The 57,671-nt window shown below is 59.6% G+C and carries 48 protein-coding genes and 1 pseudogene (2 of these 49 cut by a window edge); 21 read left to right on the top strand and 28 right to left on the bottom strand.

The window, feature by feature from the left end; all coding sequences use genetic code 11:
• Positions 1-1,021, top strand: partial view of an NAD(P)/FAD-dependent oxidoreductase gene (locus NLK58_RS19570; RefSeq protein WP_341581538.1) — the 3' portion only. 173 nt of this gene lie to the left of the window's left edge; only the last 1,021 of its 1,194 coding nucleotides appear in the window; its start codon lies off the left edge, out of view; it ends in the stop codon at positions 1,019-1,021.
• Between the two features lie 118 nt (positions 1,022-1,139).
• On the opposite strand, the gene NLK58_RS19565 is transcribed toward NLK58_RS19570, so the two are convergent.
• On the bottom strand, positions 1,140-2,075 hold the full coding sequence (locus NLK58_RS19565; protein ID WP_341581537.1) for an EAL domain-containing protein: 936 nt from the start codon (positions 2,073-2,075) through the stop codon (positions 1,140-1,142).
• A gap of 354 nt (positions 2,076-2,429) precedes the next feature.
• Positions 2,430-3,635 (bottom strand): methyl-accepting chemotaxis protein, encoded by a 1,206-nt coding sequence (locus NLK58_RS19560; RefSeq protein ID WP_341581536.1) that lies wholly within the window; start codon positions 3,633-3,635, stop codon positions 2,430-2,432.
• A 197-nt stretch (positions 3,636-3,832) separates the two neighbouring features.
• Between NLK58_RS19560 and NLK58_RS19555 the strand changes: the two genes are divergently transcribed.
• Positions 3,833-4,240 carry a GFA family protein gene (locus NLK58_RS19555; RefSeq protein ID WP_341581535.1) on the top strand — a complete coding sequence of 136 codons (408 nt, stop codon included), beginning with the start codon at positions 3,833-3,835 and terminating at the stop codon, positions 4,238-4,240.
• On the opposite strand, the gene NLK58_RS19550 is transcribed toward NLK58_RS19555, so the two are convergent.
• The 6 genes from NLK58_RS19550 to dctP all read right to left on the bottom strand — a co-directional run bounded on the left by NLK58_RS19550 (position 4,231) and on the right by dctP (position 10,867).
• Positions 4,231-4,986 carry an Asp/Glu racemase gene (locus NLK58_RS19550; RefSeq protein ID WP_341581534.1) on the bottom strand — a complete coding sequence of 252 codons (756 nt, stop codon included), beginning with the start codon at positions 4,984-4,986 and terminating at the stop codon, positions 4,231-4,233. The genes NLK58_RS19555 and NLK58_RS19550 overlap by 10 nt on opposite strands.
• A 25-nt stretch (positions 4,987-5,011) precedes the next feature.
• Positions 5,012-6,541 (bottom strand): malonyl-CoA synthase, encoded by a 1,530-nt coding sequence (locus NLK58_RS19545; RefSeq protein WP_341581533.1) that lies wholly within the window; start codon positions 6,539-6,541, stop codon positions 5,012-5,014.
• Entirely contained in the window at positions 6,538-7,899 is a 1,362-nt protein-coding gene (locus NLK58_RS19540; RefSeq protein WP_117619964.1) for a malonyl-CoA decarboxylase, read from the bottom strand. Before NLK58_RS19540 ends, NLK58_RS19545 begins: the two co-directional genes overlap by 4 nt.
• A gap of 21 nt (positions 7,900-7,920) precedes the next feature.
• A complete protein-coding gene (locus NLK58_RS19535) occupies positions 7,921-9,258 on the bottom strand; it encodes a TRAP transporter large permease (protein WP_117619963.1) in 1,338 nt (445 codons plus the stop codon).
• Positions 9,259-9,260: 2 nt separating this feature from the next.
• Complete coding sequence (locus NLK58_RS19530; protein WP_162893777.1) at positions 9,261-9,782, bottom strand: TRAP transporter small permease subunit; 522 nt, start codon at positions 9,780-9,782, stop codon at positions 9,261-9,263.
• A gap of 86 nt (positions 9,783-9,868) precedes the next feature.
• A complete protein-coding gene (gene dctP, locus NLK58_RS19525; RefSeq protein ID WP_227539356.1) occupies positions 9,869-10,867 on the bottom strand; it encodes a TRAP transporter substrate-binding protein DctP in 999 nt (332 codons plus the stop codon).
• Between the two features lie 140 nt (positions 10,868-11,007).
• Between dctP and NLK58_RS19520 the strand changes: the two genes are divergently transcribed.
• Positions 11,008-11,682: a GntR family transcriptional regulator gene (locus tag NLK58_RS19520; protein WP_117619962.1), complete on the top strand. Its 675-nt coding sequence runs from the start codon at positions 11,008-11,010 to the stop codon at positions 11,680-11,682.
• Positions 11,683-11,701: 19 nt separating this feature from the next.
• Here the strand turns inward: NLK58_RS19520 and NLK58_RS19515 are convergent, their stop codons facing one another.
• A complete protein-coding gene (locus NLK58_RS19515) occupies positions 11,702-12,553 on the bottom strand; it encodes a universal stress protein (protein ID WP_227539570.1) in 852 nt (283 codons plus the stop codon).
• Positions 12,554-12,629: 76 nt separating this feature from the next.
• Positions 12,630-14,117: a SulP family inorganic anion transporter gene (locus tag NLK58_RS19510; protein ID WP_341581532.1), complete on the bottom strand. Its 1,488-nt coding sequence runs from the start codon at positions 14,115-14,117 to the stop codon at positions 12,630-12,632.
• Between the two features lie 165 nt (positions 14,118-14,282).
• Between NLK58_RS19510 and NLK58_RS19505 the strand changes: the two genes are divergently transcribed.
• The gene (locus NLK58_RS19505) at positions 14,283-15,563 is read left to right on the top strand and encodes an MgtC/SapB family protein (protein ID WP_341581531.1); all 1,281 of its coding nucleotides are present in this window, start codon (positions 14,283-14,285) and stop codon (positions 15,561-15,563) included.
• 4 nt (positions 15,564-15,567) lie between these two features.
• Here the strand turns inward: NLK58_RS19505 and alkB are convergent, their stop codons facing one another.
• Positions 15,568-16,218 (bottom strand): DNA oxidative demethylase AlkB, encoded by a 651-nt coding sequence (gene alkB / locus NLK58_RS19500; protein ID WP_341581530.1) that lies wholly within the window; start codon positions 16,216-16,218, stop codon positions 15,568-15,570.
• Positions 16,219-16,452: 234 nt separating this feature from the next.
• Between alkB and djlA the strand changes: the two genes are divergently transcribed.
• Positions 16,453-17,232: a co-chaperone DjlA gene (gene djlA, locus NLK58_RS19495; protein ID WP_117619957.1), complete on the top strand. Its 780-nt coding sequence runs from the start codon at positions 16,453-16,455 to the stop codon at positions 17,230-17,232.
• 27 nt (positions 17,233-17,259) lie between these two features.
• Here the strand turns inward: djlA and NLK58_RS19490 are convergent, their stop codons facing one another.
• On the bottom strand, positions 17,260-17,868 hold the full coding sequence (locus NLK58_RS19490) for an isoprenylcysteine carboxylmethyltransferase family protein (RefSeq protein WP_117619956.1): 609 nt from the start codon (positions 17,866-17,868) through the stop codon (positions 17,260-17,262).
• 128 nt (positions 17,869-17,996) lie between these two features.
• Between NLK58_RS19490 and NLK58_RS19485 the strand changes: the two genes are divergently transcribed.
• Positions 17,997-18,980 (top strand): amidase family protein, encoded by a 984-nt coding sequence (locus NLK58_RS19485; RefSeq protein WP_227539355.1) that lies wholly within the window; start codon positions 17,997-17,999, stop codon positions 18,978-18,980.
• A 62-nt stretch (positions 18,981-19,042) separates the two neighbouring features.
• Positions 19,043-19,543: an EAL domain-containing protein gene (locus tag NLK58_RS19480; protein ID WP_341581529.1), complete on the top strand. Its 501-nt coding sequence runs from the start codon at positions 19,043-19,045 to the stop codon at positions 19,541-19,543.
• On the opposite strand, the gene NLK58_RS19475 is transcribed toward NLK58_RS19480, so the two are convergent.
• Together NLK58_RS19475 and NLK58_RS19470 are read right to left on the bottom strand one after the other, a co-directional pair.
• Positions 19,518-22,613 carry an efflux RND transporter permease subunit gene (locus NLK58_RS19475; RefSeq protein WP_341581528.1) on the bottom strand — a complete coding sequence of 1,032 codons (3,096 nt, stop codon included), beginning with the start codon at positions 22,611-22,613 and terminating at the stop codon, positions 19,518-19,520. The genes NLK58_RS19480 and NLK58_RS19475 overlap by 26 nt on opposite strands.
• 5 nt (positions 22,614-22,618) lie before the next feature.
• Positions 22,619-23,701: an efflux RND transporter periplasmic adaptor subunit gene (locus NLK58_RS19470; RefSeq protein ID WP_162893776.1), complete on the bottom strand. Its 1,083-nt coding sequence runs from the start codon at positions 23,699-23,701 to the stop codon at positions 22,619-22,621.
• Positions 23,702-24,037: 336 nt separating this feature from the next.
• Here NLK58_RS19470 and ilvG point away from each other — a divergent pair.
• Both ilvG and NLK58_RS19460 read left to right on the top strand, forming a co-directional pair.
• Positions 24,038-25,739, top strand: a pseudogene (gene ilvG, locus NLK58_RS19465) (acetolactate synthase 2 catalytic subunit).
• A complete protein-coding gene (locus NLK58_RS19460; protein ID WP_117619951.1) occupies positions 25,736-26,014 on the top strand; it encodes an ACT domain-containing protein in 279 nt (92 codons plus the stop codon). Before ilvG ends, NLK58_RS19460 begins: the two are co-directional and overlap by 4 nt.
• A 119-nt stretch (positions 26,015-26,133) precedes the next feature.
• On the opposite strand, the gene cynS is transcribed toward NLK58_RS19460, so the two are convergent.
• From cynS to NLK58_RS19440, 4 genes are read right to left on the bottom strand one after another with little or no spacing between them, the layout of a single operon-like run.
• A complete protein-coding gene (cynS, locus tag NLK58_RS19455) occupies positions 26,134-26,577 on the bottom strand; it encodes a cyanase (protein ID WP_117619950.1) in 444 nt (147 codons plus the stop codon).
• A gap of 27 nt (positions 26,578-26,604) precedes the next feature.
• Complete coding sequence (locus tag NLK58_RS19450; protein WP_341581527.1) at positions 26,605-27,513, bottom strand: ABC transporter ATP-binding protein; 909 nt, start codon at positions 27,511-27,513, stop codon at positions 26,605-26,607.
• Positions 27,514-27,569: 56 nt separating this feature from the next.
• The gene (gene ntrB / locus NLK58_RS19445) at positions 27,570-28,397 is read right to left on the bottom strand and encodes a nitrate ABC transporter permease (RefSeq protein WP_117619948.1); all 828 of its coding nucleotides are present in this window, start codon (positions 28,395-28,397) and stop codon (positions 27,570-27,572) included.
• A gap of 2 nt (positions 28,398-28,399) precedes the next feature.
• On the bottom strand, positions 28,400-29,824 hold the full coding sequence (locus NLK58_RS19440; protein WP_341581526.1) for an ABC transporter substrate-binding protein: 1,425 nt from the start codon (positions 29,822-29,824) through the stop codon (positions 28,400-28,402).
• A 301-nt stretch (positions 29,825-30,125) separates the two neighbouring features.
• Between NLK58_RS19440 and NLK58_RS19435 the strand changes: the two genes are divergently transcribed.
• Positions 30,126-32,042 (top strand): sigma 54-interacting transcriptional regulator, encoded by a 1,917-nt coding sequence (locus NLK58_RS19435; RefSeq protein ID WP_341581525.1) that lies wholly within the window; start codon positions 30,126-30,128, stop codon positions 32,040-32,042.
• A 54-nt stretch (positions 32,043-32,096) separates the two neighbouring features.
• On the opposite strand, the gene NLK58_RS19430 is transcribed toward NLK58_RS19435, so the two are convergent.
• The 3 genes from NLK58_RS19430 to NLK58_RS19420 all read right to left on the bottom strand — a co-directional run bounded on the left by NLK58_RS19430 (position 32,097) and on the right by NLK58_RS19420 (position 35,403).
• On the bottom strand, positions 32,097-33,278 hold the full coding sequence (locus tag NLK58_RS19430; RefSeq protein WP_117619945.1) for an acetyl-CoA C-acyltransferase: 1,182 nt from the start codon (positions 33,276-33,278) through the stop codon (positions 32,097-32,099).
• Positions 33,279-33,464: 186 nt separating this feature from the next.
• On the bottom strand, positions 33,465-34,616 hold the full coding sequence (locus tag NLK58_RS19425; RefSeq protein ID WP_341581524.1) for an acyl-CoA dehydrogenase family protein: 1,152 nt from the start codon (positions 34,614-34,616) through the stop codon (positions 33,465-33,467).
• Between the two features lie 25 nt (positions 34,617-34,641).
• On the bottom strand, positions 34,642-35,403 hold the full coding sequence (locus tag NLK58_RS19420) for an SDR family NAD(P)-dependent oxidoreductase (RefSeq protein ID WP_117619943.1): 762 nt from the start codon (positions 35,401-35,403) through the stop codon (positions 34,642-34,644).
• Positions 35,404-35,508: 105 nt separating this feature from the next.
• Between NLK58_RS19420 and NLK58_RS19415 the strand changes: the two genes are divergently transcribed.
• From NLK58_RS19415 to NLK58_RS19365, 11 genes are all read left to right on the top strand, one after another.
• Entirely contained in the window at positions 35,509-35,955 is a 447-nt protein-coding gene (locus NLK58_RS19415) for a MerR family DNA-binding transcriptional regulator (RefSeq protein WP_341581523.1), read from the top strand.
• Positions 35,956-35,978: 23 nt separating this feature from the next.
• On the top strand, positions 35,979-37,148 hold the full coding sequence (locus tag NLK58_RS19410) for an isovaleryl-CoA dehydrogenase (RefSeq protein WP_341581522.1): 1,170 nt from the start codon (positions 35,979-35,981) through the stop codon (positions 37,146-37,148).
• Between the two features lie 205 nt (positions 37,149-37,353).
• Positions 37,354-38,961, top strand: a complete 1,608-nt coding sequence (locus NLK58_RS19405) for a carboxyl transferase domain-containing protein (RefSeq protein ID WP_117620471.1) — start codon at positions 37,354-37,356, stop codon at positions 38,959-38,961.
• Positions 38,962-38,975: 14 nt separating this feature from the next.
• Positions 38,976-39,782: an enoyl-CoA hydratase-related protein gene (locus tag NLK58_RS19400; RefSeq protein WP_117619940.1), complete on the top strand. Its 807-nt coding sequence runs from the start codon at positions 38,976-38,978 to the stop codon at positions 39,780-39,782.
• Positions 39,782-41,776: an acetyl/propionyl/methylcrotonyl-CoA carboxylase subunit alpha gene (locus NLK58_RS19395; RefSeq protein ID WP_117619939.1), complete on the top strand. Its 1,995-nt coding sequence runs from the start codon at positions 39,782-39,784 to the stop codon at positions 41,774-41,776. Before NLK58_RS19400 ends, NLK58_RS19395 begins: the two co-directional genes overlap by 1 nt.
• Complete coding sequence (locus tag NLK58_RS19390) at positions 41,776-42,684, top strand: hydroxymethylglutaryl-CoA lyase (RefSeq protein WP_117619938.1); 909 nt, start codon at positions 41,776-41,778, stop codon at positions 42,682-42,684. The genes NLK58_RS19395 and NLK58_RS19390 overlap by 1 nt, the downstream gene beginning before the upstream one ends.
• A complete protein-coding gene (locus tag NLK58_RS19385) occupies positions 42,681-42,812 on the top strand; it encodes a hypothetical protein (RefSeq protein WP_341581521.1) in 132 nt (43 codons plus the stop codon). The genes NLK58_RS19390 and NLK58_RS19385 overlap by 4 nt, the downstream gene beginning before the upstream one ends.
• 19 nt (positions 42,813-42,831) lie before the next feature.
• Positions 42,832-43,407 (top strand): peroxidase-related enzyme, encoded by a 576-nt coding sequence (locus tag NLK58_RS19380; RefSeq protein WP_117619937.1) that lies wholly within the window; start codon positions 42,832-42,834, stop codon positions 43,405-43,407.
• 52 nt (positions 43,408-43,459) lie between these two features.
• The gene (locus NLK58_RS19375) at positions 43,460-45,148 is read left to right on the top strand and encodes an AMP-binding protein (RefSeq protein ID WP_341581520.1); all 1,689 of its coding nucleotides are present in this window, start codon (positions 43,460-43,462) and stop codon (positions 45,146-45,148) included.
• A gap of 156 nt (positions 45,149-45,304) precedes the next feature.
• Positions 45,305-46,342 (top strand): fatty acid desaturase, encoded by a 1,038-nt coding sequence (locus NLK58_RS19370; RefSeq protein WP_117619935.1) that lies wholly within the window; start codon positions 45,305-45,307, stop codon positions 46,340-46,342.
• A 48-nt stretch (positions 46,343-46,390) separates the two neighbouring features.
• Positions 46,391-48,376 carry a hypothetical protein gene (locus NLK58_RS19365; RefSeq protein WP_341581519.1) on the top strand — a complete coding sequence of 662 codons (1,986 nt, stop codon included), beginning with the start codon at positions 46,391-46,393 and terminating at the stop codon, positions 48,374-48,376.
• Positions 48,377-48,466: 90 nt separating this feature from the next.
• On the opposite strand, the gene NLK58_RS19360 is transcribed toward NLK58_RS19365, so the two are convergent.
• The 7 genes from NLK58_RS19360 to NLK58_RS19330 form a co-directional block, all read right to left on the bottom strand.
• Complete coding sequence (locus NLK58_RS19360; RefSeq protein ID WP_341581518.1) at positions 48,467-49,717, bottom strand: hypothetical protein; 1,251 nt, start codon at positions 49,715-49,717, stop codon at positions 48,467-48,469.
• Between the two features lie 92 nt (positions 49,718-49,809).
• Positions 49,810-50,091 (bottom strand): type II toxin-antitoxin system RelE/ParE family toxin, encoded by a 282-nt coding sequence (locus NLK58_RS19355; protein WP_341581517.1) that lies wholly within the window; start codon positions 50,089-50,091, stop codon positions 49,810-49,812.
• Entirely contained in the window at positions 50,088-50,360 is a 273-nt protein-coding gene (locus NLK58_RS19350) for a CopG family ribbon-helix-helix protein (RefSeq protein WP_117619929.1), read from the bottom strand. Before NLK58_RS19350 ends, NLK58_RS19355 begins: the two co-directional genes overlap by 4 nt.
• Positions 50,361-50,566: 206 nt before the next feature.
• Complete coding sequence (locus NLK58_RS19345) at positions 50,567-51,598, bottom strand: dihydroorotate dehydrogenase-like protein (RefSeq protein WP_341581516.1); 1,032 nt, start codon at positions 51,596-51,598, stop codon at positions 50,567-50,569.
• Entirely contained in the window at positions 51,589-55,194 is a 3,606-nt protein-coding gene (gene nifJ, locus NLK58_RS19340) for a pyruvate:ferredoxin (flavodoxin) oxidoreductase (RefSeq protein WP_341581515.1), read from the bottom strand. The genes NLK58_RS19345 and nifJ overlap by 10 nt, the downstream gene beginning before the upstream one ends.
• A gap of 17 nt (positions 55,195-55,211) precedes the next feature.
• A complete protein-coding gene (locus tag NLK58_RS19335) occupies positions 55,212-56,879 on the bottom strand; it encodes an NAD(P)-binding protein (protein ID WP_341581514.1) in 1,668 nt (555 codons plus the stop codon).
• Positions 56,880-57,142: 263 nt separating this feature from the next.
• Positions 57,143-57,671, bottom strand: partial view of an MFS transporter gene (locus NLK58_RS19330; RefSeq protein WP_341581513.1) — the 3' portion only. Its footprint extends 743 nt past the window's final position; 529 of the gene's 1,272 nt are visible here — the last part of the coding sequence; the start codon falls outside the window, past its right edge; it ends in the stop codon at positions 57,143-57,145.

Below are 57,671 nucleotides of genomic sequence, written 5' to 3'. Positions count from 1 at the left end.
CAACCTGAACAGCACGCCCGCCAACTTCCTGTCGGACAACCCTCACTACTGCATTTCCGCGCTCAAGCGCTATACCCCCCAGGATTTTCTGGAACTGGTGGACCGCCATGGCATTGAGCACGAGGAGAAGGCTCCCGGACAGCTCTTCTGCAAGGACAGTGCAAAGGACATTCTCAACCTGCTGCTGACCGAGTGTGAGTGGGCGGGTGCGGAAGTGAGAATGAAGACAGCCGTCGAACGCATCAGAGAAACCAACTCGGGCTACCGCCTGCGTATCGGTTCCGGTGATCTGACCTGCGAATCCCTGGTAATCGCCACAGGCGGTTTGTCGATCCCCACCATGGGCGCCACCGCTTTTGGTTACCAGGTGGCAGAGCAGTTCGGTCTTGATATCCTGCCCACCCGCGCCGGCCTTGTGCCGTTTACCTTGCACCCGAAACTCAAGGAGCAGCTTGCGCCTCTGTCCGGCGTCAGCTGCCCCGTGGATGTCTATTGCCAGGGCCAGCACTTCCGGGAACCCATGCTGGTCACCCATCGCGGGCTCAGCGGCCCGGCGATGCTGCAGATCTCCAGTTTCTGGGAGCCCGGCGACAGCCTGGCCATTAACCTTCTGCCGGCCTGCCAGATTAGTGACGATCTGTTCAACCTGCGCAAAACCCGGCCACAAGCCACGGTTGGCCACTACCTGGCCCAGCACCTGCCCAAACGGTTTGCCCAGGCCTTCAACGAATTGCAGGGCTGGACCGGCCCCTTGCAGGGTTACAAGAACGGCGATATCGAACAGGTAGCGGATATTCTGAATCGGTGGTCCATCAAACCCGCCGGCACCGAAGGCTACCGGACCGCGGAAGTCACTCTCGGAGGTGTGGACACCCGCCAGCTTTCCTCCAAAACCATGGCGGTTCTGGAGCGGCCAAACCTGTATTTTATTGGTGAGGTCGTGGATGTCACCGGGCATCTGGGCGGCCACAATTTCCAGTGGGCCTGGGCGTCCGGTGTTGCGGCGGGGAACGATGCCTGAACCCTGGCCGGGAATAATTCAAATTAAGAGAATCGCAATTAGTTTGGGAGGTAGCTCAACTCCCTGTACGGAAGTCGGATGAGCCACTGCCCGACGACATTTATGAGTAATTCAGCGATCAAGCCAATTCTGCGGGTTTGCCAATAAAGTAGCCTTGTACCTTATCTATTTTAAGCTCCTTGAGCACATCGAACTCCGCCTTTGTCGTAACTTCCAATATTACCCTATGGGCATCTTGGCGATTCAAGAGTTCCCCAACAGCTCCAGATAAAATAGCATCCGGGGATGCATTTATACTTAAAAAGCAGAACTCAGGAATCTTAGGCAATTGACTTAATGCCCGAGTAATTGCCAATGACTCCAAAAAATCCCCCAAACCAACCTGACTGGCTTCCTTGAACCAAACATCCGGCGAGCGGTAGGGCTCGGTATTGAATCGGGCCAATGCCTCATACCCACAAATCGCAGAGTCAGTGACAGACCAAATCGGCTGAAAATGCATAGTCAACTCATTACTTAAGCTCAGCCGCTCTATTCGGTCGCGAATCTGATTATCATGTTCTTGAATATTCCGATGAAACTCGACCCGATCCGCAATCACATCGGCAACAAACGTCAACAATGAGGGGTCGCGAGTTTCCAACGACGGATCACTAGAGTACTTAATACAACACAGAGTTCCGTATATCTCACCATCTGAAAGGTAAATGGGCACGCCCAGGTAGGCACCGATTGACAACTCGTCCGTTACCTTCATAAGACGTGTTATCTCATTCGACTGTGTATCAGGAATTATTGATGGTAACTCGCCATCTGCAATTTTTCGGCAATAGGTCTGACTTTCAGGATGGGAAAAACAGAAACTTTGTGAGCGAGCGCTAATGTTGTTATCGGATTCAACAAACACCATGGTCCGAGACCCATTCTCAAATTTTCCGATGAATGCCATGTCCATGGCAAAGCTACGCCGTAACATACCCAAAAGCTTGGATACTGAAACGCCGAACTCCTCGTCAAAGTAATCGTGCCCTGATAAAACTTCGCCAACCGACATAGGTAGAACCTCTTTCGCTAGACGCCTTCAGCTTGTTTGCAGTCTCGCCTTCACAGCAGACAATTCAGGACCAGTGAGAATAGGTACGAACCGATGCTGAATACCTATCAGGCTCCTGATCACAACTCTGGTTTTTCTGGCCGTAAAAGTGACAGCCAAACTTTTTTAGTTGTTTTACATCATAACTCAATAAATCGTTCGCCAACGAGCAACCGTCCTTTCGACTCTTGAGCATGGACGGTGTGTGCAACTGGTCGTGCTATCTCAAAGCTGTTTTGCACTGTCGACAACACTGTCTCTGCGGAAAGAGGCAGGCTATGTGATCCGTCCCTTCTCGATGACTCGCTCCATCCATCAAACCTTGAAACGGGCCACTTGTGTGCTGAGCCCTTCAGCAAGGCGCGCCAGCTCTTCACTCGCAGCGGAGACCTGTTCGGTGGACGCGGCAGACTGATCACATACATCGCGGATCAGCGTGATATTCTGATTGATATCCTCCGCCACAACGCTTTGTTCTTCAGCAGCGGTCGCAATCTGGCTGTTGTACTGGCGGATTTGTTCAACTCCATTCGCCATTTCCTGAATCGCCGTACCGGCGAATTGCGCCCGTTCTAGCGTCTGCTCCGCAAGCTTTGTGCCGGTCTCCATGCTGGCAACCGATGTTTCAGCACTGTTAACCAGATTGCTGACCAGGGTTTCTATCTCGGTTGCAGAGCTCTGGGTTCGCTGAGCCAATGACCGCACTTCGTCAGCCACCACGGCAAATCCCCGCCCCTGTTCTCCGGCCCGGGCCGCTTCTATGGCGGCGTTGAGTGCCAGCAGGTTGGTCTGTTCGGCAACCGACTTGATCACGTCCAGCACTGTGCCAATGTTGTTGGTTTCCATTTGCAGGCCGTTGAGCAGTTCCATCACATTGGCGCTTTGTTTGTTCAGATCCGCGACAAACTCCAGGGTTTCCCTGACCGCCATCTCACCATTGCCGGATTTCTCACTGGCGTCGTTGGCCCCCTCAAAGGCGGCCTCGGCGCTTTTGGCAACATCATTGACGGTTGCGACCATCTCATTCATGGCGGTGGCGACCTGATCGGTCTGTGACTGTTGTTCCGCTACGCCCTTACTGGTCTGATTCATTACGGTAGCCAGCTGTTCCGATGATGAGGCGATGCTGGAGGCCCCGGTATCAATTTCGCGAATCAGCTCTCTGAGATTGGTTATCATGGCTCCAAACGCAGCGAGCAGCTGGCCAAATTCATCACCGCGCTGGCTTCGGACATCCACAGTGAGGTCGCCTGAGGCAACCTTGTTGGCTATTTTGACCACTTCGTTGATTGGCGCCGTAATTGACTTTGTCAGTATCCACGCAAGGATGAGGGTCGAGAGAAGGGCAATCACTGTCACTATAATAATTTCCGCAACCGTGAGGTCGTATCGCTCTTGCATCTGTGTTTGCTCGAGTTTTTTCAGGTCCTCTGTCAGGCCAATCGTGCGGGTTGCGACGGCAAGCAGTTGCTCCTCAATGGACTTGACGATTTCAGAGGGCCCGTCGATACCAGCCAGCACTGCATGTATACGTTCCTTTTCTGTTTTGGTTGTACCGTTGATCAGACCGTTTTAGGGAAATCATCAGTGGGTCCACCGGATCAGCACCCACACCGCCACAAATACCTTGATACCTATGCCCGGTTAGCTGATACAAATACTGAATCGGGAGCCATCTGGCATGGGCCGAACAAGTCTGACTGAACTGAGGGAGAGCTATGAAGACAACAGGACATTGCCTTTGCGGCGAGATCACATTCGAGATTGATGGCGAGCTGGCCTCTATCGAAATCTGCCATTGCAGTCAGTGCCGCAGGGCCCAGGGTACGGCGTTCGCCACTAATATTCCGGTCGCGGCCAGTCAGTTCCGCCTGCTCACCGGAGAGGACAGTCTTTCAAGTTACGAGTCTTCACCAGGCAAGGAGCGGGTCTTCTGTCGCCGGTGTGGTTCCCCGGTTTTCAGCCGGAGAGCCGGCCTTCCCGATAACCTGCGTGTGCGCGCCGGACTCCTTGACGGCCCCCTGGCGACGACACTGTCATCGCACGCGTTCACCGACTCCAAGGCTGACTGGTGGCAGATCACGGATGACCTGCCCCGGTTCCCCGGGGTCCGTGGTCAGGTGTAGCTGCCGTTCAGAAGCCTGCCGGCGTCAGGCACCAGGGGTTTGAGTTTCAGCTCCTTCAGGATCTGATAGGTGGTGCAGGTGGCTGCGGACACCACCGGTAACCCCAGTGAATCCTCAACCTGCTGAATCGAGGCCAGCGAAGGCATCTGTACGCACGCGGAAAGAACAACGGCATCGGCCTTGCTGATGTCGAGGTGCTTCACGATGTCCGTCAGCGCCAGCGGATCGCGCCGACCGACTTCCAGGTTGTCTGGAATTTCCAGGGCAATGCTGTCCACCACCTGAATGCCCTCCGCCTCGATGTAGTCAATGACCATCCGGGTCAGGGGTTTCATATAGGGCGTGATGATCGCAACACGCCTGGCCCCGAGAATAGCCAGGCCTTCGGTGAGAGCACCGGCACTGCTGACAATCGGCGTCGGGTGACCGTTTTTCGCAGTGACTCCGTGCAAACGCGTCTGGGATTCACGGTGGTACCCTGCCCCGCGGCTCATGATGGCAACCAGGCAGGCGTAACCCATCACGTCCACGGCGGCATCGGACAGCTCAAGCGCGCAGCGGTCCGACTCATCATCCATGGCTGCCAGCTCTTCCCTGGTTACCTTTTTCATACGCATACGGCTGGAGTGAAAGGTAAAGCGCTCCGGTTCCACGGCCTCACGGGCCCGCAGCATTGCCGGTATCTCGGTCTCCATGGTGGTGTTGGAACTGGGTACGATCTGGCCGATACGAAAACTTCTGGTCATGAGTGCTTCTCCAGCGCCAGGCCTGTCAAGCGTCCTGATAGATGTCTTTGTATTGATCCCGGAGCTGCTTCTTCTGAACCTTACCCATGGTGTTTCGGGGCAAGGCATCGACAAAGAAGACACGCTTGGGCTGTTTGAATTTGGCCAGATGGCCAGCCAGCGCCCTGATGACGTCCGCCTCTTCCAGCTTCTGCCCCGGCAGCAGAACCACAACCGCCGTTACGCCCTCGCCGAAATCCGGGTGCGGCACACCGATAACAGCCGACTCCATCACCTCCGGCATGGCATCGATCACCTGCTCGACTTCTTTCGGGTAAACGTTGAAGCCGCCGGATATCACCAGATCCTTGTCACGCCCGACAATCTGCACATAGCCACGTTCGTCGATCAGGGCCAGGTCGCCGGTAATAAAGAATCCATCCTCAAGCAACTCGGCCCTGGTCTTCTCCGGCATGCGCCAGTAGCCTTTGAATACGTTCGGGCCACGCACTTCCAGCATGCCGATCTCACCCTGGGGCAGCGGCGTATGGTCCTTGGTTTCCGGGTTGGTAATACGGATTTCAACACCCGGCAGCGGCATACCCACAGTGCCGGCAATGCGGTCACCGTCATAGGGATTGGAGGTGTTCATGTTGGTTTCGGTCATGCCGTAGCGTTCGAGAATGGCATGCCCGGTCCGTTGCTTGAACTGCTGATGGGTTTCCGCGGTGAGCGGGGCTGACCCTGAGGTGAACAACCGCATGTTTGCCGTCAGTTCCGGCGTCAGGCGGTCATCCTGAAGCAGTCTGGTGTAGAAGGTCGGCACCCCCATGAGCGATGTGCCTTCCGGCATGGCAGCGATGATCGTGTCCACATCGAACCTGGGCATGAAATACAGGCTGGCCCCGGTAATCAGAATCACGTTGCAGGCAACGAATAAACCGTGGGTATGGAAAATGGGTAAGGCGTGGATCAGGCGGTCTTTTTCGGTGAAACGCCAGGCCTCGGCCAGGCTCTTACAGTTCGAACCCAGGTTTTTATGGGTCAGCATCGCGCCCTTGGAGCGGCCGGTCGTGCCCGAGGTATAAAGAATCGCTGCCAGGTCGTCCTCACTCTGCGGCTCGATACCCGTGAAGGCTTCCGCTTCTGACACCACCTCCATCAGTGAGCCATCCGCGTTGGTACCCAGGGTCTGGACACAGGGGCATTGAGTCTGCGCGGCAATAGCCTCTGCCGCCTCGAGCGCTGCCGGCTGACACACAAAAAGCGCGGGCTCCGCATCACCAAGGAAATAGCCGATTTCGTCGGCGGTGTAACCGGTGTTGAGTGGCAGATACACTCCTCCCATACGCAGGGTGGCGAGGTATAACAGAATCGCCTCGGGGCTCTTATCAACCTGCACGGCAACCCGGTCGCCCGGTTTAACACCGAGGTGTTTCAGAGCACCGGCAATGCGCTCCGTCTTAGCCAGCGCATCGGCGTACGAATAGGTACTGCCTTCGGGCGTGGTGATAAAATTCGCCGTGCCCCGGGCCTGCATCCTGGTGGCAAAGGTATCGAATAGGTTGTGGTTCATTTCTCGGGTTCTCCCTGGAGCAGTTTCCGGCCCAGCTTGCTCAGTTCGCGCACGCTAGGGGAACAGACGATCTCACCATTGGTGGTGAATTTTTCGTGGTTGCGCTCGATGTTTTCGAGGACATACAGGTAGTTAACCATCAGGCCGGCCGACTGTTTCATTCCGTTTTCCGAGACATCGCCCAGCCAGTTAATGCGGTGCAGTTCGGCGCCATTGCCCAGGTGAAAACGTGCCACCGGATTCAGCGGCAGGTTGTCACCGCTCTTTTCCTTCAAGAGGTAGCGGGCCGCCAGCGGCCGGATGACCTCGTTCAGGCGCTCCGCCAGTTCCGGATGCCTGGCCCACTCCGGATTATCCAGGTGGCCGAGCACACTCCGCGCCTCCGGTGTCAGCTGGCCGGAATCCGGGTGAGAGATCTGCTCCAGCCAGTTGCGGAACATGGGTAACGGCGACAGGGTCACAAAGTTCTTCAGATTGGGCAGTTCCTGCTTAAGCTCCTGAACCACCTGTTTGATCAGAAAATTACCGAAGGAAATGCCCCGGAGCCCGACCTGACAGTTGCTGATACCAAAGAAAGCGGCGGAATCGGCCAGCTCAGGAGCGTCAATATCGTAACGGTCGTGCGCCAGGATGGGCTGGATCTTGTCGGGAATCCCCTTGGTCAGGGCCACCTCCACAAAAATCAGTGGCTCATCACCAATGGCCGGGTGAAAGAAGGCAAAGCAGCGTCGGTCCCGGTTATCCAGCCGGCGACGCAGGTCGTCCCAGCCCTGAATCTTGTGTACCGCCTCATAACGTATGATCTTCTCCAGGATGGACGCCGGCGTAGCCCAGTCAATGCGGCGCAGCATCAAAAAGCCCCGGTTGAACCAGGAGCCGAAGAGGTGCTCAAAATCAGCGTTGATCGGCTCGAAATCCTTGTGGCCTTTCATCAGCGCCAGGAAATCCTGGCGCATTTTCACCAGCTCATAGGTTGCGCCCTGGGCCAGGTTGAGCCGCCGGAACAATTCCTGGCGCAGTGGCTCACAGACTTCGAACAGCCCCGCCAGGTGCTTGTTGGACCGGTCGCCCCTATAAATCCGGTAGGCTTCATCGATCTTGTCCGGATCAGCTGCGAAGTTACTGCCCAGCGCCCGGAAGAACGCGCGCTTATCGTCGTCACCCAGGGACTGATATATATCCAGTGCGCGACTGGCCATAACAATGCTGGCCGCCTCGCCGTCACTGTACAGCAACTCATGACAGGCTGCCTCCAGATCCGTGTGGTCGTAATTGGTCTTCCTGGTGCCGAATCTGCGCTGCAGCGCGTCACGCCGGGTAATGCCGCTGAACAGCTCTTGCAAAAAACTCATGTTCATAGTGATAACCCTTATCTTACGTCAGGAGCCCGCGCCCATAATCAGATCCGGCAGCCACAGGGCAATCTGCGGGAAGAAACTCAGCAGCACGATGCCCAGAATCATGCACAGGGCATAGGGCAGGCTTCCCAGCAGGATGTCCCGGAGCGCTATGTCTGGAGCAATGCCTTTTATGATGAAAAGATTGAGACCGACCGGCGGCGTGATCAGGCCGATTTCCAGGTTAATGGTCAGAATGACCGCAAACCAGTAGGGGTCGAAATCCGCCGCCACAATGATCGGCAGAAGGATCGGCGCCGCCATCACGATGACCGCAACCGGCGGCAGGAAGAAACCAGCCACAAGCAGAAAGAGGTTAATCACGCCCATCAGTACCCAGCGATTCACCTCGAGATCGGCAATGGCTCCGGCCACGGTCTGGGTAATGAAGAGCGAGGAAAGCGCAAAGGCAAAGATTTCGGCGGTGGCAATGATCAGCATGATCATCACGCTCTCACGCAAGGCGTCACGCATGATGATGCCCACCGGTTTGACCTGCCACATGCGGTACACCACAATCGCCAGTACCAGACACAGGAAGGCGCCGACCCCAGCTGCTTCGGAGGGTGTCGCCACCCCGCCGTAGAGCGCAAACAGGATACCCATGACCACCAACAGGAACGGCAGCACGCGCACCAGTGCCTTGATGTTGCCTTCGACGTTCTCCTTGACCTGAGCCGCCGCCTCGGCCACCGGATTCGGACTGTTGTAACCGCCCGCAAGCTTGCAGGCGATCAGTGTCCAGACCATGAACAGCACCGCCAGCATCAGCCCCGGAATCGCGCCGGCAATGAACAGGCGGCCAATGGAGGTTTCGGTGGAGATGCCATAGACAATCATGGTGACGGAAGGCGGAATCAGAATGCCCAGGGTGCCACCGGCCGCGATACAGCCGGCGGCGACCCCATCCGGATAGCCCCGCTTGCGCATCTCGGGGATACCGAGCTTGCCGATGGCGGCACTGGTCGCCGGTGACGAACCAGACAGCGCCGCAAAAATCGAACAGGCGGCAATGTTGGAAATGGCCAGGCCGCCCGGCAGCCTACCCATCCACAGATCGAGGGATCGATACAGATCACGCCCGGTTGGCGAGGAGGCCACCGCAGCGCCCATCAGGATAAACATGGGGATGGCAACGAAGCCGAAAGACGCCACACTGCCAAAAAAGGTTTCACCAAAATAGATCAGCTCTCCGACGCCACGATCAAGGATCAGGGCTCCCAGTGAAACGGCGCCGAGGGCAAAGGCGATCGGAGTACCAATAGCCATCAGTACCAGCAAAACCACAACGACAAGAATACCGCTCGTTACCGGATCCATAGCTACAGCTCCGCTCGAAGAATTTCAGCCAGATATTGCAGCGACAGCAGGGAGGCACCCAGTGCCACCGGCAGGATGGCCGGCCACAACGGCGGATTCCAGACTGTACCCGTGGTCCAGTCAAACGCATAAGCTTCGTAGAAGTAGTACCAGGAGCCGTAAGTCAGGGCCAGGCAGAAGGCCAGGCCAACCAGGGAGGCCGACAAACGCATCAGGCGCCTGGGGAAGCCCCGCAGAGCATCGGGTAACACCGTCACTGCCACGTGGCCGCCGGTTTTCAGCACGTAGGGGGTGCCCAGCAGCATGGAGGCCGTGATCGCAAAGGTGGTGAACTCCGTTTGCCAGACGGTGCTCTCACCCATCACGTAACGGACAAACACCATATGAACGACAGACAGCACGCCAAGGGCGAGCAGGACACCCGCTACAATGGCGGCAGCCACTGACACCGCATCCATGCCGCGAATATAGCCGCCAAACACACCTCGCTCCGAGGCTCGCCGATAACTGGAAGATTGGGACATAGCTCAAACCCCGGAAAAGTTGTGCTTACCCCGCCGGCCGGAAGCCAGGGCGGGGTAGCTAGCCAGAGAACTCGGTACCGAAGGTGCTACTCGACCGCCAGCGCAGCGTCAATCAGTGCCTGTCCGTTCGGAACGTTCTCCGCGAAGGTTTTGTAGGAACTCTTCTTGGCAATATCCAGCCAAGCCTGATAGTTTTCCGGCGTCATCTTGACCACTTCAACGCCGTTTTCGGAGAACACATCGACCATCTTCTGGTCAAGACCAGCGGCTTCTTTGGCGAAATACTCTTCCGCATTCTGGCCGGCCGCGGTCAGTGCCGCCTGTTGCTCCGCGTTCAGGCTGTTCCAGCTGCGCTCGGAGATCAGCACCGGCTCATACATGAACCAGAGCGCGTTCTCTCCCGGCGCGGTCAGGCAGGTAACCTGCTCGTAGATACGGTAGGAGACAAAAGAGCCCGAAGAAGTGTTGGCGCCGTCAAGCACGCCGGTCTGCATGGCGGTATAGATCTCGGACGACGGCATGGAGGCAATGGACGCGCCGGCCGTCGCCAGCATTTCATCAAAGGCCGGGCCGGCGGCACGGAGTGTCTGGCCCTGCACCGTATCCGGCGACGTGATGCATTGCTTGTTGGAGGCAAAGCCACCCGCCAGCCAGGCATCCGCAAGCACCCGGGCGCCCGCATCGTTGATCACTTTTTTGATCATGTCCATGAATTCGGAATCGTTCAGGCGCCGGGCACGCTCGTGGCTGCGAACCAGGCCGGGCATCAGCGTGGCGGAGAACTCGGGATGACGGCCACTGGCATAGTCCAGCGGCAGGGAAGTCATGTCGACCCGGCCTCGAACCAGGGCTCCCCACTGCTCCTTGGCCTTAAACAGGGACTGGCCCGGATACACCTGAAGCTCCAGACCAACGTCGGCCGCGGCCACTTCACGGGCCATCAGTTGGACCATTTCGTCCCTGACGTCTCCTTTACCGCCCGGGAACTGGTGGGAAACACGCAAAACGGTATCAGCCAGGGCAATACCAGAAAAAAATACCGACAGGGAGGCCGCCATGGCCAGTTTAGCGAAGGGCATCTTCATCGTTTTCTCTCCAGAAATTGTTGTTGTAATATCAATCAGAGCATTCTGATGTATATATCATTAGGCTTGATATATACTTCTGTCAACACCAATTGACCAAAGTATGATCAATCCTGTTTTCACCCCGAGCAGGGATAAAAATGAAACGCTCGAATACCCAGAAACTGAAAGACGCGCTCGAGGAAGACATCATCAACGGTCGACTGTTACCCGGCGAAAAGCTTGACCACGATGCCCTCGCCACGCAGTACGGCGTCTCGAGAACCCCTATTCGTGAGGCGGTCCAGCAGCTTGTCGTAAGTGGCCTGGTCATCGTGAAACCCAAAAAAGGCACCTTCGTCGCCAGGGTAGGCTTTGATCAGTTGATTGAGATGTTCGAGGTAATGGCGGAACTGGAGGGAATGTGCGGCAGACTGGCAGCCAGAAGAATTCAGTCATCCGAGCTTGAGTCCCTGCGGGCAGCGTTGCAGCGCTGCGAGGATCCCGATGTCATGGCTGACCCGGACGATTATTACTACGAAAATGAAGAGTTCCACAACTGCATTTACACGGCCAGCCACAACCACTTCCTGGCGACTGAAGCAAGACAGCTTAAACAGAGACTGAAGCCCTATCGCCGCCTTCAATTACAGGCACGTAACCGGGTTTCCAACTCCATTGCCGAGCATCGGGAAATTTTCGAAGCGATCAAAAATGGAAAGGAGCAGGAGGCCGAGCGAGCCCTGAAAGAGCATGTGCTGATTCAGGGAACCCGTTTCAGCGACTTTGTTTCGCAGGTCAAGCGGTTCGGGGAGTCTTCCCGGACAACCGCCTGAGAAGACCCACTCCCGGGAACTAACGAAGGACCACCAGCGGTTTTCTGGCGGTCTTGAGCATGGTGGTGGTTGTGCTGCCCACCAGGAACTGCCGGATACGGGAGTGGCCGTAGGCCCCCATGACCAGGATGTCGATATCGTGTTCTTCCTGATAGGCGTGTAACGCGGGTTCAACATCGCCGGCGCGGATCGCCAGAGTGATCCCGGATTCCAGGCCCGCCAGCATTTTCTCCGCCTTCCTGAGCTGCTCGCGGCGGTCACTGGTATCCGCGCCAATCATCACCAGATGCAGGGGCATACCCTTGAGCACCGGGCTACCGGCCAGAAGCTCCACACCTTTGAACGCCGTTGCGCTGCCGTCAAAGGCCAGCATGGCACTGCGGGGCCGGGTGAACTCATCCGGCACCAGGAGAATCGGACGATGCATGCTGCGGATCACCGTTTCCAACTGGCTGCCAATGTGGGTATCGCGCTCCGAACTGGTTTCACCGTGCAACCCCATGACCAGCAGGCGGGTCTGGTTTTCCAGTGCCAGCAGGGACTCGGTGAGGTCGCCATGGCGCTGGCGCTGCACAACGTCGGTGATGCCCGCGTCACGCACCCGTTTCTCCGCCTCATCCAGCATGTGGTGCCCGTGTTCCAGGGCCAGTTTCGCGCGCTTGCGGTCAAGTTCCGCCAAATCCTCCATTAACTGCTCTCGACTGCCCAGGCCGATGCTTCCGGCGAGGTCCGGCTCGGCCGGATAACGCTCTTCGTCAAGCACGTGCAGGAGCATCATGGGGCTTTCCATGTGTTTACTGGCCCAGGCGGCGTAATCGCATACGGCCGGGGCGGCGTGGGAGCCGTCAATGCAGGCAACTACTCGTAACATCTCAACCTCGCCTTCGTGATCCCTGTAATTGCTATTCTGGCTGTGATCGCTGTTGGATTCCCGGGTCTGTGTCATGTCAGTGCCCCATCAGCTGATCAACGGCTTCGGGTTTGTCGTGCACGCCGAAGCGGTCGACAATCGTGGCACTGGCCTCATTCAGCCCGATAACCTCAACTTCCGAACCTTCACGGCGGAACTTGATCACCGCCTTGTCCAGCGCGCCTACCGCGGTTATATCCCAGAAATGCGCCCGGCTCAGGTCTATGACCACGTTATCGACTGCTTCCCTGAAATCAAAGGATTCCATGAATTTTTCCGAGGAACTGAAGAACACCTGGCCCACTACCCGGTAGGTGCGGGTATCCGTGGCCTCATCCAGCTCTGAGGTAACCAGCATGTAGTGCCCCACCTTGTTGGCAAAGAACAGGGCCGCCAGCAGCACGCCCGCCAGCACACCGAACGCCAGGTTATGGGTGGCCATCACCACGATAACGGTAACAACCATGACGATGTTGGTTGACAGCGGGTGTTCCCTGAGGTTCTTGACAGAGCCCCAGCTAAAGGTACCAATCGAGACCATGATCATCACGGCGACCAGCGCTGCCATGGGGATCTGAACCAGCCACTTGTCCAGCACCAGCACCATTACCAGCAGGAACACGCCGGCGGTCATTGTCGACAGGCGCGTACGACCACCGGATTTGATGTTGATGATGGACTGCCCGATCATCGCGCAACCGGCCATGCCGCCGAGCAGGCCGGAGCCGATGTTGGCAATACCCTGGCCCTTGCACTCACGGTTTCGATCGCTGGTGGTGTCGGTCAGATCGTCGACGATGGTTGCGGTCATCATGGATTCCAGCAGCCCAACAACAGCCAGCCCCACCGAATAAGGCAGGATAATCATCAGGGTTTCGAAATTCAGAGGCACATCCGGCCACAGGAAAACCGGCAGGGTATCAGGCAGCTCGCCCATGTCGCCTACCGTGCGGATACCCAGGTTGAGGTACATCGCCACAGCCGTGAGAACAACGATACACACCAGAGGTGAAGGCAGGATCCTGCCAACCCGGGGCAACAGCGGGAACAGGTAAATGATGCCGAGGCCGGCTGCCGTCATGGCGTACACGTGCCAGGTCACATTGGTCAGCTCGGGCAACTGGGCCATGAAAATAAGGATCGCCAGTGCGTTCACAAAGCCCGTGACCACCGAGCGTGAGACAAACCGCATCAGGCCGCCAAGCTTCAGGTAACCGGCGGCAATCTGGATAATACCGGTCAGCAGCGTCGCCGCCAGAAGGTATTCAAGGCCATGGTCTTTCACCAGCGTGACCATCAGCAAGGCCATGGCCCCGGTGGCTGCCGAGATCATACCGGGGCGTCCGCCCACGAACGCAATAATCACGGCGATGGAGAAGGACGCGTAAAGCCCGACCTTGGGGTCGACTCCGGCGATGATGGAAAAGGCAATTGCCTCCGGGATCAGCGCCAGGGCAACCACAATGCCGGCAAGGACATCGCCGCGGGTATTCGAAAGCCAGTTGGCCTTTAAGGAATTCACCATAATTTCCGGGTTCCGGTTTGCTACGAATTCAAAGGCCGCGAAGCTTATCAGCCCCCTTACAGGAAAGTAAGGTCGCTTGCGGTATCTTCTTAGACGCCTAACGACTGCGTGCCTCTGCTGCTATCATCAGGACATTCAATGATTAACAGGAGACTGCACCCACCCATGAATGATGTTGCTTCCCGGTTTCTGGCCGGAAACCAGACCACCCTGAACCTCGCGGTCGCGCTTCTTCTGGGCGCGATTATTGGCCTGGAGCGGGGATGGGATGCCCGGGAGCAGAAAGCCGGCGAGCGGATTGCCGGTATTCGCACCTTTTCGCTGGTCGGTTTGCTCGGTGGCGTTTCCGCGGTACTGGCACAGGAGATAACCGAATGGGCGTTTCCTGTGCTGCTGGTCAGCGTGGTGGCCATGGCAATCGTGGCCTACAGCGAACGGCTTGTGCACATCCGCAATTTCAGTATCACCGGCATGGTAGGCATGGTGCTGACCTTCTGCTTCGGCGCGGTGGCGGTTGCGGTGGATCCGGTGATTGCCACCGCCGCAGCCGTCGTGACTGCCATCATCCTGGATAACAAGGAAGAGATTCACGGTTGGGTCAACAAGCTGAAGGAACACGAGCTGGATGCGGCGCTCAAGCTGCTGCTCATTTCCGTGGTGATGCTGCCTCTATTGCCCAATGAAAAGCTGGGCCCTGGCGGGGTTCTCAACCCTCGGGAGATCTGGTGGATGGTAGTGATGATCGCCTCCATTTCCTTTGTCGGCTACTTCGCCATCCGGGTGGCCGGCACCCGAAAGGGCATTCTGTTCACCAGCCTGTTCGCCGGTCTGAGCTCATCCACGGCCCTCACCCTGCACTTCGCGCGTCAGGCCTCCAAAACCCCTCAGTTGAATGCCCAGTTCGCAACGGGAATCCTGATTGCCTGCGGCACCATGTTTCCCCGCATCCTGTTTTATTGCCTGGTGATCAACCGGAGCCTGCTGCCGATGCTCATCTGGCCGGTTCTCGTGATGACCATCTTGCTCTACGTCCCGGCGTTGATTATCTGGCGAAAAAACGAAAAACAGTTACAGGTCAGCCAGCCGCCCCTCAACCAGAATCCACTGGATCTCACCTCGGCGCTGGTATTCGGAATGTTGCTGACCGCCATCCTGCTGCTGGGCGAGTTCCTGAGCAGTTGGCTGGGCGACACGGGCATCTATGTCCTTGCAGCAACGTCCGGGGTGGCCGATGTGGACGCCATCACCCTGTCCCTGACCCGCATGTCCAACAACGGCCTCGCCATGAGCACGGCCGTCATTGGTATCGTCATTGCGGCGGCAACCAACAACCTGGTCAAATCCGCCATGGCGGGGTTGATCGGCAATCGCCAGATCGGGCTTCTGGTTGGCGTACCGATGGTGCTGTCCCTGGCCGCCGGATTGCTGGTGGCCTGGTTGCAGTAACCGGTTACCGGGCTTTGCGGAACGTCAGATTGTATCGACAGACGCCGGTCAGAGGGTGATCCCCGGCCTTCAACGTCAATACTCCGTGATATCTCAGCCGTGCCGGGCCACCCCAGACCACCACATCACCATGGGCAAGCGGAACCCTGACAGGACGTTCGTTACGTTTCAGCCCGCCAAACTGAAATACCTGGGGTAAGCCCAGGGATACCGATACAATCGGCTGGCTGAAATCCTGCTCATCCTTATCCTGATGCAGTCCCATTTTTGCCCCGGGCTCATAACGGTTGATCAGGCAGGCATCCGGCTCAAAGCCCTCGAAACCAGCTGCGACTGCGGCCTTCCCGGCAAGATTGCGGAAGGATTCCGGCATCGCCGGCCAGGGCTGGCCTGAAGTCGGGTCCTCGGACTGGTAGCGGTACCCCCGGGTATCGGTAACCCAACCCTGATCACCGCAGCAACTCATAGCGGCCGACATGGCATGACCGCCAGGGGTTTTCATATGCCGAAACGGTGCCTGAGTGGTAACTCGCTGAATGTCGTTCAGGAGCCATTCAGCGTCTGCGAGGGCGAACTGGCGAAGCACCACCGCACCTTCCATCAGATGCTCCCTGATCAACTCCGGCGACAGTTCGCCAAACAGGTCCTGTGTCATAACTTTTGGCTTCGTCTGAAAATGAAAACGACCGCGCGTAGATTCTATCAACACTGAGCCCCAGAACCATCTCCCAATGTCCTGCGCGATATCGCACTCAGCAGGATCAACGACGCATCGAAATTTCCAGCGCAAATTGTTTTTAACCTTGCCCCCATGAAAGCCTGTTCATGAAGCCGGACTGAAAAACACGTATATTCTATAGGCTGGTTCATCCCTGGTAAGGACAATTTAATGCTGTTTGCAATCATCGTTGGCGGTCTGATCGGTTACGCCTTTGGCAAATTTCCGGGTTTTCTGGTGGGTGCGGCAATCGGTGCCTTTCTCTTCAACCACCTCAAGCGCCGTCTGATCGGCAAGCTCCAGAGTATCCAATCCGGCTTTGTCGAGTCCGTCTTTGCCGTCATGGGTGCCCTCTGCAAGGCAGACGGCATTATATCCCGCGACGAAATCCAGATGGCGGAAGCCATGTTCGTACGCTTCCGCCTGAACGAAGAGCAGAAAGCCACGGCCAAAGCCGCCTTCAACCGGGGCAAGGAGCCGGATTTCGATCTGGACGCAGAGCTGAACCGGTTCCTCCAGGCTAGTGGCCGGCAACCTGCGTTCCTGCAGATGTTTCTTCAGGTTCAGGTCTCAGCTGTTGCCGCCGATGGCGTGGTACACCCGGCCGAACATGAGATGCTGGTGCGAATCGCCCGCGGCCTGGGACTGCCCGAGAGCCAGGTGGATCAGCTGGAAGCCATGCTACGGGGTGCCCATACCAATCGGGCCGGAGCTGGCCAGCCATCTTCCGCCGATCAGATCAGTGATGCCTACAAGGTCCTGGGGGTTTCATCGTCAGCCAGTGACGCGGAGCTCAAGAAAGCCTACCGCAAACTGATGAGCGAAAACCATCCGGATAAACTGGCCGGCCGGGGTTTACCCGAGAGCATGCGGGAAATGGCAGAAGAACGCACCCGGGAGATCAGCCACGCCTACGATGTTATCAAGGAAGCCCGGAAAACGTCGGCGTAAAGCCCGGCGCTTTTCGCAGGCGGCGGCTCAGAACCAGCGCGGCACCCGAACCCGGTAACGCTCGTAGTCCTCTCCGAATTTGACCGCCAGCGCCTTTTCTTCCTCACCGGCCTGGCGGGTGATTACCAGCACACCGGCCACCAGGCATACCAGCGAGAATACGCTGGGCAGCGCCAGGAAAAAGCCCAGTTGCCCCGCCATCACTGTCAGGAACAACGGGTTCCGTGAGCGGGCAAAGGGCCCGTCCGTCAGCAGCTTTCGCTGGTCCTTCCGGGGATCAATGCCTGAGCGCCAGTCCTCATGCATGTAAGCCTGCAGGTAGTTCACCACAGTGAACGATGCCAATAACAACAACATTCCGGCCAACAACACCGGCCAATGATACAGCCAGCCAAAAACGCCGAGCCAGCCGTCGATATCCGCAAAGATCCGCACCACGCAAACCGCAAGAATCAGTGCCCGGAACACATTGAAGATATGCCGGTGCCACCAGGGCGCACTTCCCCGCTCTCCATAATTGATGTGGGAAAAGCGCATGCGCTGGAACAGGCCCAGACTGCGGCTGGCAAACTGCAGGCCGATCATCAGGAAGAAGATGCCGAGAAAGTGACGTACGAGAGGTTCTGTAAATTCCATCGGGATCACTAACAATGGGTTGAACCTGTCAGCTTATTACCTGACAACGGTTATGGAAAGCCACCCGGCATGGCTCTCTTGCCGTTCCCGTAAACAGGGCCAGGAATACCAGTCCGTTTGCCCGGCAGATGCTGGCCCAGGGGTTTCTCTGCCTGGGCAAGAGCACGCTGCCGGAATTCGGCTTTAACGCAACCACCGAACCTGCCCACGACGTACCCACCCGCAATCCATGGAATCTGGCCTACTCGACCGGTGCCTCTTCCGGCGGCTCAGCAGCCCTTGTTGCAGCAGGCGTAGTCACACGCTCTGTGCGGGACACCGCCAATTTCCTGGAACAGGCCGAGGCCTTCTACAGGAACCCGGAACTGCCAGCGGGCGGCAGAATCGAGGGTCCCTCTGGCCGACCACTGAAGATTGGCTTGATACTGGATTCCATCAACGGCCACAAAACCGACGACATCACCCGGCAGACAGTTGAGGAGACAGCGCGGAAACTGGAAAAGCTGGGCCATCGGATCGAGCCGGTTTCCGTTCCAGTGCATTCTTCATTTCCGGACGACTTCGCCCTGTACTGGGCACTGCTGGCCTTTGGCGTAAAAGCCAACGGCAAAAAACTGATTCATCCCGCTTTCGAAAAACACAGGACCGACGGCCTGACCAATGGCCTGGACACGATGTTCAGGAAACAGTTCTGGCGCCTGCCCACCGCGCTCTGGCGGCTGAAACGCTCCCGGCATGACTACGCCCATGCCATGGCCGGCTTCGATGCCGTGCTCACCCCTGTACTGGGCCATACAACACCGCCGCTCGGCGATCTCAGCCCTGAGGTACCTTTTGATACCCTTTTTGAGCGCCTGCGACAGTATGTCAGCTTCACCCCCCTGGCCAATGCCACGGGTGCACCGGCTATCTCGATTCCAATGGGCCGCACGCCGGATCAACTGCCGGTATCTGTTCAGTTCATGGGCCGCCACGGTGGCGAGCGCACCCTGCTGGACATTGCCTTTACCCTCGAGGCTGAACATCCCTGGCCGCTGCTCAGGGATCTGATTCGCCAGGGTCACGCCAATGACGCGGCGCCACGTGCGGATTCGCTGACCGGGACAGCGTGAATTGGACATACTTAATAAGTGTGTGCTCACACTGGCGCGAGGCCAGAGAGAGGAATATCCCGTTGCCGACGATTTCCGTCAACCTGTCGGCTGAGCAGGTGCTGGTTCCCGATTTTCCGGAACTGGTAAAGGAGATCTGCGACCACCAGGAGATGCCCGTTGAGGCCTTGCAGTTCGAGGTAACCGAAGACTCTATCCAGGGGGATTTCGGGGTCATCGGGCGGGTTCTGGAGAAGCTGGTGGAAGCCGGCGCAGAACTGGCTATTGACGATTTCGGCACTGGCTACTCGTCGTTATCCCGATTGAAATACCTGCCATTCTCCCGGATCAAGATCGACCGCTCGTTCATCAAGAACCTGCCGGATGACGAAGACGATTGCGCCATTACCCTATCCATCATCGGTCTGGCCCGGGGGCTGGGGCTTTTCGTGGTGGCGGAAGGCGTAGAGCATAAAGCCCATGAGGCCTGGTTGTTCGAGAAAGGCTGCGACTATCTCCAAGGCTACCTGTACAGCAAACCGCTGCCGTTTTCCGAAATCATTGGCCGCTATTACTCCGACTGACCCGGCCGGTCAGCCTTCCCAGGGCCTGGCCGGCCCGGCTGCCCAGCACCAGCAGCGCGGGCGTCAGCAACAGCGTCAGCACCGTGGCGAAGGTCAGCCCGCCAGCGATAGCACTGGACAGTTGGGTCCACCACTGGGTCGAGGGCGCCCCGAGGCCCAGGGAAGGTGTCAGCAAGTCCACGTTCACCCCCAGCACCATGGGCATCAGGCCCAGCACGGTGGTGATGGCCGTGAGCAACACCGGCCGCAGACGCAGGCAACCGGTTTCCAGGGCCGCCTCATAGGCCGCGATTCCCTCCTTGCGCATCTGGTTGTAGGTATCAATCAGAATAATGTTGTTGTTCACCACAATGCCCGCCAGCGCAATGGTCCCCATGCCCACCATCACAATGCCGAACGACTGGCCGTTGACCAGCAGGCCAAGAAGCACCCCCGCCGTCGAAAGCACAATGGCGGAGAGGATCAGGAAGGTCTGGTAGAGTGAATTGAACTGGGTCACCAGAATCAGCAACATCAGCCCGATGGCCACCAGAAAGGCGGTGATCAGGAAGTTGGCCGCCTGCTGCTGATCCTCGTTTTCGCCGGCAAATTTTACCGAAATGCCTTCCGGTGGCTCCGGCATCCCGGCCTGCAGGGATCGCAGAAGTTCGTCAACCCGACGGCCCGGGGCCAGATCGGACTTGATGGTCACGGTGCGCTGGCCATCCACCCGGACAATACTGCCGGTCTTGTCCCCCGGCTGAAGGTCGACGAACTGCGAGAGCGGCACCTGGCCCCGGGAGGTACGAATGGTCTGGCGCTGCAGATGGTCCAGCTCCCGCCAGTTGTTCGGTACCCGAACCACAATATCCACTTCATCCCGGACGTCTTCCGGGCGATAGGTCGCCAACACCAGACCGTTGGTGACCAGGCGCACGGCACTGCCAATACCCAGCACATCGGTGCCGAACCGGGCAGCGGCCTCCCGGTCAACCTGCAGCCGCCACTCAATACCCGGCAAGCTCCGGTCATCCTCGATATCCGCAAAACCACCCTGCTCCCGCATGCGGTCTTTGATCCTGTCCACATAGCCGTTAAGGCCGTCGGCCTCACGGCTGCTCACCTGCAGCTCAATGGGTTTGCCCTCCGCCGGTCCGCCCTCCTGCTTGCGGAATTCCAGCTCAATGCCCGGGATATCATCGGTCCGCGCCCGGAAATCCTCCATAATGGCACTGGCCGGGCGCCGGGTGTACCAGTCGGTAAACTGAAACTGCAGAACACCAATCACATCGGGCGCCATCTGCGAACTGGCACTGACCATTGAACGCGCGTACAGGGCCTTTACCTCCGGCATTCCCTGCAGGCGCTGTTCCACCTCACGCACGATCACATCCCGCTCCCACACTGACAGATCGCCTCTGGCACGGACCTGCACCTGGGCCGAATCCGGTTCGACACTCGGGAAAAACTCCACACCGTAATTGAAGCGGGCATAGGCGGCGTATATCACCGCAATCACACACAGCACACCAGTCAGCGTCAGCCCGGGCGACTTCAGCAGCACCGACAGCAGCCAGCGGTAGCCTTGCATCAGCCGGCCTGTTGTTTCTCTCTGCCGGTCCCTCCGGCCGCCACTGACACTGCCCAGCACCGGCAGAAACACCAGCGCCATCGCCAGCGATGCCACCAGACAGATGATGACCGTCAAGGGCAGGAACTTCATGAACTCCCCCACCACCCCGGGCCAGAACAGCAGAGGCACAAACACCGCCAGCGTGGTGGCCGTGGAGGCAATGATGGGCCAGGCCATGCGGCTTGCGGCCCCGGCCCAGGCGTTTTTTACCGCCTGGCCATCCGACAGGTTGCGGTCCGCCAGCTCGGACACCACAATGGCGCCATCCACCAGCATGCCCGCCACCAGAATCAGGCTGAACAGCACCACGATATTGAGGGTCAACCCCATGCTCCAGATCACCAGGATGCCGGTAAGGAAAGCGCCCGGAATGGTCAAACCCACCATGAATGCGGAACGCGGCCCCATGGCTGCAATCACCACGATGATCACCAGCACAATGGCGGTGAGTACGTTGTTCAGCAGGTCGCTGAGAATGTCCCGCACTTCCTCGGACTGATCCATGATGTAGCGGATTTCCAGGCTTTCCGGCAGTTGGGGCCTGGCCTGGTCGATGAGATCGCGGATATGGGCAATGGTTTCGATGATGTTGGCGCCGGAGCGCTTGGAGACTTCCAGCACCAGCGCCGGCTCGCCGTTGATGCGGGCAAAGCCGGTGGGATCCTTGAAGGTGCGCTGTAGCATGGCGACATCCCCGAAGGTCACCACCGTATCGCCATCCACCTTGACCGGCATGAACATCACATCCTCGATGGTCTCGATCACCCCGGGCACTTTCAGGGCCATGCGGCCGTTTCCGGTATCCAGCGAGCCGGCAGCCACCAGCTGATTGTTGCGGGTGACCAGTGAGGCCAACTGATCGAAATCGATGCCGTAGCTTTCCAGAACCTGGGGATCCACCACGATTTCCAGCAGGTCTTCCCGGTCGCCGCCGATCTCGACTTCCAGCACCTCCGGAATGGACTCGATGGCATCCTGGAACTGGCGGGCAATGGTAATCAGCTCCCGCTCCGACAGGGGGCCGGACAGCCCGACCGACAACACTGGGAACAAGGACACGTTGATCTCGTTGACCCTCGGTTCGTCTGCCTCTCCCGGCAGCTCACTGCGGGCGGTGTCGACTTTCTCACGTACATCCTGCAAGGCTTTGTCCGGATCGAAACCGGCATCAAATTCCAGCATCACTGAGGCATGCCCCTCGGACGCGGTACCCCGCATTTCCTTGATGCCCTCGAGGGATCGCAGCTCCTGCTCCATGGGCCGAACCAGCAGACGCTCGGCGTCTTCCGGGCTGATCCCGTCCAGGGTCATGGAGACATAGATCACCGGGATGGTGACGTCGGGATTGGCTTCCTTGGGAATGGTCTGGAACGCCGCGATACCGCCGAGAATCAGGAACAGCAGGGTCAGCAGCGTGGTACGGCTGCGATCAATGGCCGCAAAAATCAGCGCACGCATCTGGCCTAACCCCTGTTTTCAGAGGTGTCGACCGGCATCACTTTCTCACCGGTACTCACGAAACCGCCACCCCGGGTGATGAGACGGATTTCATCCGGCAACCCGGTTACCCAGGCCCCGTCGGTGGAAACACTCAGCAATGTCACCTCACCGAACACCACCCGGTTCTGGTCGTCCACGTATTTCACCCCCGGGCGGCCATCGTCCCCGAGCGAAAGATAAGCCGGAGAAATAAACATCGCCTTCACCTCGGGCAGCGCGATTCGCAGGCTGGCGCTGCCACCGGCCACCCGCCTGCGGTCCGGATTTTCCACGGCGATTTCCACTGCGAAGCTGCGGGTTTCCGGCGATGCCGCACTGGCCACAAACGTTACAACGCCGGAGAGCCGGCTGCCATCCAGCAGATCCACGCGAACGGCCTGGCCGGCTGCCACATTGGTCACTGACTGCTGGGGAATCTGCGCGGTCGCTTTCAGACGGTCCACTCTTACCAGCTGGAAAAGCGGAGAGCCCACCTGCACAAGATCGCCGGTATCCACGGATTTGCTGTTGATGGTGCCGTCGAAAGGCGCCTCAGGTGTGAGATGGCTGACAGCCTGCCGGGCGTTGGTCAGTTCCGCATTGGCGGCGGCCAGTTCACTCTCAAGGGCCAGCACTTCCGACTGGGCGGCAAGGTTGTCGGCCCTCAGCCGGCGGGCAGCGGCCAGGTCTGCCTCCAGCTTGCGAACCCTGGATTGCCAGCGCAGAACCGCGGAACTGCGCCCTTCATCGGAAACCGTAAGCAGCGCCTGCCCTTCCCGGACCTGCTCGCCGAGTCCGACAGCCAGGGATTCAATCCGGCCCGAAACCTGGGCACTGAGCATCACGGAATTCCATGGCTCCAACTGTCCCTGAAGCATCAACCCCGGCTCGTGGAGCTTCGCTGTCAGGATTTCCACCTGCACGCTTGTCAACTGGCCGTCACCGCCATCCTGGCGCTCCAGAGGCTCATCACTGGCTACCTTCACCTCACCGGTAGCCATCCAGATCACCAGCGCAATCACGACCAGAAGTGACAGACCGAGGGAACCCCATTTTGCTTTCGTCATTGAATGCTCACTGTTACTCTCACTGTTACTGATATGAAGCCTCTCTCGAGGCTGGCAGAAAAAACCCGTAATTAACGGTTGCATCCGGCTGAAAACGTGGGGTAGATTCTACACAGAATCTTTTGACGAATTCAGAGCAGACCGTCGATTATATGAATCTCAACGCAGTGATTGTCCTTGTGAAGCTAGTCCTGGTGGTCGTGGTACCGTCTGGGGGCTTCTGCGTGGACAAGCGGGTGAGATAGCGACAAACCTGACAAGACACCAGAAACCCCCGGCACCGAAAGGTCCCGGGGGGTTTCTTTATTTGCGGCCAGGAAAAAAGGAAAAACGACCATGAACGGCGCACAGCACATTCTTGAAGCGTTCCACCGCCACAACATCCGCACGGTTTTCGGTTATCCGGGCGGCTGCATCATGCCGCTATACGACGCGCTGGTAGACGATGTGAGCGTGGAACACGTGCTGTGCCGCCACGAGCAGGGTTGCGCCCTCGCTGCCGACGGCTATGCCCGGGCCAGCGGCACTCTGGGGGGTGTGCATCGCCACCTCAGGCCCTGGTGCAACCAACCTGGTCACCGGCGTGGCCAACGCTCACCGGGATTCCATCCCCATGCTGGTTATCACCGGCCAGGTGCCCTCCGGCCTGATCGGCACCGATGCCTTCCAGGAAACCGATGTACTGGGCATGACCCTGGGTATCGTCAAACACAGCTACCTGGTCGACGACGCCAATGCCCTGCCCGCGATCATGGAAGAAGCCATGGAACTGGCCCAGAGCGGCCGCCCCGGCCCGGTCTGGATTGATGTTCCCAAAGACCTGTTGTTGACCGAAGTGGCCGATGCGCCCTTCTCCCAACCCGAGCCCCGTGAAACGGCCTCGACAGACCTGACGGAAGCCCTGGCGATGCTGCACGCCGCCCGCAAGCCCCTGCTCTACAGCGGCGGTGGCATCAGCCTGGCCCACGCCGAGGACAGCTTCCGGGCGTTTGCCGAATATTCCGAATTGCCGGCGGTTTTAACCCTCAAGGGCATCGGCAACCCGGGCAAACACAATCCCTACAATCTGGGCATGCTGGGCATGCACGGCTCACGCGCCGCCAATAAGGCGGTGGACGAATGCGACCTGTTGCTGGTCATCGGCGCCCGCCTGGACGACCGCGCCACCGGCAACCTGGACGGCTTCGCCCCCAACGCAAAGCTGATCCACATCGACGCCGATGCCGCCGAAATCAACAAACTGCGCCCGGCCGATCTGGCTATCCGCGGGGACCTGAACGAAATACTGAAGGTACTGGCCGGAGCCTTGCAGGATGAGCCACTGACCATCAGCGACTGGCAGAAACAGTGCCGCACCTGGCACACCACCGGCGGCTTCCACGCGGCCGACAACGATGGTCCTATGGCACCCATTACCGGCCCGGCCTTTATCCGCCAGCTCTCACGGATTGCTCCCGACGACACCGTGATCGCCTGCGACGTGGGCCAGCACCAGATGTGGGTTGCCCAGCACTATGACTTCGACCACCCACGCCACCACCTCACCAGTGGCGGCCTCGGCACCATGGGCTTTGGATTGCCCGCGGCCATCGGCGCCCAGTTTGCCGACCGCAACAGCACGGTCATCAACGTTACCGGCGATGGTTCGTTCATGATGAACGCCCAGGAACTGGCTACCATCCGCCGCTACAACCTGCCGGTGAAGCTCATCATCATGGACAACCAGTGCCTGGGCATGGTCCGCCAGCAACAGGAGCTGTTCTACAACAACCGGGAAAGCCAGATAAACCTGGACGACAATCCGGATTTCGTCGCCATGGCCCGGGCCTTTGACATCCCGGGCCTATACATCGAACGCACCGACCAGATCCGCCGTGGCATCGAAACCATCCTGGCCTACAACGGCCCCATGCTGCTGCACGTGGCCATCAGCCGTGAAGAAAACGTCTGGCCCATCGTCAAACCCGGCGCCAGCAACACAGACATGATCGACGAAACCCGACGCACGCCCAAAGCCGGCAAGGAGCAAGTTGCATGAACCCGCAACCCCAGCCATCAACACCCAGCTACACCATCAATTGCCGGATGACCCACGAGGCCGCCGCCCTGGAGCGTCTGTGCCAGGTGGTCCGCATCCGCGGGTTCCGGATTGCCACCATGGCGGTAGAAACCGCCGGCGAGCACCTGAACATCGCCCTCACCCTCGAGGGCACGCGGCCGATTGCCATGTTGCAGTCGCAACTGGAGAAGCTGCATACGGTGGCCGAGGTTGCCCTCGCATCTGGGTCTGTGGCTCGGTCTCGTTCGGCCTGAACTTTTAAGGGCTGGTCTTTTTGTAGCCTGAGATTTGGCGGGCAGGTACGGGGGTGGCAGGCCCGCCCCTCAACCCACAGGCTACAAGGACGGAAACTCCGAAGTTACAGGCATTGAGGTTACCAGGCCTTGTAAGGCAGGAACTTCCCGTTCATGGTAACCACAACGCGGTCGCCCTTCGGGTTCTCTTCCTTCTCGACATCCATGGTGAAGTCGATGGCGCTCATGATGCCATCGCCGAACTTCTCATGGATGAGTTCTTTCATGGTGTCACCGTAAACACCCACCACCTCATACAAACGGTAGATCAGCGGATCCTGCGGCACGGCGCCGTCCCAGGCCTTTTTCGGGCAGACCTGCAGGGCTTCCGCCACCGGCTTGTCCAGACCCAGGATTTCGCACAACGCGAAGGCCTTGTCTTCGGTCAGGCTGTTCATGCCCAGGGCCGCTGAGGTGGTGAACACCGGGGACATGCCGATGGTTTCGGCGATGGATTCCCAGGTAATGCCCTTGGAAACTTTGGCTTCCAGGATTTTGGCGGTCATCAGTTCTTTGTTCATCATGGCTGTTTCCTCTCTTGGCTTTAGATTTCAGGCATTCACCGCGCGAGCGGCAGTTTCAGATTCGGATTCAGGTTCGGCAGACGCTGGCGTTGACTGGGCAACGCCCTTGGCAGGCTCGGCGACTTTCGGGCTGCCGTCTTTCTCTGGCAGGGCCGCGCCACTGCGGTTGACCAGGAAGTCCACCAGGTAGTCCCGGGTTTTGTGGTAAGCCGGGTTCTGGAAGATGGTGGCCCGGGCCCGTGGGTGCGGGATGTCCACTTTTACGCTTTCGGCGATGCGGGCATTGGGACCGTTGGACATCAGGAAGATGCGGTCGGAGAGCAGGATGGCTTCGTCCACATCGTGGGTGATCATGAACACGGTCTGGCGGGTTTCTTCCCAGATCTTCACCAGTTCATCCTGGATCACACCCCGGGTCAGCGCATCCAGGGCGCCGAAGGGTTCGTCCAGCAACAGGAGTTCCGGCTGGGTGGCGAAGGCCCGGGCGATACTGACCCGCTGGCGCATGCCTCCGGAGAGCTGGGACGGCTTGCGATTCAGGGCGTGATCCAGCCCCACCATTTTCAGGTAGCGCTCGCTGTGCGCTTTAACCTCTTCCCTGGACCATTTGGGCCAACGGGCGCGAACAGCAAACACGATGTTGTTCAGTGTGGTTTTCCAGGGCAGCAGGCTGTAGTTCTGGAACACCACGCCACGTTCAAGCCCGGGACCTTTGACTTCCTTGCCGTTCATCACCACATTGCCGGCACTGGCTTCGTCCAGGCCCGCCAGCACATTCAGGATGGTGGATTTGCCGCAACCGGAGTGGCCGATGATGCAGACAAACTCCCCTTTCTCCAGAGCAAAGCGGACATCCTCGAACACAGTCAGTTCGCCGCCCTGGCCGTCCGGATACACTTTGGACAGACCCTCTACTTCCAGGAATGACTTACTCATAACAGGTCTCCATTCGGAGGGTTGAGGCCGGCACCGGTTGCCCGTTGCCGGACCACTCATTCTTTGTATTCCACCAGCTTCTGGGCCTTGCCCAGGGCCAGGTCCAGCAGCATGCCCACCACCCCGATCATCAGGATGGAGAAGATCACACTGGCCAGATCCAGGTTGTTCCATTCGTTCCACACGTAATAGCCGATACCGGTGCCGCCCACGAGCATTTCCGCGGCCACAATGACCAGCCAGGCAATGCCGATGGAAATTCGCATACCGGTCAGGATGGTCGGTGCGGCGGCCGGCAGGATCACCGTGATGGCGGTGCGCAGCGGCCCGAGTTCGTGGGTGCGGGCCACGTTCACCCAGTCCTGCCTCACATTGGCAACGCCGAAGGCGGTGTTGAGCAACATCGGCCAGATTGAGCAGATGAAGATCACGAAGATCGCCGAGGCATCGGAATCCTGGATAATGAACAGGGCCAGCGGCATCCAGGCCAGGGGCGAGATGGGGCGCAGAACCTGGATGTACGGGTTCAGCGCCTTGTACATCAACGGCGACATGCCAATCAGGAAACCTATGGGCAGCGCGATGGCCATGGCAGCAAGGTAGCCGGTCAGCACCCGGTACACCGAATACCCCAACTGGATGCCGATACCCTTGTCGTTGGCGCCGGCGTCATAGAACGGGTTGGACAACTCGGCCCAGGCCAGCTTGATCACCGCTGAGGGCGGCGGCACCCGGGATTCCTGGTCGGCACCCCCCATCAGTATCTCGTATTCCGTCATTCCGGTCTGGGCTTCCGGGGGCTGGGTTGCCATTTCCCAGAGCCCCAGGGCCAGAATCAGGAACGACACCGACAGCAGTGCTGCCCGTACGTTCAACGAAGCCATGATTACACCCTTCCAATCGCGAAGCTGCGGGCATAGGCTTCGGCACGATCCGAATCGAAGGTCTTGCCCATGATGGTGTGGGTCTTGTAGGTCCTGTCCGGAGCCGTGTAGCCCAGTTCTTCCATGACCTTGCCGGTCTCGCCCGCCAGGTAGACCTGTTCGGCGATCCCCTTGTAATCCACGTCGCCTTCGATATAACCCCAGCGCTTCATCTGGGTGAGAATCCAGACACCCATGGAGTGCCAGGGGAACGGATCGAAGTCGATACGGTCCGGTACGTTTTTCACCTCGCCCAAACCATCGGCGTAGTAGCCGGTGAGCACCTGCTGAATCACCGGAACCGGCTGATTCAGGTAGTTCTTTGGTGCAATGGCTTCGGAAATTTCCTTGCGGTTATCCGGATTGTTGGAGTACTGGGTGGCGTCGATGATCGCACGCAGCAGGGCGCCGTAGGTATTCGGGTTCCGGGTGGCGAACTGCTGGCTGCAGGCAAAGGCGCAGCACGGGTGGCCTTCCCAGATGTCCTTGGTGAGCATATGGATGAAGCCCACCTTCTCCCACACCGCACGCTGGTTGAACGGGTCCGGAGACAGGTAGCCATCCAGGTTACCGGCACGCAGGTTGGCAACCATCTCGGGTGGCGGCACCACGCGGATCTGTACGTCCTTGTCGGGGTCGATACCGTTCTCGGCCAGGTAGTAGCGCAGCAGGAAGTTGTGCATGGAGTATTCGAACGGCACCCCGAACTTGAAGCCTTTCCACTGTTTCGGGTCCCGCTTGTCCTTGTGATCCACATGCAGGACGATGGCCTGGCCATTAATGTTCTCAACCGCCGGCATGATAAACGGCTCGGGTGTTGAACCGGCGCCCATGCTCATGGCCAGGGGCATGGGGGTCAGCATATGGGAAGCGTCGTATTCGCCTGCCAGGGACTTGTCCCGGGCCACCGCCCAGCCGGCGGTTTTGGTAACGGTCACATCCAGGCCGTAGCGCTCATAAAAACCCATGGGGTGCGCCATAATGATGGGCGTGGCACAGGTGATAGGCACGAAGCCGACGTTGAGTTTGGTCTTCTCCAGCTTGCCCAGGGATTCCTTGACCGCCGCCTTGGCCTTGTCCATGGGAAAGACGCTGCCCAGCAGCGCGGCCGCGGTGCCCGCCCCCATCATTTTCATGAAGCTCCGGCGACTGTGATCGTTGTGGCCGAACACCGACCGAACCACCGCGCTCTCGATTGCCCGGTCCATCATGACCTCGGAATCCATGGCGCCTTCGGAGGCCGATGCATCCTGGCTTGTCGATTGCTGGAGATTCAGAGGCACCGACGGCGTTTCCTGCCCGGGCTTGCATTCCAGACAGCCACAGGTTCTGGCGTGAATCAGTGACTGGTCACCGTCAAACGGATTACCAAGGCTTTTTGTGGTCATGGGGCACTCTCCCTAATCTCGGGTTGTTTTTGCACTCTCGCGGTGCAGCCAAGGTGCAGTTCGGATCCGGAGTTGAAAAAGGGCCGGACCTTTTTTACGTTCTGAAAGAGCTATCGCAGGGTTTGTGCCAACTGCTGTTTTTTTATTAATGCGCTGTTTTAACTGGTGTTTAAATCCAAGACTACGAATCTCACCAACTACGATTTTTCGTAGTTAACGATTTTTCGTAGCAAATGCCACGATTTTTCGTAGTTGGCACAGGGTTTGTCTGGTCTTATCCGGGATAACACAGGACAGACCCATGAGCCCCGAAAACGCCATCACTCCGATAGCCGCCACGAACTGGATCGACCACCTGCCCGAAGCCGCCCTGCTGGTGGATGCCAGCCAGGATCTGATCGTTGCGGCCAACAGCGCCCTTGCCCGCATGATCGGCACGGACCGGCAATCCCTGACGGGCACCCCCTGCACCCTTCTGTTCCCTGACCAGCGCCCGCAACTGATTACCTTCACTGAAGAAACCCTGTTCCGAAGCCACGGCTGGAGCAAAGACTTCATGCTCAGGCGCAGGGACGGCCACACAGTGGAGCTGGAGATCTCCTCCTCCCGGGTTGGCGAGGCGGAATCCCGGAACGTCTTGCTGCTGCTTCGGGACCGCCGCCAGTTGCGTACCCTTCGGGAACGACACGATGCCAACCACTACCACCGGGGAGGGCTGCTCGAATGGCGACGGGTGGAGGAACTGTTCAAGGACATGGAACGGGAGAACCAGCTCATCCTGCACGCGGTCGGAGAAGGCATCTACGGCGTCGATGCGGAGGGGCGAACCACCTTTGCCAACCCGGCCGCGGAACGGATGCTGGGCTGGCGTATTGATGAGCTGATGGGCCGGGTCATTCACCGCGTTGTGCATCACTCCCATGCGGATGGCAGCCTCTTCCCCCTGAAAGAGTGCCCCATTTATGCTGCGTTCCGGGACGCCAGCGTGAAGCAGATAGGCGAGGACTGGTTCTGGCGCAAGGACGGCACTGGCTTCCCGGTGGAATACACCAGCACGCCGATTCTGGATAACGGCCATCCGGTGGGCGCCGTGGTGGTCTTCCGGGATATCTCGGCACGCCTCGAGGCCCAGAAAGAACTGCAGAAAGCGCTGGAGGAGGTGGAGACCCTCAAACACCGGCTGGAAATGGAAAACGCCTACCTGCAGGAGGAACTCAGCGCGGAATATCACTTTCACGAAATCCTTGGCCAGAGCGAGGCCATCCGAGCCATTGTGCAACGAATCAGCATGGTAGCGCCGACCGATGCCAACGTGCTGATCACCGGCGAATCCGGCACCGGCAAGGAACTGATCGCCCGCGCCATCCACCAGTCCAGCAGCCGGCGGGACCGGCCCCTGATCCGGGTGAACTGCGCGGCCATTCCCAAGGACCTGTTCGAGAGCGAGTTTTTCGGCCACATCAAGGGCGCGTACACCGGCGCCGTCAGCGACCGCGTGGGCCGGTTCGAGCTGGCCGACGGCGGCACCCTGTTCCTGGACGAAGTGGGGGAAATCCCGCTGGAACTTCAAGGCAAACTGCTTCGGGTTCTGCAGGACCAGCAGTTCGAGCGCGTGGGCGAAAACCGCACCCGGGCGGTGGATGTCCGGGTCATCGCGGCCACCAACCGGGATCTGAAATCGGAAGTTCAGGAGAAAGCCTTCCGGGAAGACCTCTACTTCCGCCTGAACGTCTTCCCTATCGAGTCGGTGCCACTGCGCCGGCGCCGGGAAGACATTCCCATTCTCGCCCGGGAATTCCTGAACCGGGCCTGCCAGAAGTTCAACCGGCCCCAGCTGACATTAAGAGAGCGGGACGTGGAGACCCTCAAGGCCTACCAGTGGCCGGGCAACGTGAGGGAGCTGGAGAACGTGATTGAGCGCCAGGTCATCACCGCCAACGGCAGACTGGACCTGGATCTTCCCGGGCCGGATTCCGCCGCCAGACCCACGCCCGAACAAACGCCGCCGGCCCGGCATTTCAACGGCGAACTGATGACTGAACACGAACTCAGAGAGCTGGAAAAACAGAACCTGACAAAGGCCCTGGAAATGAGTGGCGGCCGGGTATTCGGGGAGGACGGGGCGGCGGCGATGCTGGGCATCAAGCCAACCACCCTCACCTCGCGGCTGAAAAAACTCCGGATTGAGCCCAGAAATTTTCAGGCCCGTCAGATTTGAAGTGTGAGGAGCGGGGGGAGGCAGACCAAAACCGGAGCTGCCTCCCGGGCCAGATCAGATCAGCTCAATGGCCACGGCGGTACCCTCGCCCCCACCAATACACAGTGAAGCTACGCCACGCTTCAGGCCACGCTGCTTCAGGGCATTAATCAGGGTAACGATGATCCGCGACCCCGAAGAACCAATCGGGTGACCAAGGGCGCAGGCGCCACCGTGGACGTTGACCTTTTCGGCTGGGAGTTTGAGCTCGTTAATGGCCGCCAGGGTGACCACCGCGAAGGCTTCATTGATCTCGAACAGATCCACGTCGTCCACGCTCCAGCCGGCTTTCTTCAGCACTTTTTCGATGGCACCGATGGGCGCCAGGGTGAACTCGGCCGGCAAGCGGGCATGGGTGGCGTGGGCCAGGATACGGGCCTGGGGCGTCAGGCCGCGGGCGTCGGCTTCAGCAGCGGATGCCAGCACCAGCGCAGAGGCGCCGTCGCTGATGGAGCTGGAGTTGGCGGCGGTCACCGAACCGTCTTTGGCGAAGGCCGGTTTCAGATGCGGGATTTTCTCCGGTTTGGCGTTGCCCGGTTGCTCGTCAGTGTCGACGTTGGTGTCACCACCACGGCCAGAGACAGTCACTGGAACAATCTCGTCCCGGAACCAGCCGTTTTCGATGGCGGCCAGGGATTTCTGCAGGGAGCCGATAGCGAATTCATCCATGGCCTGGCGGCTGATGTCGTATTTGTCAGCAGTGCGCTGGGCGAACACGCCCATCAGGCCGCCTTCATAGGCGTCTTCCAGGCCGTCCAGGAACATGCTGTCCATCACCTGGCCGTGGCCCATGCGCATGCCGGCGCGGGCTTTGGGCAACAGGTACGGCGCCTGGCTCATGTTTTCCATGCCGCCGGCGATCATGATGTTGTTGGTGCCGGCCTTGATCTGGTCGTGGGCCATGATCACGGCCTGCATGCCGGAGCCGCACATCTTGTTGACGGTGGTGCAGCCGGAGCTGTCCGGGATGCCGGAGGCACGGGAGGCCTGGCGGGCCGGGGCCTGGCCGAGGCCCGCGGGCAGTACGCAGCCCATGATCACTTCCTGGATGTCAGCCGGCTGGAGGCCGGAGCGTTCGATGGCCGCCCTGATGGCGGTGGCGCCCAGATCCGGGGAACGCACGGAACTGAGGGAGCCCATCATGCCGCCCATTGGTGTTCTTGCGGAACCTGCTATTACTACGTCATTGCTGTTCATTTGATTGTCCTCCTGATTTGGGGGAGGGCCCGATCAGGGGGATGCCTTTCCGGGACACGCGGTATATACGTCCCTGTACGCTTGTCCAAAACATCCATGTTTTGGACAGTCCCGGAAAGGCATCCCCCTGCTCGGACCCCAAACATTCGAATTGCCCTCTATAGAACCGGATTAGGTTCCCGGGTTTCAGGCTTTGCCCAGCACAGAACGGGCAATAATTTCTTTCATCACTTCCGAGGTGCCACCGTAAATCCGCTGCACCCTGGCGTCGATAAAGGCCCGGGAGATCGGGTACTCCGTGGTATAGCCGTAACCGCCAAACAGCTGCAAACAACCATCGGCCACGCGACACTGCATCTCGGTGGCGCTGTACTTGGCCATGGAGGCAGTTGGGGCATCCAGCTCGCCCAGATCGTAATGATCAATACACTGGTCCACGAACGCCTTGTTGACCCGGTAATCGGTCTCCATGCGGGCGATTTCAAACCGGGTGTTTTGCAGTTGGGCCAGTTTCTGGCCGAACAGTTCCCGCTCCTGGGCATAGGCGATGGTCAGGTCGAGGGAGCCACGGGCGGCGGCAACACCAAGGGCACCAATCACCAGCCGCTCCCGGGGCAGCTCGCGCATCAGGTACATGAAACCCTGCCCTTCCTCACCCAGAAGAGCAGAAGACGGAATGCGCATATCCGAGAAGAACATCTCGGAGGTGTCACCGGAATGCTGGCCGATCTTGTCCAGGTTCCGGCCCTTGCTGTAGCCCGGCAGTGACGTATCCACCAGGAACAGGCTGATGCCTCGGGCACCGGCTTTGGGATCCGTCTTGGCGGCCACGATGACCATGTCGGCGTGCTGGCCGTTGGTGATGAAGGTCTTCGAGCCATTGAGGATGTAGTCGTCGCCATCCTTCACGGCACTGGTGCGGATCGCCTGCAGGTCACTGCCGGCGCCGGGTTCGGTCATGGCGATGGCGCCAACCGCCTCCCCGGAAACCAGCTTTGGCAGCCACTGCTGCTTCTGCTCTTCGCTGGCAAGGTGGCTAAGGTACGGCGCAACAATATCCGAGTGCACCATCACATTGGTGGACAGCGCGCCGAACCCCATGCGGGCAAGCTCTTCTCCCACAACCACGGAGAACTGGAAGGGTGCACCGACCCCCCCGCACTCTTCGGGCACGTCGACACACAGCATGCCGGCGTTGCCGAGGGTGTTCCACAGCTCCCTGGGCACGATGCCGGTCTTCTCCCAGGCTTCGTAATGAGGCTTAACCTCGGCTTCCAGAGCCCTGATCACCGACTCACGGAACATCGCCAGTTCTTCTTTATCAACAGACATGGTCATGAATGTCTCCTGCAATTGAATGATGTCACTTGGGCGCCATACGCAGGGCGCTATCGAGGCGGATGACCTCGCCGTTGAGAACCGGGTTACGCACCATCTGGTCTACCATCATGCCAAACTCCTCCGGTTTGCCGAGCCGCTTCGGGAACGGCAGCGTAGCAGCCAGGCTCTCCTGAACTTCTTCAGGCATGCCAGCCATCATCGGCGTCATGAACAGTCCCGGCGCAATGGTATTCACCCGGATACCTTCCCGGGCCAGCTCACGGGCGGACTGGAGTGTCAGAGAAACCACGCCACCCTTGGAAGCACTATACGCCGCCTGGCCGATCTGGCCTTCATAAGCGGCCACCGACGCCGTGTTGATGATCACGCCACGCTCACCATCGGCATTCGGCTCACGCTGGGCCATTTCCGCCGCCGCCAGGCGCATAATGTTAAAGGTGCCAATAAGGTTGACCTGGATAACCTTGCTGAAGTTCTCCAGCGGCATCACACCATCACGGCCCAGAATCTTCGAGGCGGGGGCAATACCGGCACAGTTCACCGCAATGCCGCAATGGCCATGGGCTTCCCGTGCTGCCTTGATGGCTGCCTCGGCGCTGTCCGGCGAGCTGACATCGCACTCCAGGAAGATCCCGCCGATATCCGCTGCCACCTTTTCACCCTGCGCTTTCTGAAGATCCAGAATAGCCACCTTGCACCCGGCAGCCGCCAGCGCACGGGCAGCACCCTCGCCCAGCCCGGAAGCCCCGCCTGTTACAATGGCTGCTACATTTTTAAATTCCATCGTTCACTCCCCCTTTTCAGGATTCTGTTTGTTTAAAATCGGACTCTAAAACTACTTTACGTTTACGTAAACTTTATCTAACCTAAGTCTAAAAAGGAAATCCCAATGGACATAAAGAAGACATTCAGCATCAGCGAGCTCGCCAAAGAGTTCGATGTAACAACCCGGAGCATTCGTTTCTACGAAGATCAGGAGCTGCTCAAGCCCTCACGGCGCGGGCAGACACGGATCTTCAGTTCAAAGGATCGGGTGCGCCTGAAGCTCATCCTCCGGGGCAAGCGCATGGGTTTTTCCCTGGCCGAAACCAAAGAGCTGTTTGACCTGTGGGACGAAACCCTCAGCGGAAATGAGAAACAGCTTCACAAGATGCTGACCATTCTGGCCAACAAACGAGCACAAATGGAACAGCAAAAGAACGACATTGCCCAGGCGGAAATGGAAATAGACACAGCCGAAACCCGGTGCCGCGAAGCCCTGGCTGAACTGCAGAACAAAAAGAAACAGCAGGCCCTGGCCGACGACGAAGCCCGGCAGACCGCTGAACACAAATGATAGAAAACCAAAGGTAGCCAACGATGAAATCACAATACTCAGAGCTCAATTTCGGCCTCGGTGAAACCCTCGACATGCTGCGTGAGCAGGTCAACGGCTTCGCCGCCGCTGAAATCGCACCCCGCGCCGAGGAAATCGACCGCAACAACGAGTTCCCCATGGACCTGTGGCGGAAAATGGGCGACATGGGCCTGCTGGGTATCACCGTGAGCGAAGAATACGGCGGCTCCGACATGGGCTACCTGGCGCATGTCATCGCCATGGAAGAAATCAGCCGCGCCTCCGCCTCCGTTGGCCTCTCCTACGGTGCCCACTCCAACCTGTGTGTAAACCAGATTCACCGCAACGGCACCGAAGAGCAGAAACAGAAATACCTGCCGAAGCTCGTCAGTGGTGAACACATCGGCGCCCTGGCCATGTCCGAGCCCAATGCCGGCTCCGACGTCATCTCCATGAAGCTCAGCGCCAAAGACGCCGGTGACCACTACGTCCTCAACGGCACCAAAATGTGGATCACCAACGGCCCGGATGCGAATACCTACGTCATCTACGCCAAGACCGACACCCAGGCCGGCTCCAAGGGCGTTACCGCCTTCATCGTAGAACGCGACGCCCCGGGCTTCAGCCGCCACCAGAAACTCGACAAACTCGGCATGCGCGGCTCCAACACCTGTGAACTGGTGTTCGAAGACTGCAAGGTTCCCAAAGAAAACATTCTGGGCGGCGTTGGCAACGGCGCCAAAGTCCTGATGAGCGGCCTCGACTACGAGCGTCTCGTCCTCTCCGGCGGTCCCCTGGGCATCATGCAGGCGGCCATGGACGTGGTGGTTCCCTACATCCGCGAGCGCAAACAGTTCGGCCAGGCCATCGGTGAATTCGAGCTGGTCCAGGGCAAGGTCGCCGACATGTACACCTGGATGAACACCGCCAAGTCCTACGTCTACATGGTCGCCATGTCCGCTGACCGCGGCGCGGAAACCACCCGAAAAGACGCCGCCGGCGCGATCCTCTACTCCGCCGAAATGGCCACCAAAATCGCCCTGGACGCCATCCAGTTGCTCGGCGGTAACGGCTACATCAACGAATACCCGACGGGGCGCCTGCTGCGCGACGCCAAACTCTATGAAATCGGCGCGGGTACGTCCGAGATCCGCCGGATGTTGATTGGCCGTGAGCTGTACCTGAACAAATAAAGCAGCTTCAAGCCAGAGGCCTCCAAAACTTTAAAGTTTTACAGAGGCCACCACCCAAAGTACGACGAGGGACTGGCGGGGTGTCGCTCCGGGAATGTTGGAGGCCAAGGATGGCCGGAAACAAGCGCACATGGACGTGCTCGTAGCGGTTCCCGGAGCGACACCCCGCCAGTCCCGCCGCCCCGAAACTCGAGGCCCGGAAAACATGACGATACTGCAAAGCAAAATAAACCCGAGGTCTGACGAATTCCAGGCCAACCAGGACTCCATGGCAACCGCCGTAGCGGACCTGCGCGACAAAGTTTCCACCATCCAGCAAGGCGGTGGCCCCTCCTACCAGGAGCGCCACATCGCCCGTGGCAAACTGCTGCCCCGCGAGCGCATAAACCGCCTCCTGGACGACGGCTCCCCCTTCCTGGAAATCGGCCAGTTCGCCGCCTACAACGTCTACGATGAAGAAGTCCCCGCAGCGGGCGTCATTGCCGGCGTGGGCCGCGTCTCCGGCACCGAATGCATGATCATCGCCAACGACGCCACGGTGAAAGGCGGCAGCTACTACCCGCTGACCGTCAAAAAACACCTGCGCGCCCAGGAAATCGCCCTGCAGAACCGCCTGCCCTGCATCTACCTGGTCGATTCCGGCGGCGCCAACCTGCCAAGACAGGACGAAGTCTTCCCGGACCGCGACCACTTCGGCCGCATCTTCTACAACCAGGCCCGCATGTCCGCCGACGACATCCCCCAGATTGCCGTCGTCATGGGCCTGTGCACCGCCGGCGGCGCCTACGTACCCGCCATGGCTGACGAATCCATCATCGTCCGCAACCAGGGCACCATCTTCCTGGCCGGCCCGCCGCTGGTGAAAGCCGCCACCGGTGAAGTGGTCAGCGCCGAAGACCTGGGCGGTGCCGACGTACACTGCAAGATCTCCGGTGTTGCCGACCATTACGCCGAAAACGACGCTCACGCCCTGGAAATCGCCCGGCGCTGCGTCTCCAACCTGAACCGCCGCAAGCCAGTGGACGTCGAGATCCGCAAGCCGAAAGCGCCGCTGTACGACGCCGAGGAAATCTACGGCATCGTCGGCACTGACCTGCGCAAACAGTTCGACGTACGCGACGTGATCGCCCGCATCGTTGATGGCTCCGAGTTTGACGAGTTCAAACGCTACTACGGCCAGACCCTGGTGACCGGTTTTGCCCATATCCACGGCTATCCGGTGGGCATCATCGCCAACAACGGCATCCTGTTCGGTGAGTCTGCCCAGAAAGGCGCGCACTTTGTGGAGCTCTGCTGCCAGCGCAACATCCCGCTGCTGTTCCTGCAGAACATCACCGGCTTCATGGTCGGCCAGAAGTACGAATCCGAAGGCATTGCCAAGCATGGCGCCAAGATGGTGATGGCCGTGGCCTGCGCCAACGTGCCCAAGATCACCGTACTGATCGGCGGCAGCTTCGGCGCCGGCAACTATGGCATGTGCGGCCGCGCCTACAGCCCGGACTTCCTGTGGATGTGGCCCAATGCCCGCATCTCGGTGATGGGTGGCGAACAGGCCGCCGGCGTCATGGCCACCGTGCGCCGCGAGGGCATGGAACGTAAAGGCCAGGAGTGGAGCGCCGAAGAAGAGGCCGAATTCAAACAGCCGATCATCGACACCTACGAGCACCAGGGCCACCCCTACTACGCCAGTGCACGGCTGTGGGACGACGGCGTGATCGACCCGGCCCAGACCCGCGAAGTGGTTGCCCTGAGCCTGTCTGCCACCCTTAACCGCCCGGCCAAACCGACACGCTTCGGCGTGTTCCGGATGTAATCGGGGAGAATGACATGACAGACACCGAATCCGCAGTTCTGCTCAGACACCGCGCCGGGGGCATTGCCGAGGTGGTCCTTAATCGCCCCGACAAACGCAACGCCTTTGACGACGTGATCATCCAGCAGCTGATCAACACCCTCACCGAGGTGAGCTCCAACAGCAAAACCAAGGTGGTGATCCTACGCTCCGAGGGCAAGCATTTCTCCGCCGGGGCCGACCTTGGCTGGATGCGCCGCATGGCCGACAACGGCCACAAGGAAAACCTGGACGATGCCCGCCAGTTGGCCCGGCTGATGGAAGTACTCAATGGCCTGCGCAAGCCGGTGATTGGCCTGGTACAAGGTGCCGCCTATGGCGGCGCCGTGGGCCTGGCCGCCTGCTGCGACATCGTCATCGCCACCGAGAAATCCAGCTTCTGCCTGAGCGAAGTGAAACTCGGCCTGATCCCGGCGGTGATCAGCCCCTACGTGGTAAGCGCCATTGGGGAACGCCAGGCCCGCCGCTACTTTATCTCTGCCGAAGTGTTCAACGCCCGGCAGGCACAGGACTACGGCCTGGTGCACATCGTCTGCGACGATGTCGAGGCCATGGAAGCCCGCTGCAACGAGATGGTGCAACAACTGGTCACCAACGGCCCGGAAGCCATGCGGGCTGCCAAGGACCTGGTATTTGCCGTTAGCCACAAGCCCATCAACGACGACGTGATTGACGACACCGCGCACCGCATAGCGGATATCCGGGTGGGTGAAGAGGGGCAGGAAGGGCTCAATGCCTTCCTGAACAAGCGCAAGGCCAACTGGGTTCCGGAGACAGACTAATGTTCAGCAAAATTCTCATTGCCAACCGGGGCGAAATTGCCTGCCGGATCATACAAACCGCCCACCGCATGGGTATTCGCTGCGTGGCCGTCTATTCAGACGCCGACGCCAACGCCCGGCACGTGGCCATGGCCGACGAAGCCTTCCACATCGGCCCGGCACCCAGCTCCGAGAGCTACCTGCGAGCCGAAAAGATCATCGAGATTGCCAGGAAGAGCGGTGCCCAGGCTATTCATCCGGGCTACGGCTTCCTCTCGGAGAACACCGGCTTTGCCGAAGCCTGTGAAGCCAATAACCTGGTGTTCATCGGCCCGCCCTCCCCGGCTATTGCCGCCATGGGCTCCAAGTCCGCCGCCAAGGCCATCATGGAAAAAGCGGGCGTGCCCCTGGTGCCCGGTTACCATGGCGACGACCAGGACCCGGAAACACTCCGGGCAGAAGCCGAAAAATGCGGCTTCCCGCTGCTGCTCAAGGCCGTCGCCGGCGGCGGTGGCAAAGGCATGCGCGTGGTAGAGCGCATGGAAGACTTCGACGACGCCCTGGCCGCCGCCAAACGGGAATCGAAGAACGCCTTCGGCAACCCGGATATGCTCATCGAACGCTACCTGACCCAGCCACGGCACGTGGAAATCCAGGTATTCTGTGATCAGGATGGCAACGGTGTGTACCTGGCCGAGCGGGACTGTTCTGTGCAGCGCCGCCACCAGAAAGTCCTGGAAGAAGCCCCGGCCCCCGGCCTGAGCGAAGACACCCGCAAAGCCATGGGTGAGGCGGCGGTAAAAGCCGCCCAGGCCATCGACTACGTAGGCGCCGGCACCGTCGAGTTCCTGTACGACGTGGACGGCTCCTTCTTCTTCATGGAAATGAACACCCGCCTGCAGGTAGAGCACCCGGTCACCGAAATGGTCACCGGCCAGGACCTGGTGGAATGGCAATTGAAGGTAGCCTGGGGCGACCCGCTGCCGCTGGAGCAGTCCCAGGTAAAAACCCGGGGCCACGCCCTGGAAGCGCGTATCTATGCCGAAGACCCGGACCAGGACTTCCTGCCCGCCACCGGCAACCTGCGCTACCTGAGCACCCCGGATGAAAGCGCCCACGTGCGTGTGGATACCGGCGTTACCGAAGGCGACGACATCAGCATCCACTACGACCCAATGATCGCCAAACTCATCGTGTGGGATGAAACCCGGGACCAGGCCATCAACCGCATGGTTCAGGCCCTGGAGCACTACCGCATTGCCGGCGTGAAAACCAACATCCGGTTCCTGCACGCCCTGGCCGATGCCCAGCCGTTCCGGGAAGCGGACCTGACCACCGGCTTTATCGACGATCACCGGGAACTGCTGTTCCCGAAATCGAAACTCGATACCCACAAGGCCCTGGTACTGGCCGCCGGCTTCGTACTGGAGCAGCGTAAATCCCGGGAAGTGGTGAGCACCGACCCCTGGTCACCGTTTGGCCGCCAGAACAGCTGGCGCATGAACTCCGAATACGCCCAGCCCCTGCAACTTCAGGTGGGTGAGGAGATTCACGACCTGAAGATCCTGGAACGGGACGACCGCTATCAGGTGTTCGTGGGCGGCAGCGTATACAACCTCACCGCCCGCCTGGATGACGATTACCTGCAGGCCGTGATCAACGGCCACCGCATCAGCATCCACGGCAACCTGCACAACGACCAGTTGGTGCTGTTCTACGAAGGTGACACCTTCAACTGCACCCTATACCGGGAAACCTACGGCTTCGAGGAAATAGCCGGCGAAGGCAGCCTGGCCGCGCCCATGAACGGCGCCATCGTGGCCGTTCAGGCCAAAGTCGGCGACAAGGTCACCGCCGGCCAGAGCCTGGTGATCATGGAAGCCATGAAGATGGAACACGCCATCAAGGCCCCGGCCGACGGCGTGGTGACGGAAATCTTCTTCGCCGAAGGCGACCAGGTCTCAGAAGGTGCCGAACTGATCGCCATTGAAGTGACTGAAGAGGAGGCAGGCTGATGGCCTTTCCCAGACAGGTTCGCCTGGTTGAGATGAGCCCCCGGGACGGACTCCAGAACGAGCCCGGCCCGGTGATCGCCACCGCCATCAAAACCGGGCTGATCGACCGCCTGGCAGACAGCGGCCTGAGCCACATTGAGGCCGCCAGCTTTGTGTCCCCGAAATGGGTGCCGCAGATGGGCGACGCCGCCGAAGTGATGGCCGGCATTACCCGTAAGCCCGGCGTACGCTACTCCGCCCTCACCCCAAACCTGAAAGGCTTTGAGGGCGCACTGGCAGCCAAGGCAGACGAGGTTGCGGTATTCGGCGCTGCCTCCGAATCCTTCACCAAAAAGAACATCAACTGCACCATCGCCGAAAGCCTTGAACGCTTTGCACCGGTAGTGGAAGAAGCCCGCAAGCACGGCATCCCCGTGCGCGGCTATGTTTCCACCGTGATGGGCTGCCCTTACGAAGGCGACATTGCTCCCGAGCAGGTCGCTGCCGTGGCCAAAGCCCTCTACAACATGGGCTGCCACGAAATCTCCCTGGGCGACACCATCGGCGTGGGCACACCCATCAAAGCCAAGCGCATGCTTGAAGCCGTCGCCGCCCATGTTCCCCTGGAAAAGCTGGCCGCCCACTTCCACGACACCTACGGCCAGGCCCTGGCCAACCTCTACGCGGTGTTGGAAGAAGGCATTGCGGTTATCGACGCCTCCGTCGCCGGCCTCGGCGGCTGCCCCTATGCCAAGGGCGCTTCCGGCAACGTCGCCACCGAAGACGTGCTATACCTGCTTAACGGCCTGGGTATAGAAACAGGTGTTGATCTCGAAAAATTAGTGGCAACCGGCGACTGGATCTGCGGCCAACTGAACCGTGCAAATGGCTCCAAAGTAGGACAGGCGCTAGGCGGTAACTGCCAATGATTAACGTGGTGAGCGGGTACGACTTCCCGGGACTGTCTGCAGCATGGATGCTGCAGGCAAGCGTACAGGGAGGTATTCACAGCGTGTCCCGGGAAGTCGTACCCGCTCGCCACTGCACCAAATCCTGAAGGCTAGGAGTCAGCAAGAATGAGTAATAAAAACGTAGTCGCCCTGGATCTCCCGATCCCGGAGATCAGCGACATGCCGGAAGACACCCGGAAGTACTTCCAGATCTGCCAGGAAAAGCTGGGCATGATTCCGAACGTACTCACCGCCTACAGCCAGAACCTTAAACAGCTGGAAGGCTTCACCCGCCTCTACAACGAACTCATGCTCGGTGAAGGGGAACTCTCCAAACTGGAGCGGGAAATGGTGGCCGTGGTGGTCTCCTCAGAGAACAAATGCTTCTACTGCCTGGTGGCCCACGGCGCCGCCGTGCGGGTACTGAGCGGTGATCCCCAACTGGGCGAGCACATGGTCATGAATTACCGCAGCGCCAGACTCGACAAGCGCCAGCGGGCGATGCTGGACTTTGCATCCCACCTGACTCGCTCACCGGCCACCGTCACCGAAAAAGACACGCAGGCCCTGCGGGATGCAGGACTCAGCGACCGCGGAATCTGGGACCTGAGCAACCTGGTCGGTTTTTACAACATGTCCAATCGCGTGGCGATTGCCAGCGATATGCAACCAAACCCCGAGTATCACAGTCAGAGTCGCTAGCAGGACCGCAACCCTGCTCGCCCTCGAATACAAAAACAATGGAGGCAGAGATATGAGCAAGACTCTACCAAGCTATACGAGCGGAACCGCGGAAGTGCCCCTGCTGGGCATGACCATCGGTCAAATGCTCGACCGCACCGCCGAACAGTATCCGGACAACGAAGCCCTGGTGTGCCTGCACCAGGACATTCGCTGGACCTACAAAGAATTCGTTGAAAAGGTCAACGAAGCCGCCCGCGCCTTCATGGCCATCGGCGTGAAGCGCGGCGACCGCGTGGGCATCTGGTCCCCCAACCGTTATGAGTGGACCGTTACCCAGTTCGCCACCGCGAAAGTGGGCGCCATCCTGGTGAACATCAACCCGGCCTACGGCGTGCACGAGCTGCAATACGCCCTGAACCTGGCCGGCATCACCACGCTGGTAACGGCGGACGCCTTCAAGGGTTCCAACTACCGCGAGATGATCTACGAGCTGGCGCCGGAACTGAAGCGCAGCGTCCCCGGCAAACTCAAGGCCGACCACGTACCGGAGCTGCGCGCCGTGATCAACGTGCATGAAGACAAGCACGACGGCATGTGGACCTGGAAAGAGTTCCTGGGCTTCGCCGGCGACGTCTCCGAAGACGATCTGGACAAACGCCAGAGCGAGCTGCAGTTCGATGACCCCATCAACATCCAGTTCACCTCCGGCACCACCGGCAACCCGAAAGGCGCCACCCTCACCCACCACAATATCCTCAACAACGGATACTTCGTGGCCGAGAGTCAGCGCTTCACAGCAAACGACCGCCTGGTGATCCCGGTGCCCCTGTACCACTGCTTCGGCATGGTGATGGGCAACCTCGGCTGCATTACCCACGGTGCCACCATGATCTACCCGGGTGAAGGCTTTGAACCAAAATCCGTGCTGCAGGCCGTACACCAGGAAAAGGCCACCGCCCTGTATGGCGTGCCCACCATGTTCATCGCCGAACTGGCCGAGCCGGAGTTTGAAACCTACGATCTCTCCAGCCTGCGCACCGGCATCATGGCCGGTTCCATCTGCCCGGCCGAGGTGATGAAGAAGGTCAACGGCAAGATGAACATGAAAGAAGTTCAGATTGCCTACGGCATGACCGAAACCAGCCCGGTATCCACCCAGACCAGCTCCCTCGACCCGTTCGAGAAGCAGGTCACCACCGTGGGCCGCACCCAGCCGCACCTGGAAACCAAGATCGTGGACCCGGCCAGCGGCAACGTGGTCCCGCGCGGCGAAATCGGCGAACTGTGCACCCGCGGCTACAGCGTGATGCTGAAGTACTGGAACAACGAAGAGAAAACCCGCGAAGCCATCGATAGCGCCGGCTGGATGCACACCGGCGACCTGGCGACCATGGACGAGGACGGCTACATCCAGATCGTCGGCCGCATCAAGGACATGGTCATCCGCGGCGGCGAGAACATCTACCCGAAAGAAATCGAAGAGTTTCTCTACACCCATCCGGCCATCGAGGAAGTGCAGGTAACCGGCATTCCCGATGACAAGTACGGTGAAGAGCTGATTGCCTGGGTGAAACTGGCCCCCGAAGCGGCCCCGGTCACCGCAGAGGACCTGCAGGCCTTCTGCAAGGGCAAGATCGCCCACTTCAAGATCCCGAAGAACTACAAGTTCGTGGATGAATTCCCGATGACCGTCACCGGGAAGATCCAGAAGTTCAAGATGCGGGAGATTTCAATTGAGGAGATGGGGTTGAAGAAGTAACTTCTCCTCGCTGCTTCGCGAAAACCTTCAGACCCCGGCTTTTGTCGGGGTTTGTTCTTTCAGGCGTACCGCCGATACCCAGAGCTTTCAGCGTTTCCTGCCGTTGGAAATTACCTGCCAAAAGATCTAATTTTATAGGCAGGGGGGGGACGGGCCATGCGTCAGGACAATGTCCGGGAATCGGACGACAGCTTGCCGGAACACAGCGAAGATATCCGGGTAGGGCGGGAGCTGCTTGAGGCCACGAAACCTTACGTTGAAGAATCTGCTGCAACAAGCTGGTGGTATGTCGGCTCTACCTTTGGGTTGGTGTTTGCCGCACTGACGGCCGCCGGGGTGATCCCGTGGTGGCCCCTCAGAGTGGTGTTTTCGGTATTGGGCGCCCTGCTGATGGTGCGCGCCTTCATCACCTTTCACGATTACCTGCACGGTGCAATTCTAAAAGACTCCCGGGTTGCCTACTGGCTCTTCCATACCTACGGCGCCTTGACTCTCACGCCAACCCGCTCCTGGCGTGCCAGCCACAATTATCACCACGGCCATGTGGGCCAGATTTCGGATGCCAGCGTGGGCGCTTTTCCGCTTATAACCGCCCGTATGTGGCAAGACTCAACGCGGTGGCAACGCTTTACCTATCGCGCCCAGCGGAATCCCCTGGTGGTGCTGTTGAGCTACCCCATTGTTTTCGGTTTGAACATTACGCTCATACCCTTGCTGAAGACCCCCCGCAAACACATCGACTCGTTGATAGCCCTGTTCAGTCATTTCGGGTTGATCGCCGTGCTGTGGGTGCTGGGCGGATTCGGTCTGGTCTTCTATGTCATCCTGTTGCCCATGACCCTTGCCGCCGCGATGGGGTGCTATCTGTTTTTTGCCCAGCACAGTTTCCGGCGTATGCAGATTGCCTCGCCCGAAGCCTGGACCTTTTACCGGGGAGCCATGGAGTCTTCGAGTTTCATGCGGATGAATCGGGTTATGCAGTGGTTTACCGGAAATATTGGCTACCACCATATTCATCATCTCAACGTTCGAATTCCCTTCTACCGCCTTCCCGAAGTGATGGCGACCATTCCTGAACTACAATCACCGCTAATAACGACCCTTGCACCCCGCGACATTGCGGACTGCTTCCGGTACGCCCTCTGGGATGAAGAGAAACAGCGTATGGTGACCTATCGGGAGGCCGGCGGTTGAGCATCCACCTCAAACATCTAGCCAAAAGAGATCGAGGGAGACGAAGCTATGGCGCACCAAAACGCTGATCCTGCGCTCGGGCCGGCATTGAGGCAGTTTGATGTAGCGCTGGGAGATTTCGCCCGCGCCCGTCGCACCGACCCCAAGGCCTCCAGCCTTGGGCTGCTAGAGCGCACCCGAATGCTGATGACGCTGCCGGGCGGCTTTGACGCCCTGTACCGGCGGGTTCGCTCGCTGGAATCCGCCGGCATCTTCGGCTCCAGCGACTGGGCTCAGCCGGCAATTCTCCAGCCGGCACTGGCCAAGCACTCCCTGCGCGAGGCCGGTGCTGTTACAACCATCGTAGAGGCCATCAGTGAGCTACGAATGCTTGCCGTCACCCGGGGCGATTACTTCCACCCCGGCATTTCCGCAGAACAGGCACGATACTTCCTGACCCAGGTTATGGCGTTGAACCTGGATCTGCTGTCTGGCCAACTCACGGAAGCCGACCGGGAACGCCCGAAACAGCTCGGGATGATTGTCCAGGAACTCTACCGGTATCTGATTTCCCACCTCGGCTATGAGAGCCTGCTGGACAGCCTGGTGGCGGAAGTCTGGCGCCTCCTGGACCAGGGGCCGGTGCAGGTCGACAGCATCTGCGAGATGATCGGCCAGATCGCCAAGTGCCTCTATGACCCGAAGATAGAAACCAACAGAAACGTCGCCGCAACCCGCCTGGTCAACGCCCTGTTTGCGCCCACACCGGGCAGTGCTGAAGACCCCGGCCTGCAGGTTTATGAGCAGCGCCTGAGGGAGATGGACGACCTAACCCTCGCCTCCGAAGCCACCTGCTTTGCCCGCAGCATGCACGACACCGGTCTGGCTTCCCCTTACCACGCGGTTATGCTGAGGTTCCTGCGCAACAGTGACCAGGACGATCTGATACCCAACACGCTGGGGCTGACCATGACCGGCCTGGACGATCTCTATTGCTACACTGAACTGGTCCATGCCCTGATTGACGAAGCCATATACCCGGAAACCTGCCAGGCTGTATATGGCCTTACCATGATGCTGGAACGGGGCTCACTGTTTACGCCCTCTGTGGCCCAGGCCCTGTGGCGGCAGATCCAACTCAAACTGTCGGCGGAGACCGCCAATACCCTTCGAGAGGCCTTTGGCGATGCCCAACCGCCCCGGGTATTCCTGCTGGCCGGTGTCATCAACCTTCTGGGGCAGCCGCTGGGTGTGGGCCAGGGCAACAACCCTACCTGCCAGTCGGCTATTGGCCTGTCGGTGTGGGCGGCCAATGAGGCCGATTACCTGCTACAGGTACTGACCTGGGCGGCCCGGGACAACGAAGTGCTGAGCCGCTTCGAGGGCGAGAACGTCTCTTCCAGGGACCTGGGGCCCGGGCTGGTCAAGGAAACACCGGTCGATGTAGACCCGGTATCGCTGATCCTCATCCCCCACCTGGACCGCCTCTATGGGGAAATGTGGCGCCGTTGTGAAAACCGCGACGACGATGCCCACCGCTGGATCAACCCGGAATTCTATGGCTGGTGGGTCAGCCACGGGTTCCGTGTGGTGGCTGATGTTCATACTGGCGAGGTGCACGACTACGAGGGCTTCATCCGGCATTTCTATGCCAGCTACCACCCTTTCTACAACGGCCACCTGCCCGTGATCCACGCCCAGCCGGCCGGTATTGCCGTTACGGACAGCGCCGCACGCTTTGTAGGCCGCCACGCCATCAACATCCTGAGGGTCGGGCTCAGCCCCCGCAATGAGATGCGGGTCTACTTTTTCAACCCCAACAACGACAGTGGTCAGGACTGGGGCCAGGGAATTACCTGCTCCACCCGGGGCCACGGCGAGTTCCGCGGCGAGGCCTCCCTGCCCATTGCCGAATTCACGTCCCGGCTCTACGCATTCCATTACGACACGCTGGAGCTGGGTGACCTTTCGGCAGTACCGGATGAGGAAGTCGCCCGAATCATGGAGCTTGGTTATACCAGTTGGGCTGCGTCACCTGAGACATCGCCGGACTGAGCCCCCAGGGAAAGCCCGCCATCACCGGTGACAGAACCTTACCGAAGCCGAGGCTGTGGCACCCGGTGCATGGCCTTGATATGCGCTGATTCAATTGACCACCTTAGCTATTTTCTTCAGAGTTTCTTTGCTATCGCCAAACGTACATATCGCATCACAGTGTTTACGCAAGTCAGAGAATAAAATGTAATGAATTTCGATATTATTGCCCTTAATCGCTGGCCGACTTAGCTGCAACTCTAACTCCTTTTCTCTGTTGTCAGGGATGATAAGGAACAGGGAGGAGGGGTCTTCCGGAAATGAGAAATACAGGTCTGTAAGGCGAAGTATCCCGGAATATATTGATGTACTTTTCTCAACCTCAAAAGCGCAAACAATTTTGTTTGTGCCTTTCTCAAACCAAATCACGTCAATTAGCGCAATAGTGTTATTTGTGTCTCTATCAACACCGATATCAGGAAACCCTGGCAGACTTATAAATGAAAAATTAGTGCCATCGTGACATCTTGACCGATCATTTGAAGCGCTAATTACATCATATCCTAACGAGTGGCCGATTTTCAGAAGATGGTATTGCATTTCTGTATGCAGATCTTCCTCTTCTTTTTCATTTGTAACTTCTTTGTGTCGTTTTTTAAGGAGCTTTTCTATTTTCACCTTCTCATCATCAGAAAGAGCACCTTCATCTCCAACCATGAGCTTTTTAACACCAATGTCAAACAACAAGCCAGAAAATGCCCCAAGATCCTTAGAAAGTATACTTCTGTGCTGGCTGTTTTTTCCTATAATTATCTCCCGCATACGAAGGTATTCCTGCCACGAACCAAGCTTAATATTTTCCTTGAACAAGTGGTTAAACCCATTAACTATTGCAGTATTGAATGGGGGAATAATCTCAGGATGAAGGAAATACAGAATATTAACTACTGCAGGTCCCAGCCCCTTTATTTTTCTCTGATCGAGGTGGATTATTTCCTTTAATATTCTATCTTCTCTTGTAGCATTATAGCAATTCTCAAGAAACTGACCAAATGCCATCTTGTTTTCTTCATTCTCATAAATATCTGGAATCCGAAGCTTTGGCTTCCAGTAGAATGCATGTGACGCTCCAATAAATACCTGCTTTTGTTCGGTAATACAGTTTAAGACAAACTCCAGGGATGAGCCTTTATAATCATTCCCGAATTCTTTAGTCTTGATTTCCAGTATTACTTTCTGAACCCCGCGGCGAATAGAACGAAAGGCCTTCAGACGTTCGTCATTATTGATAAACCAGGTGTTGAATACTGACTCTTTGTCGCATTTATACTTTTCAAGCAATTCCTGTAACTCTATATTCATTCTATATCTCAAATTATTTATTAAACATAAAGAGACCGCAGAAAAACCCGATTTTGAGCCGTTCCCACCGCCCGATTCCTGAAATTAAATTGCTATCGCTCACCTTCCAAGGCATGCCACACCCGCAATATTATGATTGTCTTGATATGAACCGAATAACGGACAATGTACTTGCCAAAGACTATGTCACGAACTGATTCTGGTTCCGGCGCCATCTCAACCGGAACGCCCATTTTAGGGAAATCTGGTAGCAGCTCGATTTTGCAAATCAATTCGGTGGCTATTCGAGTCGCAGTTGAAGGACTGTGAACAGCGATGAACTCCCTTAGACGCTTTAAATCTGCAACGGCTTCTTGTGTGTAAACCAGTTTCACTCACCTGACCCCGGCGCAACCTGCTCGTTCTCGGAGCCCCAGCTCTTAAGCCAACTATGGACCTCACCCGCATCGACTACTTTCCCTTGGGCCGCAGATTCCATTGCCTCCAGGGTTTGCTGCCAACGCTCTTGCTCACGCTGCTGCTTTTCGATGTATTCAGTTAACGCCTGATTGATAACCCAGCCTTTGCTCCGACGGAGCCTGCTGGCGATTGCATCCAGATGCTGCTCTACCTCAACCTGGAGACGGACTGTGGTTACGCTCATTGTTCTACCCCCGCATACAGTGACTACACTGTATTACATCATATTTTTCAAGGCTGCAGCAAAAATTTAACGCCTGAAGCATGCGCACCCTTGTGCCAGATACACCCATAAGGGCTATGACGGCTATGCCCCGAGGAACCGGCCACCATTTTAGTCCGGCACAGTAGATCAGCCTTAAGTCCGACAGGCTGCCAGGAAGCTGATTCTCATTCTGACTCTCCTGATCCCGCACCACCCCCATGAAACGCGGGTTGATAGCTTTGCAGCATCTGCACATAACCCGCCCGCTCAAGCACGCCAGGGTCCTCCAGATTGCCCCGGCTCATGCGGCCGCGGATGGCATCCAGGGACTCGATCCCGCGCGCGGCGAGCAGCGCCACCAGGCCATCAAGCAGGGTGCGCATGTGCCAGGCGCCGTGGCGCAGCAGCGACGCGGTCGTCATCACCGTGTCCGCGCCGGCCAGCAGGTACTTGAAAACATCATCCGCCGAGTCAACCCCGGTGCTGGCGGCCAGCGATGCCGGAAGGTGCCCGTGGAGCACGGCAATCCACAGCAGCGGCAGCCTCATCTCGGACGGCGTGCTGAGCTCGACGTCCGGCGACGGGCGCAGGGACACAAGGTCGATGTCGGGCTGGTAGAAGCGATTGAACAGCACCAGCGCATCCGCGCCGGCTTCGGCAAGCGCCAGCGCCATGGCCCCGAACGCACTGAAGTAGGGGCCGATCTTGACCGCCACGGGGACGGTGACCGCCGCCTTCACGGCCGTCAGAATGTCGAGATAATGCTGTTCGGCCTCGCGCCCCGTCGTGGTAAGGGCGGTAGGGATGAGATAGATATTGAGTTCGATGGCATCGGCACCGGCGTCCTGAAGGTCGCGTGCATACCCGGTCCAGCCGGACAGGGAAGCACCGTTCAGGCTGGCGATCACCGGGATGTCGAGCGCCGCCTTGGCACGGCGCACGAGCTCGAGATAGCGCCCCGGCCCGAACCCCTTGCCGGCATACGCCGGGAAGAAGGAGAGCGCCTCGGCAAACCCTTCCGCTGTTGTCTCAGTGTGGCGTTCGAATGCCTCTCGCTCGGCAACGATCTGCTCTTCGAAGATCGACGGCAGCACCACGGCGCCGGCGCCGGCATCCTCAAGGCGGCGCAACTGGCCGAGGTCGGCGTTCAGCGGCGACGCCGAAGCGATCAGCGGGTTGCGCAGACGCAGGCCCATGTAGTCCGTCGTCAGGTCCATAGGTCGTTCTCCGGTTTCGCATCGCCGCCGCTCATGCCCGAGGGATGGAAACACTCACAGCCAAGGCTCGCCAGTTCCTCGTATTGCCGGTATTTCTCGGTCACTACCTGCTGTGCGGCCTCCAGCAGCGCTTCGGCCGCAGCCGGATCCGTGTGCGCAAGCACCCGGTAGCGCAGTTCGTTGTAGGCGTAATCCTTGAACGGGATGGTCGGTCGCGGCGAATCGAGCCGGAACGGCCGCGCACCAATGCTGAGCATCGCCGGATTGAACCGGAACAGCGGCCAGTAACCGCTGGCGGTGGCCAGGTCCTGCTGGCGCATGCCGTGGCGGAGATCGAAACCGTGGGCGATGCAGTGGCTATAGGCGATGATCAGCGACGGGCCCGACCAGGCCTCGGCCTCGCGGAACGCGAGCAGCGTGTGCTGAGGGTTGGCACCCATCGCCACCTGGGCGACATATACGTTGCCGTAGGCGATCGCCTGCAAGGCCAGATCCTTGCGCGCGACGCGCTTGCCGGCGGCGGCGAACTTGGCCACGGCGCCGAGCGGGGTCGCCTTGGAGGCCTGGCCGCCGGTGTTGGAGTACACCTCGGTGTCGAGCACCAGCAGGTTGACGTCGCGGCCGCTCGCCAGCACCTGGTCGAGTCCGCCGTAGCCGATGTCGTAGGCCCAGCCGTCGCCGCCGACGATCCAGATGCTGCGCCGTACCAGGTAGTCGGCGACCGAGAGCAGTTCGCCTGCGGCGTCTTCGTCCACGACCGCGAGCTTCCGCTTCAGCGCCTCGACACGCTCGCGCTGGGCGCGCAGCTCGGATTCGTGTACCTGTGGCGCGTCGAGAATTAATCCGGCGAGCTCCTCGCCCACCACCGGCGCCAGCTCGCGCAGCCGGCTCCGCGCCAGCTCAAGGTGCTGGTCGGCGGCCAGTCGAAAACCCAGCCCGAACTCGGCATTGTCCTCGAACAGGGAATTCGACCAGGCTGGCCCACGGCCATCGGCGTCGCGCGTCCAGGGCGTGACCGGCAGGTTGCCGCCGTAGATTGATGAACAGCCGGTGGCGTTGGCGATCTGCAGCCGGTCACCGAACAGTTGCGACAGCAGCTTGAGGTAAGGCGTTTCGCCGCAGCCTGCGCAGGCGCCGGAGAACTCGAATAGCGGCTGCAGGAACTGCACGCCGCGCACATTGGCGAAGTCGACCCGCGCGCGGTCGTTGGCCGGCAGTGCCTCGAAAAAGGCCGTGTTGGCACGCGAGCGTTCAAGAATCGGCGCCTTCGGCCCGAGGTTGATGGCCTTCACACCGGGATCGAGCGGACTGTGCGCCGGACAGACCTCGACGCAGATACCGCAGCCGGTGCAATCCTCCACATAGACCGCCAGTGAGAAGCGCACATCCGGATAGCCGCGGGCGTTGACCGGCGCCGATGTGAACCCCTGCGGCGCGCCGTCGAGGGCGTCGGCGCCATAGTACTTGGAGCGGATCACGCTGTGGGGACAGGCGAAGCCGCACTGGCCGCATTGCACACACAGGTCCGCCTCCCAGACCGCCACGCTGTCGGAGATGTTGCGCTTCTCGAATGCCGCGGTACCCGGCGGGAAGGTGCCGTCGGCGGGCAGCTGACCGACGCGCAGCCCATCGCCGAGACCAAGCATCATTGGCGCGGTAACCTCACGCACGAACGCCGGCGCCTGCGCCGGCACGATCAGCGGCCGGTCGAAGGTGCTGGTCGCCGCGCCCGGCACGTCCACCTCGAACAGATGCGCCAGCGCCTGGTCGACGGCGGCAAAATTCCTGCGCACCACATCGCCGCCCTTGGCGCCATAGCTCTTTTTGATTGAGTTCTTGATGCTCTGGATCGCCTCGTCACGGGGCAGCACCCCCGAGATCGCAAAGAAGCAGGTCTGCAGCACGGTGTTAATGCGCCCGCCCAAACCGGAGTCGCCCGCAACTTTCGAGGCGTCGATCACAAAAAAGCGCAGCCGTTTCTCCAGGATCTGCGTCTGCAGCAAGCGCGGCAGCCGGTCCCAGACCGCCTCCGGCCCATGCGGGGTATTGAGCAGGAACACGCCGCCCTCGGCCGCCAGCCGCAGCACGTCAATGCGGTCGAGGAACCCCGCCTGGTGGCATGCGATGAACTGGGCGGATTCGATCAGGTAGGGGGCGCGGATCGGCTGACTGCCAAAGCGCAGGTGGGAGATGGTTTGCGCGCCGGATTTGTGCGAATCGTAGACGAAGTAACCCTGGGCATAGCGCCCCGGATCCTCGGCGAGGATTTTCACACTGTTCTTGTTGGCACCGACGGTGCCGTCGGCGCCGAGGCCGAAGAACAGCGCCCGCACTGTGTCGTCGCCCTCGAGCGAGAACGCCGGGTCGACTGCCAGGCTGGTGTGCGAGACGTCGTCCTCGATGCCGACCGTGAAGCCGTTCTTCGGTGTGGCCTGGCTGAGCTCGTCGAACACCGCCTTGGCCTGGGCCGGGTTGAAGTTCTTCGAGCCCAGCCCGTAGCGCCCGCCGATCACGCGCGGCAGGGCCGCGCGCTTTCCGTCCACCACTGCCTGGGCCAGGGTCGTGACCACATCGAGATAGAGCGGCTCGCCCGGCGCACCCGGCTCCTTGGTCCGGTCCAGCACCGCGACGGCACGGCACGACTGCGGCAGAGCGGCGAGGAAGTGCCCGGCCGCAAACGGGCGGTACAGCCGCACCTGCAGCACGCCGACGCGCTCCCCGGCCTGGCGCAGGAAGGCAACGGTAGCGCGCACCGTCTCCACCGCAGAGCCCATCAGGACCACGACCCGCTCGGCGTCGGGCGCACCGTCATACTCAAACAGCCGGTAGGCGCGGCCGGTGAGTGCGGCGAACCGGTCCATGCTGGCCTGCACGATTTCCGGCACCCGCGCATAGTAAGGATTGCAGGCCTCGCGCGCCTGGAAGAAGGTGTCGGGATTGTGGGCGGTGCCGCGCACCACCGGGCGTTCCGGAGTCAGCGCGCGAGCCCGGTGGGCAAGCACCAGGTCCTGGCGGATCATGGCCCGGAGGTGGGCATCGGACAGCAGGGTCAGCTTGTTGACCTCATGCGAGGTGCGGAAGCCGTCGAAGAAATGCAGGAACGGCACCCGTGCCTCCAGGGTCGCCGCGTGGGCGATCAGCGCCAGGTCGTGGGCTTCCTGCACCGACGCCGACGCCAGCAGCGCAAAACCGGTGCTGCGAGCGGCCATGACATCGGAATGATCACCGAAGATCGACAACGCCGAGGTGGCGAGCGCACGCGCGGCGACATGGAACACCGTCGGCGTCAGCTCGCCGGCGATCTTGAACATGTTCGGCAACATCAGCAGCAGGCCCTGGGAGGCGGTGAAGGTGGTGGTCAAGGCACCCGACTGCAGCGCACCGTGCACCGTACCCGCCGCTCCCCCTTCACTCTGCATTTCATGCACCACCGGGATACCACCCCAGAGATTGGTCAGCCCCTGCGCCGACCATTCGTCGGCCAGCTCCGCCATGGGCGAGGCCGGCGTGATCGGGTAGATAGCACACACCTCGTTGACGCGGTAGGCGACATGGGCGACCGCGGTGTTGCCGTCGAGGGTGTCGGTATCGGGCATATCGGACTCGTGCGGCATCACGTTCCCCCCGTCTGGGTCGGCTCGGGAATCAGCTCGATGGCATGGCATGGACAGGTTTCGACGCAGACTGCGCAGCCGGTGCAGCGGTCATAGAGGAAGCGGTAACGCCGGCCGGGCCCGAGTTTTTCGATCGCCTGCTCCGGGCAGGCGGCGTAGCACTGGTCACACTCGAAACAGTTGCCGCAAGACAGGCAGCGCTGGGCTTCGTAAATCGCCTCGGCTTCGCTCAGGCCGGCCTGCACCTCAGTAAAGCCGGTCGCACGGGCCTCCGGCGGCAGTGTTCGCTGCACCGAGCGGTCGGCATCAGTGTAGATCGGCAGGTGCAGTTGATCGAAGGAGACGACGGGGTGCTTCTCGGCAGGCTGGTAGGTGGTGCCGCACAGCCAGGCATCGATGTGCCGCGCCGCCTGCCTGCCATGCCCGACCGCCGCCGTTACGGTGCGCTCGCCCGGCACCAGGTCGCCGCCGGCGAAGATCCCGGGCCGACCGGTCATCATGTTCGGGGCGACCATGACCGTGCCGTCGGGCTGGAATTCGATGCCTGGAATCCGGCGCAGGAAACCGCTGTCGGCCTGCTGCCCCAGGGCCAACACCACGGCATCTGCCTGCAGGGTCTCGAAACGGCCCGTCGGCTGCGGCCGACCGGCCGCATCCAGCGCCATGACCTCGACGGTGAGCGACGGCCCCGCGACCTCCTTGATACTGGTCAGCCATTGGATCCTGACCCCTTCCTCGAGAGCCTCGTCGGCCTCGAAGGCGTGGGCCGGCATGTGCGCGCGGTCGCGGTGGTAGATGATCAGCGTCTCTTCCGCGCCGAGGCGCCTGGCAGTGCGTGCGGCATCCATGGCGGTATTGCCGCCGCCGTAGATCACCACCCGCCGGCCAAGCTGTGGTCGCTCGCCACCGCCGACCTCGTGCAGCAGACTCACCGCGTCGAGCACCCGGGCGGCATCGCGTACCGGGATGTCCGCATGTTTGGCAACATGCGCCCCGATGGCGACAAATACCGCATCGAAGCCCCCGGTTTCCTGCTCGGCCAGCAGGTCCTCGACCTTGTGATCGAGGACGATCCTGACGCCCATGGCCTCGATCCGCTGCACTTCCTGCAGCAGGTCCGCGCGCGGCAGCCGGTACGCGGGAATGCCGAAATGTAACATGCCACCAGGCAGCGGACCGGCCTCCCGGATCTCAACCGCATGGCCGCGGCGCGCGAGCTGATACGCAGCCGACAGGCCGCTTGGACCGGCGCCGACGATCAGCACCCGCTTGCCGCTCGGCGCGGCATCGACCGGCAACGCCCAGCCTTCCTGCGCGGCCAGGTCACCAAGGAAACGCTCGACCGCGTGGATCGAGATGGCACTATCGAGCGCGCGGCGGTTGCAGGCGGTTTCGCAGGGATGATAACAGACCCGTCCATGCACGCCTGGCAGCGGGTTGTCCCGCACCAGCGTCTCCCATGCCTCGCGGTAGCGGCCCGCCTGCGCATGGGCCAGCCAGGCCTGAATGTTCTCCCCTGCCGGACAGGCCTGGTTGCACGGAGGCAGAAGATCCACGTAGACCGGCCGCCGCGTGCGCGTCGGTCCGGTACCCGGCTCCGCTGCCAGGTCGATGATCGGCGTCAGATCGGAGGATCGCGTGGTCATCGCAACAACCTTGCTGTGCATGTTGCGCCCTCCTCAGCTAGTGGAGCTGGCTGTCTTGCGGCGTCATCAGGTAAGCCGTAGCCATGAGCAGCAGAAACGCGGTCGGTATACAGCCGCTTTTCACTCAGTGCGCAATCATAGAAACGGCACTCTCCCACTCTGTATCCCCTTGCTCTGCCTATCTTTTGTTAGCATGCCCAATACTGCCCAGTCAAGTCATATCCAGGCGCAGGCCGCAACCGCAGACCCGATCAACCGGCTCCCCTGTCAGTGTCAGTGTTCGACTACGGGTTTGTGGCTTCATTCTCGACAGATTTAAACGGCTCACCATCCTCGTTCTGAAGCTGATAATCGTACGCCGCCTGGAGTCCGGTTTCGTCCTCAGCTTCCTCCTCGGGCTCATGCTCAATGTAGCGCGGATAGAGTGGCGACAGCATTGCCACCAGAATGCCAGTCACGGAGAACATGGCGAACGCATCGGGGTAACCGAATTCATTCACCAGCATGCCAACCAGGGGCGAGCCGGCCGCCTGCCCGAGCGATACAGCCATAAATGGCAGCACCGGGCCCATAGACAGCCTGCCCGGCAACAGGCGGATGCCGGTCATCAGATAGAGCCCCGTCAGACTCATATAAGCCAGGCCGAAGACCAGAGCGGAGAATACCGAGATCACCAGATTACCAGGGCTGGCGGCGAGCAATGCCAGGCTCGCGGACAGCATCGTCAGCATGAGTGCCTGCGTGATAGGCGGGTTGTTGCGATCAGCCAGGTCGGCCACCACGGCACCCCCGAGACCGGCGATGCCAACGGCC

This window comes from Marinobacter metalliresistant, from assembly GCF_038098645.1.
GTDB classification, from domain to species: domain Bacteria; phylum Pseudomonadota; class Gammaproteobacteria; order Pseudomonadales; family Oleiphilaceae; genus Marinobacter; species Marinobacter metalliresistant.
This window is presented reverse-complemented; position numbering and strand designations above follow the sequence as displayed.

Excerpts from the sequence above, each read along its gene's own strand:
- NLK58_RS19565 (WP_341581537.1), bottom strand. The coding sequence starts at position 2,075 with ATGTCGGTTGGCGAAGTTTTATCAGGGCACGATTACTTTGACGAGGAG.
- NLK58_RS19555 (WP_341581535.1), top strand. The coding sequence starts at position 3,833 with ATGAAGACAACAGGACATTGCCTTTGCGGCGAGATCACATTCGAGATT.
- NLK58_RS19550 (WP_341581534.1), bottom strand. The coding sequence starts at position 4,986 with ATGACCAGAAGTTTTCGTATCGGCCAGATCGTACCCAGTTCCAACACC.
- NLK58_RS19545 (WP_341581533.1), bottom strand. The coding sequence starts at position 6,541 with ATGAACCACAACCTATTCGATACCTTTGCCACCAGGATGCAGGCCCGG.
- NLK58_RS19540 (WP_117619964.1), bottom strand. The coding sequence starts at position 7,899 with ATGAACATGAGTTTTTTGCAAGAGCTGTTCAGCGGCATTACCCGGCGT.
- NLK58_RS19535 (WP_117619963.1), bottom strand. The coding sequence starts at position 9,258 with ATGGATCCGGTAACGAGCGGTATTCTTGTCGTTGTGGTTTTGCTGGTA.
- NLK58_RS19530 (WP_162893777.1), bottom strand. The coding sequence starts at position 9,782 with ATGTCCCAATCTTCCAGTTATCGGCGAGCCTCGGAGCGAGGTGTGTTT.
- dctP (WP_227539356.1), bottom strand. The coding sequence starts at position 10,867 with ATGAAGATGCCCTTCGCTAAACTGGCCATGGCGGCCTCCCTGTCGGTA.
- NLK58_RS19520 (WP_117619962.1), top strand. The coding sequence starts at position 11,008 with ATGAAACGCTCGAATACCCAGAAACTGAAAGACGCGCTCGAGGAAGAC.
- NLK58_RS19515 (WP_227539570.1), bottom strand. The coding sequence starts at position 12,553 with ATGTTACGAGTAGTTGCCTGCATTGACGGCTCCCACGCCGCCCCGGCC.
- NLK58_RS19510 (WP_341581532.1), bottom strand. The coding sequence starts at position 14,117 with ATGGTGAATTCCTTAAAGGCCAACTGGCTTTCGAATACCCGCGGCGAT.
- NLK58_RS19505 (WP_341581531.1), top strand. The coding sequence starts at position 14,283 with ATGAATGATGTTGCTTCCCGGTTTCTGGCCGGAAACCAGACCACCCTG.
- alkB (WP_341581530.1), bottom strand. The coding sequence starts at position 16,218 with ATGACACAGGACCTGTTTGGCGAACTGTCGCCGGAGTTGATCAGGGAG.
- djlA (WP_117619957.1), top strand. The coding sequence starts at position 16,453 with ATGCTGTTTGCAATCATCGTTGGCGGTCTGATCGGTTACGCCTTTGGC.
- NLK58_RS19490 (WP_117619956.1), bottom strand. The coding sequence starts at position 17,868 with ATGGAATTTACAGAACCTCTCGTACGTCACTTTCTCGGCATCTTCTTC.
- NLK58_RS19485 (WP_227539355.1), top strand. The coding sequence starts at position 17,997 with ATGCTGGCCCAGGGGTTTCTCTGCCTGGGCAAGAGCACGCTGCCGGAA.
- NLK58_RS19475 (WP_341581528.1), bottom strand. The coding sequence starts at position 22,613 with ATGCGTGCGCTGATTTTTGCGGCCATTGATCGCAGCCGTACCACGCTG.
- NLK58_RS19470 (WP_162893776.1), bottom strand. The coding sequence starts at position 23,701 with ATGACGAAAGCAAAATGGGGTTCCCTCGGTCTGTCACTTCTGGTCGTG.
- NLK58_RS19460 (WP_117619951.1), top strand. The coding sequence starts at position 25,736 with ATGAACCCGCAACCCCAGCCATCAACACCCAGCTACACCATCAATTGC.
- cynS (WP_117619950.1), bottom strand. The coding sequence starts at position 26,577 with ATGATGAACAAAGAACTGATGACCGCCAAAATCCTGGAAGCCAAAGTT.
- NLK58_RS19450 (WP_341581527.1), bottom strand. The coding sequence starts at position 27,513 with ATGAGTAAGTCATTCCTGGAAGTAGAGGGTCTGTCCAAAGTGTATCCG.
- ntrB (WP_117619948.1), bottom strand. The coding sequence starts at position 28,397 with ATGGCTTCGTTGAACGTACGGGCAGCACTGCTGTCGGTGTCGTTCCTG.
- NLK58_RS19440 (WP_341581526.1), bottom strand. The coding sequence starts at position 29,824 with ATGACCACAAAAAGCCTTGGTAATCCGTTTGACGGTGACCAGTCACTG.
- NLK58_RS19435 (WP_341581525.1), top strand. The coding sequence starts at position 30,126 with ATGAGCCCCGAAAACGCCATCACTCCGATAGCCGCCACGAACTGGATC.
- NLK58_RS19430 (WP_117619945.1), bottom strand. The coding sequence starts at position 33,278 with ATGAACAGCAATGACGTAGTAATAGCAGGTTCCGCAAGAACACCAATG.
- NLK58_RS19425 (WP_341581524.1), bottom strand. The coding sequence starts at position 34,616 with ATGACCATGTCTGTTGATAAAGAAGAACTGGCGATGTTCCGTGAGTCG.
- NLK58_RS19420 (WP_117619943.1), bottom strand. The coding sequence starts at position 35,403 with ATGGAATTTAAAAATGTAGCAGCCATTGTAACAGGCGGGGCTTCCGGG.
- NLK58_RS19415 (WP_341581523.1), top strand. The coding sequence starts at position 35,509 with ATGGACATAAAGAAGACATTCAGCATCAGCGAGCTCGCCAAAGAGTTC.
- NLK58_RS19410 (WP_341581522.1), top strand. The coding sequence starts at position 35,979 with ATGAAATCACAATACTCAGAGCTCAATTTCGGCCTCGGTGAAACCCTC.
- NLK58_RS19405 (WP_117620471.1), top strand. The coding sequence starts at position 37,354 with ATGACGATACTGCAAAGCAAAATAAACCCGAGGTCTGACGAATTCCAG.
- NLK58_RS19400 (WP_117619940.1), top strand. The coding sequence starts at position 38,976 with ATGACAGACACCGAATCCGCAGTTCTGCTCAGACACCGCGCCGGGGGC.
- NLK58_RS19395 (WP_117619939.1), top strand. The coding sequence starts at position 39,782 with ATGTTCAGCAAAATTCTCATTGCCAACCGGGGCGAAATTGCCTGCCGG.
- NLK58_RS19390 (WP_117619938.1), top strand. The coding sequence starts at position 41,776 with ATGGCCTTTCCCAGACAGGTTCGCCTGGTTGAGATGAGCCCCCGGGAC.
- NLK58_RS19385 (WP_341581521.1), top strand. The coding sequence starts at position 42,681 with ATGATTAACGTGGTGAGCGGGTACGACTTCCCGGGACTGTCTGCAGCA.
- NLK58_RS19380 (WP_117619937.1), top strand. The coding sequence starts at position 42,832 with ATGAGTAATAAAAACGTAGTCGCCCTGGATCTCCCGATCCCGGAGATC.
- NLK58_RS19375 (WP_341581520.1), top strand. The coding sequence starts at position 43,460 with ATGAGCAAGACTCTACCAAGCTATACGAGCGGAACCGCGGAAGTGCCC.
- NLK58_RS19370 (WP_117619935.1), top strand. The coding sequence starts at position 45,305 with ATGCGTCAGGACAATGTCCGGGAATCGGACGACAGCTTGCCGGAACAC.
- NLK58_RS19365 (WP_341581519.1), top strand. The coding sequence starts at position 46,391 with ATGGCGCACCAAAACGCTGATCCTGCGCTCGGGCCGGCATTGAGGCAG.
- NLK58_RS19360 (WP_341581518.1), bottom strand. The coding sequence starts at position 49,717 with ATGAATATAGAGTTACAGGAATTGCTTGAAAAGTATAAATGCGACAAA.
- NLK58_RS19350 (WP_117619929.1), bottom strand. The coding sequence starts at position 50,360 with ATGAGCGTAACCACAGTCCGTCTCCAGGTTGAGGTAGAGCAGCATCTG.
- NLK58_RS19345 (WP_341581516.1), bottom strand. The coding sequence starts at position 51,598 with ATGGACCTGACGACGGACTACATGGGCCTGCGTCTGCGCAACCCGCTG.
- nifJ (WP_341581515.1), bottom strand. The coding sequence starts at position 55,194 with ATGCCCGATACCGACACCCTCGACGGCAACACCGCGGTCGCCCATGTC.
- NLK58_RS19335 (WP_341581514.1), bottom strand. The coding sequence starts at position 56,879 with ATGCACAGCAAGGTTGTTGCGATGACCACGCGATCCTCCGATCTGACG.